General features: G+C 67.6%; 51 protein-coding genes (2 of these 51 running past the window's edge). 24 read left to right on the top strand and 27 right to left on the bottom strand.

The genetic code is table 11. The features are described from left to right. A protein-coding gene (locus ACFV9C_RS16150) for a carotenoid biosynthesis protein (RefSeq protein ID WP_380194295.1) crosses the window boundary here: on the bottom strand, positions 1–192 show its 5' portion. Its footprint begins 618 nt before the window's first position; only the first 192 of its 810 coding nucleotides appear in the window; it begins with the start codon at positions 190–192; its stop codon lies beyond the left edge, outside the window. Positions 193–280: 88 nt separating this feature from the next. Next, complete coding sequence (locus tag ACFV9C_RS16155) at positions 281–985, bottom strand: TetR/AcrR family transcriptional regulator (RefSeq protein WP_380194589.1); 705 nt, start codon at positions 983–985, stop codon at positions 281–283. Positions 986–1040: 55 nt separating this feature from the next. On the opposite strand from ACFV9C_RS16155, the gene ACFV9C_RS16160 reads away from it, so the two are divergent. After that, on the top strand, positions 1041–2135 hold the full coding sequence (locus ACFV9C_RS16160; protein WP_380194297.1) for a lipocalin-like domain-containing protein: 1095 nt from the start codon (positions 1041–1043) through the stop codon (positions 2133–2135). A gap of 34 nt (positions 2136–2169) precedes the next feature. Continuing rightward, on the top strand, positions 2170–2346 hold the full coding sequence (locus tag ACFV9C_RS16165; protein ID WP_380194299.1) for a hypothetical protein: 177 nt from the start codon (positions 2170–2172) through the stop codon (positions 2344–2346). A 302-nt stretch (positions 2347–2648) separates the two neighbouring features. Here the strand turns inward: ACFV9C_RS16165 and ACFV9C_RS16170 are convergent, their stop codons facing one another. The 6 genes from ACFV9C_RS16170 to ACFV9C_RS16195 form a co-directional block, all read right to left on the bottom strand. After that, the gene (locus ACFV9C_RS16170; RefSeq protein ID WP_380194301.1) at positions 2649–4346 is read right to left on the bottom strand and encodes a protease pro-enzyme activation domain-containing protein; all 1698 of its coding nucleotides are present in this window, start codon (positions 4344–4346) and stop codon (positions 2649–2651) included. 103 nt (positions 4347–4449) lie between these two features. Further along, the gene (locus ACFV9C_RS16175; protein ID WP_380194303.1) at positions 4450–4773 is read right to left on the bottom strand and encodes a putative quinol monooxygenase; all 324 of its coding nucleotides are present in this window, start codon (positions 4771–4773) and stop codon (positions 4450–4452) included. Between the two features lie 49 nt (positions 4774–4822). Further along, entirely contained in the window at positions 4823–5779 is a 957-nt protein-coding gene (locus ACFV9C_RS16180; protein WP_380194305.1) for a proline racemase family protein, read from the bottom strand. A 77-nt stretch (positions 5780–5856) separates the two neighbouring features. Further along, complete coding sequence (locus tag ACFV9C_RS16185; RefSeq protein ID WP_380194307.1) at positions 5857–6054, bottom strand: hypothetical protein; 198 nt, start codon at positions 6052–6054, stop codon at positions 5857–5859. A gap of 399 nt (positions 6055–6453) precedes the next feature. Continuing rightward, positions 6454–7212 carry an ABC transporter permease gene (locus ACFV9C_RS16190; RefSeq protein WP_380194309.1) on the bottom strand — a complete coding sequence of 253 codons (759 nt, stop codon included), beginning with the start codon at positions 7210–7212 and terminating at the stop codon, positions 6454–6456. A gap of 11 nt (positions 7213–7223) precedes the next feature. Next, positions 7224–8123, bottom strand: coding sequence for an ATP-binding cassette domain-containing protein (locus ACFV9C_RS16195; protein WP_380194311.1), 900 nt, complete (start codon positions 8121–8123; stop codon positions 7224–7226). A gap of 81 nt (positions 8124–8204) precedes the next feature. Between ACFV9C_RS16195 and ACFV9C_RS16200 the strand changes: the two genes are divergently transcribed. Beyond that, on the top strand, positions 8205–8942 hold the full coding sequence (locus tag ACFV9C_RS16200; RefSeq protein ID WP_380194313.1) for a TetR/AcrR family transcriptional regulator: 738 nt from the start codon (positions 8205–8207) through the stop codon (positions 8940–8942). On the opposite strand, the gene ACFV9C_RS16205 is transcribed toward ACFV9C_RS16200, so the two are convergent. After that, positions 8923–9558, bottom strand: a complete 636-nt coding sequence (locus ACFV9C_RS16205; protein WP_380194315.1) for a nucleoside/nucleotide kinase family protein — start codon at positions 9556–9558, stop codon at positions 8923–8925. The two genes, ACFV9C_RS16200 and ACFV9C_RS16205, sit on opposite strands and share 20 nt — an antisense overlap. Positions 9559–9568: 10 nt before the next feature. Beyond that, positions 9569–10906: an FAD-dependent monooxygenase gene (locus ACFV9C_RS16210; RefSeq protein ID WP_380194317.1), complete on the bottom strand. Its 1338-nt coding sequence runs from the start codon at positions 10904–10906 to the stop codon at positions 9569–9571. 82 nt (positions 10907–10988) lie between these two features. Between ACFV9C_RS16210 and ACFV9C_RS16215 the strand changes: the two genes are divergently transcribed. Continuing rightward, positions 10989–11591, top strand: a complete 603-nt coding sequence (locus ACFV9C_RS16215; protein ID WP_380194319.1) for a TetR/AcrR family transcriptional regulator — start codon at positions 10989–10991, stop codon at positions 11589–11591. On the opposite strand, the gene ligD is transcribed toward ACFV9C_RS16215, so the two are convergent. Genes ligD through ACFV9C_RS16230 form a run of 3 tightly spaced genes read right to left on the bottom strand, consistent with a single transcriptional unit; the run spans position 11588 to position 14788 of the window. Beyond that, a complete protein-coding gene (ligD, locus tag ACFV9C_RS16220; RefSeq protein ID WP_380194321.1) occupies positions 11588–12544 on the bottom strand; it encodes a non-homologous end-joining DNA ligase in 957 nt (318 codons plus the stop codon). The two genes, ACFV9C_RS16215 and ligD, sit on opposite strands and share 4 nt — an antisense overlap. Before the next feature lie 35 nt (positions 12545–12579). Further along, on the bottom strand, positions 12580–13689 hold the full coding sequence (locus ACFV9C_RS16225; protein ID WP_380194323.1) for a branched-chain amino acid aminotransferase: 1110 nt from the start codon (positions 13687–13689) through the stop codon (positions 12580–12582). Between the two features lie 49 nt (positions 13690–13738). Further along, positions 13739–14788, bottom strand: a complete 1050-nt coding sequence (locus ACFV9C_RS16230; protein ID WP_380194325.1) for a helix-turn-helix domain-containing protein — start codon at positions 14786–14788, stop codon at positions 13739–13741. A 166-nt stretch (positions 14789–14954) separates the two neighbouring features. Here ACFV9C_RS16230 and ACFV9C_RS16235 point away from each other — a divergent pair, with 166 nt between their 5' ends. The 10 genes from ACFV9C_RS16235 (at position 14955) to ACFV9C_RS16280 (ending at position 34565) form a co-directional block, all read left to right on the top strand. Then, entirely contained in the window at positions 14955–15299 is a 345-nt protein-coding gene (locus ACFV9C_RS16235) for a hypothetical protein (protein WP_380194327.1), read from the top strand. A gap of 367 nt (positions 15300–15666) precedes the next feature. Next, complete coding sequence (locus ACFV9C_RS16240) at positions 15667–24156, top strand: DNRLRE domain-containing protein (RefSeq protein ID WP_380194329.1); 8490 nt, start codon at positions 15667–15669, stop codon at positions 24154–24156. Continuing rightward, on the top strand, positions 24153–24653 hold the full coding sequence (locus tag ACFV9C_RS16245; RefSeq protein ID WP_380194331.1) for a hypothetical protein: 501 nt from the start codon (positions 24153–24155) through the stop codon (positions 24651–24653). Before ACFV9C_RS16240 ends, ACFV9C_RS16245 begins: the two co-directional genes overlap by 4 nt. Before the next feature lie 83 nt (positions 24654–24736). Further along, positions 24737–25786 carry an RHS repeat-associated core domain-containing protein gene (locus ACFV9C_RS16250; protein ID WP_380194333.1) on the top strand — a complete coding sequence of 350 codons (1050 nt, stop codon included), beginning with the start codon at positions 24737–24739 and terminating at the stop codon, positions 25784–25786. Positions 25787–25876: 90 nt separating this feature from the next. After that, positions 25877–26338, top strand: a complete 462-nt coding sequence (locus ACFV9C_RS16255; RefSeq protein ID WP_380194591.1) for a Hint domain-containing protein — start codon at positions 25877–25879, stop codon at positions 26336–26338. A 237-nt stretch (positions 26339–26575) separates the two neighbouring features. Further along, on the top strand, positions 26576–27016 hold the full coding sequence (locus ACFV9C_RS16260) for a DUF4240 domain-containing protein (RefSeq protein ID WP_380194335.1): 441 nt from the start codon (positions 26576–26578) through the stop codon (positions 27014–27016). 186 nt (positions 27017–27202) lie between these two features. Further along, positions 27203–28252 carry a hypothetical protein gene (locus ACFV9C_RS16265; RefSeq protein WP_380194337.1) on the top strand — a complete coding sequence of 350 codons (1050 nt, stop codon included), beginning with the start codon at positions 27203–27205 and terminating at the stop codon, positions 28250–28252. 711 nt (positions 28253–28963) lie between these two features. Beyond that, on the top strand, positions 28964–31186 hold the full coding sequence (locus ACFV9C_RS16270) for a N,N-dimethylformamidase beta subunit family domain-containing protein (RefSeq protein WP_380194339.1): 2223 nt from the start codon (positions 28964–28966) through the stop codon (positions 31184–31186). Positions 31187–31437: 251 nt separating this feature from the next. Next, a complete protein-coding gene (locus ACFV9C_RS16275) occupies positions 31438–33099 on the top strand; it encodes an FAD-dependent oxidoreductase (protein WP_380194341.1) in 1662 nt (553 codons plus the stop codon). After that, positions 33099–34565, top strand: coding sequence for an ATP-binding protein (locus tag ACFV9C_RS16280; RefSeq protein WP_380194343.1), 1467 nt, complete (start codon positions 33099–33101; stop codon positions 34563–34565). Before ACFV9C_RS16275 ends, ACFV9C_RS16280 begins: the two co-directional genes overlap by 1 nt. On the opposite strand, the gene ACFV9C_RS16285 is transcribed toward ACFV9C_RS16280, so the two are convergent. Then, positions 34562–35467 (bottom strand): alpha/beta hydrolase family protein, encoded by a 906-nt coding sequence (locus ACFV9C_RS16285; RefSeq protein WP_380194345.1) that lies wholly within the window; start codon positions 35465–35467, stop codon positions 34562–34564. The genes ACFV9C_RS16280 and ACFV9C_RS16285 overlap by 4 nt on opposite strands. 55 nt (positions 35468–35522) lie before the next feature. Between ACFV9C_RS16285 and ACFV9C_RS16290 the strand changes: the two genes are divergently transcribed. Beyond that, positions 35523–36053: a helix-turn-helix domain-containing protein gene (locus ACFV9C_RS16290; protein ID WP_380194347.1), complete on the top strand. Its 531-nt coding sequence runs from the start codon at positions 35523–35525 to the stop codon at positions 36051–36053. Here the strand turns inward: ACFV9C_RS16290 and ACFV9C_RS16295 are convergent. Next, positions 36047–36676 (bottom strand): MSMEG_1061 family FMN-dependent PPOX-type flavoprotein, encoded by a 630-nt coding sequence (locus ACFV9C_RS16295; protein WP_380194349.1) that lies wholly within the window; start codon positions 36674–36676, stop codon positions 36047–36049. The genes ACFV9C_RS16290 and ACFV9C_RS16295 overlap by 7 nt on opposite strands. A 51-nt stretch (positions 36677–36727) precedes the next feature. Beyond that, on the bottom strand, positions 36728–37537 hold the full coding sequence (locus ACFV9C_RS16300) for a dienelactone hydrolase family protein (protein ID WP_380194351.1): 810 nt from the start codon (positions 37535–37537) through the stop codon (positions 36728–36730). 72 nt (positions 37538–37609) lie between these two features. Here ACFV9C_RS16300 and ACFV9C_RS16305 point away from each other — a divergent pair, with 72 nt between their 5' ends. After that, positions 37610–38581, top strand: coding sequence for a GlxA family transcriptional regulator (locus tag ACFV9C_RS16305; protein WP_380194353.1), 972 nt, complete (start codon positions 37610–37612; stop codon positions 38579–38581). Here the strand turns inward: ACFV9C_RS16305 and ACFV9C_RS16310 are convergent. From ACFV9C_RS16310 to ACFV9C_RS16335, 6 genes are read right to left on the bottom strand one after another with little or no spacing between them, the layout of a single operon-like run. Beyond that, positions 38578–39507 carry a sugar kinase gene (locus ACFV9C_RS16310; protein ID WP_380194355.1) on the bottom strand — a complete coding sequence of 310 codons (930 nt, stop codon included), beginning with the start codon at positions 39505–39507 and terminating at the stop codon, positions 38578–38580. The two genes, ACFV9C_RS16305 and ACFV9C_RS16310, sit on opposite strands and share 4 nt — an antisense overlap. A 12-nt stretch (positions 39508–39519) precedes the next feature. Further along, positions 39520–40140, bottom strand: coding sequence for a bifunctional 4-hydroxy-2-oxoglutarate aldolase/2-dehydro-3-deoxy-phosphogluconate aldolase (locus ACFV9C_RS16315; protein WP_380194357.1), 621 nt, complete (start codon positions 40138–40140; stop codon positions 39520–39522). Between the two features lie 55 nt (positions 40141–40195). After that, the gene (locus ACFV9C_RS16320; protein ID WP_380194359.1) at positions 40196–40909 is read right to left on the bottom strand and encodes a hypothetical protein; all 714 of its coding nucleotides are present in this window, start codon (positions 40907–40909) and stop codon (positions 40196–40198) included. Between the two features lie 8 nt (positions 40910–40917). Beyond that, a complete protein-coding gene (dgoD, locus tag ACFV9C_RS16325) occupies positions 40918–42063 on the bottom strand; it encodes a galactonate dehydratase (protein ID WP_380194361.1) in 1146 nt (381 codons plus the stop codon). Continuing rightward, positions 42060–42788, bottom strand: coding sequence for a FadR/GntR family transcriptional regulator (locus ACFV9C_RS16330; RefSeq protein ID WP_380194363.1), 729 nt, complete (start codon positions 42786–42788; stop codon positions 42060–42062). Before ACFV9C_RS16330 ends, dgoD begins: the two co-directional genes overlap by 4 nt. Continuing rightward, the gene (locus tag ACFV9C_RS16335; protein ID WP_380194365.1) at positions 42785–43507 is read right to left on the bottom strand and encodes an SDR family NAD(P)-dependent oxidoreductase; all 723 of its coding nucleotides are present in this window, start codon (positions 43505–43507) and stop codon (positions 42785–42787) included. Before ACFV9C_RS16335 ends, ACFV9C_RS16330 begins: the two co-directional genes overlap by 4 nt. 184 nt (positions 43508–43691) lie before the next feature. Here ACFV9C_RS16335 and ACFV9C_RS16340 point away from each other — a divergent pair, with 184 nt between their 5' ends. The 5 genes from ACFV9C_RS16340 to ACFV9C_RS16360 all read left to right on the top strand — a co-directional run bounded on the left by ACFV9C_RS16340 (position 43692) and on the right by ACFV9C_RS16360 (position 50778). Further along, on the top strand, positions 43692–44972 hold the full coding sequence (locus ACFV9C_RS16340; protein WP_380194367.1) for an ABC transporter substrate-binding protein: 1281 nt from the start codon (positions 43692–43694) through the stop codon (positions 44970–44972). Between the two features lie 89 nt (positions 44973–45061). Further along, positions 45062–45886, top strand: coding sequence for a carbohydrate ABC transporter permease (locus ACFV9C_RS16345; protein ID WP_380194369.1), 825 nt, complete (start codon positions 45062–45064; stop codon positions 45884–45886). Further along, positions 45883–46698: a carbohydrate ABC transporter permease gene (locus ACFV9C_RS16350; protein ID WP_380194371.1), complete on the top strand. Its 816-nt coding sequence runs from the start codon at positions 45883–45885 to the stop codon at positions 46696–46698. Before ACFV9C_RS16345 ends, ACFV9C_RS16350 begins: the two co-directional genes overlap by 4 nt. Then, positions 46695–48689 (top strand): alpha-galactosidase, encoded by a 1995-nt coding sequence (locus ACFV9C_RS16355; RefSeq protein WP_380194373.1) that lies wholly within the window; start codon positions 46695–46697, stop codon positions 48687–48689. Before ACFV9C_RS16350 ends, ACFV9C_RS16355 begins: the two co-directional genes overlap by 4 nt. Before the next feature lie 25 nt (positions 48690–48714). After that, the gene (locus ACFV9C_RS16360; RefSeq protein ID WP_380194375.1) at positions 48715–50778 is read left to right on the top strand and encodes an NPCBM/NEW2 domain-containing protein; all 2064 of its coding nucleotides are present in this window, start codon (positions 48715–48717) and stop codon (positions 50776–50778) included. On the opposite strand, the gene ACFV9C_RS16365 is transcribed toward ACFV9C_RS16360, so the two are convergent. Both ACFV9C_RS16365 and ACFV9C_RS16370 read right to left on the bottom strand, forming a co-directional pair. Further along, a complete protein-coding gene (locus ACFV9C_RS16365; protein WP_380194377.1) occupies positions 50779–52341 on the bottom strand; it encodes a beta-N-acetylhexosaminidase in 1563 nt (520 codons plus the stop codon). Next, entirely contained in the window at positions 52338–54209 is a 1872-nt protein-coding gene (locus ACFV9C_RS16370) for a glycoside hydrolase family 5 protein (RefSeq protein WP_380194379.1), read from the bottom strand. Before ACFV9C_RS16370 ends, ACFV9C_RS16365 begins: the two co-directional genes overlap by 4 nt. A gap of 158 nt (positions 54210–54367) precedes the next feature. On the opposite strand from ACFV9C_RS16370, the gene ACFV9C_RS16375 reads away from it, so the two are divergent. From ACFV9C_RS16375 to ACFV9C_RS16385, 3 genes are read left to right on the top strand one after another with little or no spacing between them, the layout of a single operon-like run. Further along, on the top strand, positions 54368–54643 hold the full coding sequence (locus tag ACFV9C_RS16375) for a hypothetical protein (RefSeq protein ID WP_380194381.1): 276 nt from the start codon (positions 54368–54370) through the stop codon (positions 54641–54643). Continuing rightward, positions 54640–54957: a hypothetical protein gene (locus ACFV9C_RS16380; protein WP_380194383.1), complete on the top strand. Its 318-nt coding sequence runs from the start codon at positions 54640–54642 to the stop codon at positions 54955–54957. The genes ACFV9C_RS16375 and ACFV9C_RS16380 overlap by 4 nt, the downstream gene beginning before the upstream one ends. 52 nt (positions 54958–55009) lie before the next feature. Next, positions 55010–55240: an alpha/beta fold hydrolase gene (locus ACFV9C_RS16385; protein WP_380194385.1), complete on the top strand. Its 231-nt coding sequence runs from the start codon at positions 55010–55012 to the stop codon at positions 55238–55240. Here ACFV9C_RS16385 and ACFV9C_RS16390 read toward each other — a convergent pair. The 3 genes in view from ACFV9C_RS16390 to ACFV9C_RS16400 are tightly spaced (at most 10 nt apart) and all read right to left on the bottom strand, a layout consistent with a single transcriptional unit that may run on beyond the window. Continuing rightward, positions 55206–56576, bottom strand: a complete 1371-nt coding sequence (locus tag ACFV9C_RS16390) for a GH1 family beta-glucosidase (protein ID WP_380194387.1) — start codon at positions 56574–56576, stop codon at positions 55206–55208. The two genes, ACFV9C_RS16385 and ACFV9C_RS16390, sit on opposite strands and share 35 nt — an antisense overlap. A gap of 10 nt (positions 56577–56586) precedes the next feature. After that, a complete protein-coding gene (locus ACFV9C_RS16395) occupies positions 56587–57585 on the bottom strand; it encodes an ABC transporter ATP-binding protein (RefSeq protein ID WP_380194389.1) in 999 nt (332 codons plus the stop codon). Further along, positions 57582–57671: the 3' end of an ABC transporter permease gene (locus ACFV9C_RS16400; RefSeq protein WP_380194391.1), read on the bottom strand. 921 nt of this gene lie beyond the right edge of the window; the window shows 90 of its 1011 coding nt (coding positions 922–1011); its start codon lies beyond the right edge, outside the window; the stop codon is at positions 57582–57584. The genes ACFV9C_RS16395 and ACFV9C_RS16400 overlap by 4 nt, the downstream gene beginning before the upstream one ends.

Raw genomic sequence — 57671 nt, forward strand, 5'->3', positions numbered from 1 at the left:
GGTCTGGATACTGAGGTTCTCCAGAGCGTTGCTGATCACCAAGCCGGCGACGACGAACACTCCGATGGAGCGCCTGCCGTAGCGTTGCGCCCCGTGCGCCAGGACGAAGACGACCTGGGCGACGATCACGACCAGCCTCAGGCCGGGCGCGAACGCCGTGACGACGAGGCCGCCGAGGATGACCGCGGTCACGCCCCACAGTGTCCACGGTGTCCGGTTGGAACGTTGATCGACAGACATTGGACATCTCCAGGTTTCGTTGCTGGACGGGCGTTGTGTCTCAGGTGGATGCCGGGGTCAGGCCGGCGATGACGATGTCGGCCACTGCCTCCGCGTGCCGGCGGACCTCCTCCGGATCCGAGCGCTGAGGTCCGCCGAGGAGGGCGGTCTCGACGTGGCTCGCGAACGGTGCGCCGCCGCCCTGGACGACCAGGTAGTGGACGGTTGCGTACGGCACCTGCCGGAGCCGGCCGGCGGCGACGAGCCGATCGATGCGCCGCTCGACCAGCGGACGCAGCGGTTTGACGAATCGGTCGTGGACGTAGCGGATGCGCGGGCTGTCGATCGCGCCTTCATGGGCGAGGATCCGCAGCACCTCCGGATGCGCGGCGGAGAACATCACCTGGGCGACGACGGCTTGCCGGAGCGCCTCCAGGTCGTCCAGGCCGGGGTCGTCGGCCAGCTGCCGCCAGGAGTCCCTGGCGATGGCCAGAGCATGGTCGATGGCTGCGAACCACAGGCCTTCCTTGGAGCCGAAACGCGCGGTGAGCAGGGCGTGGCTGATACCCAGTCGCCGGCTCAGGTCGCGGACGGACATGCCATCGTACCCCTTCTCCGCGAAAGCCTGCAGGGCTCCCTGGAGCAGTGGGGCGACGTCGATCTCCTCCCCGGCGCGCGGGCGGCCGCGTCCTCGACTCTGAACGATGAGAGTTCTCCCTTCCGGGCCCCGCTTGCCGAAACCGGGGGGTCGGGGGCATGCTGGGATTAAATATCCAACTGGATATTAAACTACAGCAGTCGGCACCCCGAGGAGAAGACCCATGGCACGTGACCGCACCCTTCCAGCCAGGATGGGCAACACCGGCGCGGACTACGCCCGCTTCGGCATCGAGGCCGGGGCCGAAGCGATCAAGCCCCACGAGGACGGCCTGCGCACCGACGGGGGACCGGGCAGCTACGAGTGGTGGTACTTCGACGCGCACCTGGACGACGACGCGAAGCTCGTCGTGGTGTTCTTCACCAAGGAGTTCACCGCCATCGACAAGCCGCTCGCGCCGATGATCCGAATCGACCTGACACTGCCCGACGGGACCACGGTGGCGAAACTGGCCGAGTTCGGCGCCGACACGTTCTCCGCCTCCACCGATACCTGCGACGTCCGAATCGGCGACAACGTCTTCGCCGGCGACCTGCACACCTACACGATTCGCGCGAAGGCCGAGGACGTCGAGGTCGACGTCACGCTGACCGGGACCGTGCCCGCTTGGCGACCCGAATCAGGACACTGGATCTTCGGCGACGAGGGCGAGCAGATCTTCGCGTGGCTGCCGTCCGTCCCGGAGGGCAAGGTCGAGGCCACGTACCGCATCGGCGGCAGGACCAGCACCACCACGGGCGTGGGTTACCACGACCACAACTGGGGCAACACGCTGATGCTGAAGCTCATGCATCACTGGTACTGGGCCCGCGGCTCGGCCGGCCCGTACTCCGTGATCGCGTCCTACATCACTGCCGAGAAGCAGTACGGGTACTCCGAACTACCGGTGTTCATGCTGGCCCGCGACGGCAAGCTCATCGCCGACGACAAGACCAAGGTGACGTTCGAGGAACTCGGCCCGTACACCGACACGGAGACCGGTAAGCCGGTCGCAGGAGTCACCCGGTACACCTACACCGACGGCGCCGACCGGTACGTCGTCACCTATACCCGCCACTCCGACCTGTCGACGGTGAAGTTCGTCGACCAGCTCACGGGCCCGAAGAAGGCCGCCGCGAAGATCGCCGGCTTCGACGGCGCGTACCTGCGCTTCGTCGGCGAAGTACGGATCGAACACTACGAGGGCGACAACCTGACCGAGAGCCACGTCGACGACGCCCTGTGGGAACTTATGTACTTCGGCAAAGCCCGTGCCTGACCCGAACGGCCCCCACCGTACTCGGCAGGCTCAGGTGACGATCGTCGATCAGATCTTGGTCCGGCGCGCCCGCGCCGGACTGACAGTGGGCGGCAGTCCGATTGGTCGGATCCGTGCGGATCATCTGCGACAGCAGTTCACCAACGTGCTCGACAGGATCCTGCGGTTCGCCGCGCACCACTCCGCGCAGCGGCCGACTTTACCCGGGTAGCGTTGACCCGCGAGCACGAAGGCTGAGCGTCAGGCCGCGCGTCAGCAGGTCGTGGCAGTTGTGGACGTTCTGCCAGGGCGCCCGCAGCCAGACTGAGTTCACTGCGCACAGCATCCAGCGCATGGCCGAGAACGGTGAGGCAATCGACTGGTGGGAACGCGGCCGGCCGCACCACCGCAGTCGACGCTGAATCTACGGTTAAGACTACGGTCTAGAACAGGAATCTCCGATCAACAGCAGTGATCCGCAGTAGTGATCAAGCTGCCTGTGACCAGGTGAAACGTCGGTCTGACCCTTCGGATCTATCCGAGGGTGCCGGTCAGGCGGAGGCCGAGGATGAAGGGGAGGCCGTTCGGGGTGCCTACTCCGGTCACGGTGTCGTAACCCTTGACGGTGACCTGGTCGGTTTCCGTGCGGTCGTGGGAGTCGAAGACGTCCAGGGACGCGCTGTCGGTGCCGTTGGCCGGGATGAAGGCGGCGCGGTTCTGCTGCGGCGTGGTCGCCGGGAGCGGCAGGACGTCGCGGTACGCCGGGGTGCCGTGCAGGCGGTAGATGAGCGGGTTGATGAAACCGAAGGCGTGCCGTCCCTGTTGTGCGTCGGCGACGAGACCCGCGACCAACGGTGCGGACAGGCTCGTCCCTGCGTTGACCTGTGTCACGTAGCGCTTGCTGTCCGAGTCTGTGTAGCCCGTCAGCATGCCCGTGTCGATGTCGCCGACGGCGGAGATGTCCGGCACCGTCCGGTTCACCACGGTGCGCCCGCCGATCCGGATGTGTGACATCGACGCCGGTACGACGCCCTTCTGGTACGCCGGTTGCGCGTAGTCGAGGCTCGTCCCGCCGCCACCCGACGTCAGCCCTACGCCGCTCCACTTTCCGCCGTCCGGGATCGCGGTCTCGTTCGACCAGCCCGTCTCGAACAGGCGCTTGTTCCGCGCGTCGAGGCCAAGCGTCGTACCGCCGACTGCCGTCACGAACGGATCCGATGCGGTGGTCGTCAGGCCGGGGGTGTCGCCGGAGGAGAAGTAGAGCCCGACACCTTCGGCGGCCGCACGAACGGCGAGGGCGTGCACGGTCTTCGGCGGTACGTCGCCGATCGGGATCTGCCAGGAGTTCGAGACGATCGAGGCGCTCGGGTGATGGCCGTCACCCTTCAGTACGGCGGCGACTGCGTTGAGCAGGGCCTGGTCCTCGTCGCAACCACCTCCGACCACCATCAGCTGCTTCGCTTCCGGCGCCATCGCGTAGACCGCTTCGGAGTCCATCTCGGCTTCGTCGTTGTACGGCGCCGCGCTCCGCGACGTCTGGCCGCAGCTGCCGCCGAGGTGGATCTCCTTGTATTGGTCCGCCTTCGGTGCCGGCAGGTGATTCCGCCGCGCGTACTCGCGGAGCGTCCGCAGCATCTCCGTCGGCGCGAGGCTCTCGGTCAACGCCACGGTCTGCCCCTTGCCCGTGAAGGCCGGACTGGCGCCGTACGCCGTACGCAACTGCGCAGCGGAGTACCCGCAGATCGGCAGCGAGGCCTTGGTGAGACCGCGGAACGCCGGCTTGACCGTCTGCACGTGCTGGCCCCAGTACTGCGAGCAGGTCGGCTTCGCGGCGCGCGCAGTCCGGGCCGACGCAGAACTCGTACCACCGAGCCCGGTCGTCCCGAGCGCCATCGGCGGCAGCGACTGCGCCTTCGCCAACGGGCCGGACGCCGAGACGTACGAGCGATCGCTGCTGACCTGCACATCCGTCAGCCCACGCGCTTTCAGCTGGTCCACAACCGTCGCGGCCTCCGCGGGCGACGGGCCGAACCGGGCCGTGTACTCATCAGGACTCAGATAGTGGTGATAAACGGGACTGCCCGGCGTGGAGACGGCGGTCGCGAACCGCTCGGCACCCGCCAGGTCCGGCGTCAGCCACACCTGGATCGTCTGCTGTGGACTCGTCTCCACCGACGCACCGCATGCCACCAGCGCCGCGCAGCCCACCATCGCGCCAACAGTCCTGATCACGACCACTCCCCGTTTCAGTCAGTAACGATTCAGTCACTCTACGCTTCCATCGAGAAGCGACTGTTTCTACTGACGCGGCGACCGGCCGATTAGGTTGAGCGGGCTACCTCACAGCGAGTTCGCCAAGCTCCGACCAGTCGTCCTGCGGGACCTTGAAGTTCACGATGCGCGGAGTCTCGACCAGGTGCGGCGGGAGGTGCTGCTGGGCCTCCTTGAAGTGGTCGGAGGTGACGTGCTGCGTCGCGGCCTCGTCGTCGGCGAACGCCTCGACCAGCACGTACTCGTCGGCGTCGTCGAGCGAGCGCGACCAGTCGAACCACAGGCAGCCCGGCTCCGCGCGGGTCGCGGCGGTGAAGTCGGCGGTGATCGACGGCCAGTCCTCGGCGTGCTCGGGCTTCACCCGGAACTTCGCGGTAATGAAGATCATGAGGATCAACCTAGCGGGCCTGTGCGACAAGCACCGTCGCAATCTGAGATCAGCGCAGCACGAACCCGGTGCCGAGCGGGTCGCGTGGGTCGAGGGTGAACGTCGCGCTCCCGGTGCGGTAGGCGTTCCCGACGATCTCGGTGATCACGCCGTCGGGCGTCTCCGCCACGACCCGGCCGCGGAACGTCGTACCGACGATCGAGTCGTGCCGGAGCGTCTGCCCAGGCCTCAGTTGACCCGAGTCGTGCAGCAGCGCCAGGCGGGCCGACGTACCGGAGCCACAGGGGGAGCGGTCCGCCTCGCCGTCGGCGAAGACCGCGAGGTTGCGCTGGTGCGGACCGTCGGCCCACGAGCCGAGGTCGTCGTACAGGATCGTTCCGTAGAGGCCGCTCAGTCGCGGATCGGTCGGATGGACCGCGACCGGGTCGAGCGCCCACTTGATCTCGCGGCCGATCGCGATCAGGTCCGGGTACGACGCCGGCGTCACCGAGAGGCCGACCGAAGAGGCGAGGACCGACGCGTAGAACGCCCCGCCGTAGCTGAGGTCCGCCGTCACCTCCCCGCGCGACGTCTCCAGTTGCACCCCGCGCCGGAGTACGTACGACGGAACGTTGCGGAAGGCAACACCGTCCGGCCCGGTGTGCGCGGTGACGCGACCCGACGGTACGTCGATGACGACGTCGCCCGGCGGGACCATACCGGTGTCGACGGCCCAGGTCGCGAGCGCGATCGTCCCGTGCCCGCAGGCGGTGGAGTATCCGTCCTTGTGCCAGAACACGACGCCGAAGTCGGCACCTTCGTCGTCGGGTGGTACGACGAATCCGCCGTACATGTCGGCGTGTCCGCGCGGTTCGTTCACGAGCAACTGCCGGACGGCGTCGATCGCCTCCGACGACTGCGCCGTGACCCGGCGGTCCGCGACCGTCGCGCCTGGGATCTCCACTGAGGTCACGATCCGGAACGGCTCACCGGCCGTGTGGTAATCCACCACGCTGACGTCGTCCACGGACTCACCCTAGACAAGCGAAACCGCCGCGTCCCGGGCAGGGGACGGCGGCGGTTCGAGCGGCCTGAGGGGTGGGGTCAGGCGGCTTGCGGTACCCGGTTCCGGGCGGCCCAGACGGCTCGGCGCAGTTGGGCCTTGTCGGGGTAGCCGGCGTCGCGGCCGATCAGGTAGACGTCGTGGCTGCGCATGTTCACCATGCCGGCGACGTACCAGACCGGGCTGCCCTCGGCGAGCATCGTGATGATCATGTTCCGGGTGTCGGTGGTGGTGTTCATTCTGACCCTCTCCTTTGGTCGCTCTCACTGATACGTCGAAGTGGGAGAGGTGGAATCGACACCCAACTTGAAGAAAGAGGAAACCCGCCGCCCCTCCGCTCCGCTCCGGGGCGGCGGGGCGGTGGCGGGCGGCGGCGGGGCGGGGGTGAGGTGCGGGGGGCGAGGTGCGGGGGTGAGGTGCGGGGGTGAGGTGCGGGGGTGAGGTGCGGGGGTGAGGTGCGGGGGTGAGGTGCGGGGGTGAGGTGCGGGGGTGAGGTGAAAACAGAGCGCCCCGATCGATGATCGGGGCGCTTGTCCGTGTGGGTCCCGGGGGGAGTGGGACCTCCACACGTTGGGGGGGACTTTGACGTTAACCCGGCCAAGGGGTCACACCGCGCGTATTCGGGCTGTGTCGAAAAGTTATCTGGCAGTCCGCCGCCGGTAGAGCGTCGTCGCGAGCGTCACGGAGAACAGGAGCAGACCACAACTCCACGCCAGCGCGATCCAGCCGTTGTTCCCCATCGGTGTCCCGAGCGGCAGACTGCGGACGGTCTCGATCACCGGCGTGATCGGTTGGTGCTCGCTGATCGGCCGCAGCCACGCGGGCATCGACTCCGGCCGCACGAAGGCACTGCTCAGATAAGGAAGAAACAGCATGAAGAACCTGAGCGTGCTGGCCGACTCCACCGTCTTGGCGATCACGCCGAGTCCAGCCGCGAGCCATGACAGCGCTAGGACGTACAAGAGGAGCAGGCCGATCGTGGCCAGCCAGTCCAGCACTCCAGCGTGCGGCCGGAAGCCCATGGCGAGTGAAGCAAGGACAACGATCGCCGTAGACGCCGTGTTGCGCGCCACACTCGCAACAACGTGCCCCGTGAGTACGGCGAAGCTGTGGATCGGCAAGGAGCGCAGCCGATCGATCATGCCGCTGTTCATGTCGTCAGCGACCACCATGGCCGTCGACGCGGCGCCGTACCCGGTAGTGAGCAGAAGAATCCCTGGTACGACGTAGTTCACGTACTCCGTGCCCGTGTTGATGGCACCGCCGAACACGTACACGAACAGCGCCATCATGAGCAGCGGCATCAAGACGGACGCGAACAACGTGTCGACGTTCCGCCGCGCCAGCCGGACGCTCCGGTCGATCATGGTCGCCGCGTCGGCGAGTGCGTGTGTCATCAGCAACCCCCTCAAGCCGTCAGAGCGAGGAAGACATCGTCCAGCGTCGGCCGGTGCGAGGAGACCCGCTCCGGCTCCAGCCCGTTGTCACGCAGTACGTCGAGCACGTGGTGCAGGTGTGCCGCCGTACCGTCGGAAGGAACATTCAAAGCGAGCTCACTGACCACACCGTCGAGGACACCGGTCGCTTTGAGCACCTGGGCCTCCTCGGTGAAGCGCAGCTCGATCCGCTCGCCGCCGATCTGCGTCTTGAGCGCGTCCGCCGTACCACTGGCCACGATCCCGCCCTGGTCGAGCAGCACGATGCGGTCCGCCAGCCGGTCCGCCTCCTCGAGGTACTGCGTCGTGAGCAGGATCGTCGTACCCTCCCGGACAAGCGCGACGATCGCGTCCCACATCGCCGAACGGCTCGCCGGGTCGAGGCCCGTCGTCGGCTCGTCCAGGAAGATCACCCGCGGACGAGCGATCAGGCTCATCGCCAGGTCGAGCTTGCGGCGCATGCCGCCCGAGTACGTCTTCACCCGCCGGTCCATCGCGTCGGTCAGCCCGAACTGCTCGAGCAACTCCGCCGTACGCCGCTTCGCCGTACGCCGCCCCAAGTGCATCAGCCGGCCGACCATCGCGAGGTTCTCCCGGCCGGTCTGGTTCTCGTCGACCGCGGCGTACTGCCCTGTCAGGCTGATCACGCCGCGGACCTTCGCCGGCTCGCGGAGTACGTCGTACCCCGCGATCGTCGCCGTACCGGAATCCGGCCGGGTCAGCGTCGACAGGATCCGCACCGTCGTGGTCTTGCCCGCGCCGTTCGGGCCGAGCAGTGCGAGCACGGACCCCTCCGCCACGCTCAGGTCGACCCCGGTCAGCACGCCGGTCGCGCCGTAGGACTTCCGCAGGCCGCTCGCCTCGATGATCATCGTCCCCTCCTACTGCGTACTAGATACGCTAAATAGCGTAGCAGGTACGCAGTACGATCCGGCAACCCCTAAACTGACCCGGTGACGAACGACGAGTTGCCGGCCGACGTGGCGGCGATGTGGCGATTGCGGGCCGCGCCGCGGCGCGGGCCGAAGCCGTCGCTGACCCTCGACGACATCGTCCGGGCCGCGATCGAGCTCGCCGACGCCGAGGACCTGGCCGCGGTGTCGATGGCCAAGGTCGCCGAGCGGCTCGGCAATTCGACGATGGCGCTCTACCGGCACGTGAAGAGCAAGGACGAGCTGCTCGTGATGATGTCCGACGCCGCCCTCGAGCGGCCGGAACCGCTGCCCGAAGGGGTTGACTGGCGGACCGGGCTGACGTTCTGGGCGGACGGTGTATTGACGGCGATCCGGCGGCACAAGTGGTACGCGAAGCTCCCGCTGTCCGGGCCGCCGGCCGGGCCGAACAACCTTGCCTGGTTCGATTCCGCGCTCGGCGCGCTGAAGGACACCGGCCTGCCCGAGGCGGCCAAGGTCGGTGTCGTGATGGGCCTGATCACCTTCGTGCAGGGGGAGATCCGGATGGCGTTCGACCTCGCCGCGGGATACGCGGACAATCCGGCAGCGTTCCTGCAGTTCGGCTCGACGCTGCGCCGGGTCGCGGATCCGCGGGTCTATCCGGCGGTCGCGCAGACGGTCGAGGCCGGCGTGTTCGACGAGGTCGGCAGCTTCGAGGAGGACAGCGAGGCGGACTTCGACTTCGGCCTGCAGCTCTACCTGGACGGCGTCGCCGCGTTCATCGAACGGGTTGGATGATCGCGTCGGCGGCCGATGCGGTCGCCGCGATCAGGTGCGCGTTGCGTTCGTCCGAGCCGTAGGTCCGGGCGTGCGCTTCCGCGGGTGATCTGCCGTACGCCCGGTGCCGCGCTTCGAGCCGTTCGTGCCGCAGGTCCTCGGGTACGTCGACGTACCAGCACTGGTCGAGCAGGGTGCGGACCGTCGACCAGGGAGACTCGTCGAGCAGCAGGTAGTTGCCCTCGGTCAGGACCAGCGTGACGTCGGGGGAGACGCCGATGCTCGCGGCGATCGAGTCCTCGATGCCGCGGTCGAACCGCGGCGCCCAGATCTGCTCGTCCGGGGACGCCTTCAACCGCCGGAGCAGTGCGACGAAGCCGAGGCCGTCGAAGGTGTGCGGCGCGCCCTTCACGTCCGCGAGGCCCAGGTCCTCGAGCACCGACTGCGCCAGGTGGTACCCGTCCATCGGGACGAGCGCGACCCGGTGCCCGTCGGCGCTCAGCTTCGCGACGAGTTGCTCGGCGTACGTCGACTTGCCCGCCGCCGGCGCCCCCGTGATCCCGAGCAGCTGCCGCCGCCCGCGCGTCGCCAGCTCGACGGCGCGTTCGTAGGCAGCGGCTGCGTCCAGGGTCTGCACCTGATGGATCCTAGGCCAGGTAACCGTCGGGGCGGACGAGAATCTCGTCGCCCGGTTGGGCGTGGTAGATCGCAAAGGCCTCCGGCGACGTGATGTCGACCGTGTGCGGGTGCGTGGCCGGGGTAGTGGGGGAGAAGCGCAGCAGGGTCTCGTGCGGGCCGCGGAGCAGCTCAAACAGGCGGATCTTGTTGCCCTTGGCATCGGTCACCGGAGCATCCGGCGCTCGGTCGCCGGGTGCGAGCGGCCGGGGGTCCGCGGGGTCGCGGTACGAGATGTCGAGCTGGCGGGTGTTCTCGCCACGGTCCAGCGCCGACTCGTCGCCGTCGACGTGCTTCTGCATCAGGTCCTCGCTGATCCCGAGCACGCGCTTGGCGTTGCTCTGGCGTTCGGTCTCGTACGTCGCAAGCACCTCCTCGCGTCCATCGGCCAGCTTCCAGGCGAGGTTGTACGCGTCCTGTACGCCGGTGTTGAGTCCCTGACCGCCCGTCGGCGGGTGGACGTGCGCGGCGTCGCCGGCGATGAAGACCCGTCCGTCGCGGAACCTCGCCGCGAGCCGGACGTTCGGACGCCACATGGTCGACCAGGCCAGGTCGCGGAGCTTCGCCGTACCGGGGCCGGCGTACTTGTCCACCAACGCCTGCAGTCCCTCCAGTGAGGTGTCGCCGTCGATCGGCGCGCCGAACTGGAACTGGTCGCCGCCGGACAGCGGCGTCATCACGATGCCTTCCATGGGGCTGTCCTCCGACGCGAACCAGTACCCGTACTCGTGGTCGAGCCCGTCGGCCGCGACGTCGCCGAGCAGCATCCGGATCGACTCGTCGGTGGTCCCTTCGAACGCGATCCCGAGATGTTTGCGGACGAAGCTCCTCCCGCCGTCGGCGCCGACCAGGTAGTCGACCCGCAACGACTCGCCGGTCGAGAGCTCGGCGATGACGGCGTCCGCGGTCTGGGTGAAGCCGGTGATCGCGGTGCCGAGCTCGACGGTCACGCCGTACTCCGCGAGCTTGTCGCGGAGGATCTGTTCGGTGCGGGACTGGCCGAGCATGCAGCCGTTCGGGTACGGGACGTCCGGGGTCGGCTCGACCGGTTCGGCCATCCGGCGTTCGCCGACGAACTTGCCGCTCAGGTGGATCTTGATCGGCGGCATCGGTTGTCCCTGCCGCAGGATCTCGTCAAGGACGCCGAGGTCCTCGAACACCTCGAGCGTCCGCGGCTGCAGCCCGTCGCCGCGGGAGCCCTCGAAGTACTCGGTCGCCTTGTCGATCACCCGGACCGCGAGGCCGCGCCGGGCCAGCTCGATGCCGAGGGTGAGTCCGGTCGGTCCGGCGCCCGCGATCAGGACGTTCATCATGGTCTCCCTGACTGAATTATGATTCACTGAATTCAGATTCAGTGTGTGCGGGCTAGGGTTCGCTGTCAAGGAGGTACTCGTGACGGAGACGGTGAGCCGCCGGCAGCGGGCGGCCGGGACCGAGGCGGCGCTGAAGCAGGCCGCGCGTGACGTCTTCGCCGAGCGCGGCTACCTGAACACGAAGATCACCGACATCACCGCGGCCGCCGGCCGCGCGACGGGGTCGTTCTACAACCACTTCGCGAGCAAGGAAGAACTGCTCGAGGCGCTGCTGCGCGACATGCTCGCCGCCGCGGACGAGGCGGTCGTCGACGTCGCCGGCCACGACGCCGACTTCAGCAAGCGGTCAGCGATCCGCTGGCATGTGGCCGCGTTCTGGCGGTTCTACCAGGCGCATCTGCCGGAGATGATCGCGGTCAAACAGGCCGCGATGCTCGACCCGGAGCTGGGCCGGCGCCTGCAGCAGATCATGGCTGACGACCGCCAGCACATGATCGAGCACTTCTCCCACCTACCGAACCCACCGGCCGATCCGCTGGTCGCGATCTCCGCGATGGACGCCCTCCTGGAGGGCTTCGCCTACACCTGGCTCGTGGTGAACCCGTCGAACGGGCAGACGATCACCGACGAGACAGCGATCGACACGCTCACCGACCTCCTCCACCACGGGTTGACCGGTTAGTCCTCGGGTGGGGCCTCGGCGCCTTCGCGTTCGTCGCGGTCCGCCCACTCGATCAGGGTGTCCAGCGAGAACGGGTGGTCGTCGATCGTCGCGTGCAGGTCGCCGAGCTCGGCGTACCGCTGAGGGACTGTCGCGATCGTGAAGTCCTTCGGGTTCACGTCGTCGACCTCGTCCCAGCGGATCGGGGTCGACACCGTTCCCTCCGGGTTGCCGCGCACCGAGTACGCGCTGGCGATCGTGTGGTCGCGGGCGTTCTGGTTGTAGTCGACGAAGACCAGCCGCGGGTCGCGGTCCTTGCGCCACCACGTCGTCGTCACGTCCTCCGGCGTACGCCGCTCCACCTCGCGCGCGAACGCGAGCGCGGCCCGCCGCACATCCGTGAAGCCGTACGCCGGTTCGACCCGGACGTAGATGTGGATCCCGCTGCCGCCCGAGGTCTTCGGGTAGCCGACCGCGCCGAGCTCGTCGAGCACCTCGTGCACGGTGTGCGCGACCCGGCGGACCCGGTCGAACGGGCAGTCGGGCATCGGGTCCAGGTCGATCCGCCACTCGTCGGGCTTCTCGGTGTCGGCGCGCCGCGAGTTCCACGGGTGGAACTCGACCGTCGACATCTGCACTGCCCACGCCACGTGTGCGATCTCGGTGACGCACAGCTCGTCCGCGGTCCGGTTGTACCGCGGGAACTTCACCCGGACCGTCTCCATCCAGGGCGGCGCGCCGTGCGGCAGCCGCTTCTGGTGCACCTTCTCGCCCGCGACCCCCTCGGGGAACCGGTGCAACATGCACGGCCGTTCCTGGAGCGCGTTGACGATCCCGTCGCCGACCGACAGGTAGTACTTCACCAGGTCGAGCTTGGTCTCCCCGCGGGCAGGGAAGTACACCCGGTCCGGGTTCGAGACGCGGACGGTCCGCTCGCCAACTTCGAGCTCGATCGCCGGAGACTTGGCCGCCATGGTGCCAACCTAACCGGCGCCGGGGACAAACAGCATCAGGCCAGGCGGGTGAGCCAGCCGCGGGTGTCGGGGGTGCGGCCGTACTGCAGGTCGAGCAGCGTGCCGCGGATCTTCGCGGTGACCGGGCCGACGCCGTGGTCGACGGAGTGGTCGCCGATGGTGAGGTCGCCGTCCGGCCAGGCGATGCGGCCGATCGGGGTGATCACCGCGGCCGTGCCGGACGCGAACACCTCGGTGATCTCGCCGGAGCGGACGCCGTCCTTCCACTCGTCGGCGGAGATGCGGCGCTCCTCGACCGGGTGGCCGAGGTCGGCGGCGAGCTCGAGGACCGAGGCGCGGGTGACGCCTTCGAGGATCGAGCCGGACAGCTCCGGCGTGGCGATCCGGCCGTCGGCGTACACGAAGAACATGTTCATGCTGCCGATCTCCTCGAGCCACTTGTGCTCGACGGCGTCGACGAACGCGACCTGCTCACAGCCGTTCGCGACCGCCTCGGCCAGGCCGGCCAGGCTCGACGCGTAGTTGCCGCCGCACTTGGCCGCGCCCGTCCCGCCCGGGGTGGCGCGAATCGTGGAGGTGGTCAGCCAGATCGAGACGGGCTTGGGGCCGGTGTTGAAGTACGGGCCGGCGGGGGAGGCGATGACTCCGAACAGCACCTCGTTGGAAGGCCGGACAGCCAGGGCGGCTTCGGTGGCCATCATGTACGGCCGCAAGTACAGGCTGGTCTCCCCGTCCTCGGCCGAGGGCACCCAGGCTTCGTCAACGGTCACCAACGCACGCAGGGCCGCGACGAACTCCTCTTCCGGCAGCTGAGGCAGTGCCAGCCGCTGGGCGCTCGCAGTGAATCGGGCAGCGTTGCGGTCCGGACGGAAGGCCCAAACCGACCCGTCAGCGTGCCGGTACGCCTTGAGCCCCTCGAAGATCTCCTGCGAGTAGTGGAAGACAGCAGCCGCAGGGCTGAGCGAGAGCGGTGCGTACGCCGTGACCTTCGGGCTGTGCCAGCCACGGTCGGCCGACCAGTTGGCAACCACCATGTGGTCCGTGAAGGACTGCCCGAACGCAGGGTCCTTGAGGACGGCGGCCCGAGCCTCCGCGCTGGCCGGGTCGCTCCGCAGCTCGACCGTGTAGTCCCATGCGTCTGTCACTACCGTTGCCCGCTGTTCGCCTGTCACTCACCGCACGCTACCCCTGCCCTCACCTCCACCTCGACCCGCCGCCCACACTCCGGCCACTCCGCGCCAGCCACCACGTCAGCTCGGCCGACCCGGGCTGCGCCTGTACGACGTGCAGCACGTGCTCGGCAGCGTCGTACACCAAGAAGTCGTGCCACTCGTCCGGTAGCTCCACCAGCACACGCAGGGCCATCGCCAGACCGGCTGCGGGCTCTCCCGCAACCGCCAGGCACTCGGCGAGGCACAGGTCCAGCCGGGCGCGGTCGCCGACCCAGCTCTCCGGGCAGAGCTCCCGTGCGCGCTCCAGCAGAACACAGCCGGCCACGCCGTACCCAAGGAGAGTGCACACCCGTCCCTCGGCCCAGTGCTGCTGGTACGTCGGCGCGAGACCGTCGCCGATGCCGATCAGCTCCTGCAACGCGCTGTGTGCCTCCTGACGCCGGCCGAGCTCAGCCAGGACCAGTGCGCGTGCTGCCCGTGGCAGATAGCTCTGCCGATCAAGGCCGACCGCTTCGTCCGCCAGCGCCAGAAGCTCGGGCAACGCGCGGCGCTCGGCCAGCCCGCAGAGCGTCTCCCTGGCCCGCACGATCCCTCCGTTACCGACACGGTCCGCGGCCGCACGGGCGGCCCACCACCAGCGCCGCGCAGTACTGCGATCGTCCAGCCTCGTCAGCGTCTCCGCGATCAGGGCACTCAGCTCGGCTGCCTCCACACCGTCCGCACCACGGAGCTGACTCACCAGAGCCGGCAGCAGCGCGGCCGGAGGCGTCGTACGGCATTCGCTGAACAGCTCGGGCGGAGCACCGAGTGTCCCGACCAGGCCGCGCCATGCTGCCTCCAACGGGTCGGTCTGCTGTCGTGCCCGGGCAGGCCTCTGCTCAAACGTGGCAGTCAGCCGCCCGGCAGTGCCGAGGTGCTCGTCGCAGAGCCGCGCCAGGTCGGCAGAGCCCGGCCGCTGCCCGCGCTCCACCTGCGACAGATAGCTGTGGTCGTACCCGACCTGTGCCGCCAGTTGCCGCAGGCTCAACCCGGCCGTCTGCCTGCACTGCCGCAGTAGGGAACCGAAAGTCACAGGACCACCCCGTTCGCGCTTCGAGCTCATGTGGTGCGTGCCGGCAAAGCTACAAGCCCTCGCCGACAAAAACCGTTCAAAACAAGGGCATGGGGGCTGTGGGCTGTTCCCACAGCCCACAGCAAACACCTGTTGTCCGCAGTGCGTTCTGGGCAACTCTGAAGAGGTGAACCCGCTGCAGCCCCAGGCCCGCCTCTTCCGTCTGGTCCGCCACACCAACCCCACCGCGATCCTCGCCGAGGGCGTGGAGTGGTCCGACGGCGCAGCCACCCTCCGCTGGCGCGGCCCGTGGCCCAGCACCGCCACCTGGGACGCCGGCATCCCCGCCCTCCTGGCCACCCACGCCCCCGACGCCCGCACCCAGCTCCACTGGACCCCCGCACCCCTACCGCCCCCACCAACGGACCACACCACCCCCACAACCCCCACCGTCTGGCTCCCACCCCCGACCACCGACGGACTGTGTTCTCGCTGCGGGCACGTCTGGCCGTGCTTCACCTGCCTCCAATAGCACGGCAGAAACGTCCGGGAGAGTCTGATCAGCGTGTCGTTGCATCAACGTGCAGTGGGGTTGCAGGCAATGGATTCGAACGATACAAATCTTCCTGACATTGCCGGTGTCGCTCGGGGTGCGCCGGAATCCGCCCAGCTTTGGAGTGTCGATGCGCCGCGCCCGCAGGTTGCTGACGTATGCCCTCGTCCTGTCTCTCCCGGCTTCATTCGGAGTTCCAGTTACTGCTCTTGCGCATCCACCGGAGGCTGTGCAGGTCGCCGTGCCGCAGGTGGCTCGTGCGGCGGTAGGTCCGCTGGCGCCGCCCTTGCCCGCGCGGGTTGCGAAGGCGTCGACGACGTCTTCCGCGGCTGGGAAGCCGACACGGGTGCGGGAGTTGGAGGATCGGCGTACGGAGTCGTCGTCCAGTTACCGGATGTCGGACGGTACGACGCAGGTTGAGTTGTCGACGGAACCTGTGCATTACAAGGATTCCAAGGGCAAGTGGCAGAACGTCGACACGACGGTCACGCCGGGGTCGGGCGACGACTCGTTCGAGAACTCGAAGAACACGTTCCGGACGCGGTTCGGGAAGTTCAGCGATCGGTTGCTGACGTTCGAGGCGGACGGTACGTCGATCGGGCTGGGCGCGGCGGGTGAGAAGCGGCCGTTGACGCCGTTGGTGAAGGATTCGTCGGTGGCGTTCGCGGACGTGTTCGGTACGGCGGACGTGCGGTACTACGTGTCGCGCACGGGCGTGAAGGAGACCGTTGTACTGACGGCTGCTGCCGATGCCGCGGAGGAGTACACGTTCGAGTTGCACACCAGCGGGTTGACGGCGAAGGCGCAGCCGGACGGGTCGATCGGGTTCTTCAAGAAGAACGGTGACACGCGTCCGAAGTATGTGATCCCGGCGCCGAACATGTACGACTCGTCGGCGGCGAACCGGTTGGGACAGCCGGGGTACTCGGAGAAGATCACGCAGACGGTCAGCCAGCAGGGCGGTAAGACGCTGCTGACGCTGAAGCCGGATCAGTCCTGGCTGACGGCCAAGGAGCGGGTGTTCCCGATCGTGATCGACCCGACGATCGTGGTGGTTCCGGATCCGGCGGCCGCGCAGGACACGTCGATCTCCGAGGCGAACGCGTCGACGACGTATGGCACGAACTCGACGATGCTGGTCGGTGATGACGCGTCGCACAACACGTGGCGGAGTCTGGTGAAGTTCGACCTGTCGATGATTCCGGCGAGCACGACGATCCGGTCGGCGGATCTGAACCTGCACTACGGCGGCGGGTTCGGCGGAGACTTCAAACTGCCGTTCTCTGCGGTGAAGGTGACGCAGGACTGGTCGGAGTCGACGGCCACCTGGTCCTCGATGAACACGGCTTTCAACGGGACGTACGCGACCAACATCGTGCAGGTCGACGACCAGGACACCCTGTCGTCGTCGTACGAAGGCTCGTGGAAGGCCCAGTCCAACGCGTCCGCGATCAACGGCTGGTTCTCGTATGCCCCAACCGGCACCACACCGGACACCTTCACCTGGAACGCGCGGGTCCCCAGCGACGGCGACTATCAGGTGCAGGGGCACTACTACCCGAACAGCGTGCGCGGCCAGTTGCCAACCACGCTCGTCGGCGCGACAGCCGACGGTCAGGTGACCTCGCAGAACGTCACCTGGAACCAGACGGCCGGTACGCCGGGCCCGGGCGGTGACTTGTGGTACACGCTGGGCACGATCCATTCGCGTCCGGGCAGCACAACGCAGGTGAAGATCACGCGGCAGCAGTCGCCCCAGGCGTTGACGATCCCGATCGCGGACGCGATGAAGTGGACGAAGTACTCGACGGCGACCAAGCAGGCCGGCGACCGCGACGGCTGGCACTCCTATGGTCTCGGCTCCTACGTCCAGTCGTGGATCAACGGCTCGTCGCCGAACTACGGCGTGATGCTCAAGGCCGTCGACGAGAACCCGGCGACCGCGCCGGCCGGCGGCCTGTACTACTCCGCGAGCGAGGACACCTTCGGTGGGGAAACCGCCGCGCGGCCGAACTTGACGATCACGTACGACGAGCCGGGTGTCACTTTGAACCCGCCGTCGACGATCAACGCCTCTGGGCCGGAGCTGACCTGGAGCAAGTACGTCGACCCGACGCCGGCCGATGACGACGACCTGGTCGAGTACCAGATCTTCCGCGGCTGCCGCGCGCTGCCCGGGAACACGTGTGCCACGCCGGTCGGTGACTATTTCTCGACCACGTCGCCGGCCGCGATGGAGTTGGTCGGGACGGTGCCGCCGGACGTGACGTCGTTCACCGACGACACCGCGAAACCGTCCACTGTGAAGAGCACGGGTGATCCGGATCCGGCGACCTACAACTACTGGGTCGTCGCGCGGCTGGTGGGCGACGGGGCGTCGAACGGCAAGGCCGCCTCGAACGTGCAGACCGTGACCACTCCGCGTGAGGGCCGCATCCTGCAGTCCTTCAGTGGCGACATCACCGGCGGCATCTCCGACACCACGCTGGCCAATGCTTCGCTGTACCAGAACACGAACCTGTCACGCCCGGACGGCGGCACGGGGAACACCCGGTACTGGGTGCAGGTCGGCAACAACCACCCCACGTACGGCGACGAGCGCGGGGTCTTCAAGTTCGACACGTCAGCGATCAAGCAGGGCACGAAGGTCACCGACGCGCGGGTGGAGCTGTACTCGAACTACGGTTCGGGCACCGGCCGGGCGGACTTCGACCTGTTCGGGCTGAACCGGGACTTCGTCGAAACCGAAGCGACCTGGAACCAGGCAACCTCCACGATCAACTGGACCACGCCCGGTGGCGACTATGACTCGTCCGCGCTGCTGGGGTCGGTCCGCCCCGACGGCAACGCGCAACGACTGACCCTCACCTCGGCCGGTCTGCTGACGAAGCTGCAGTCCTGGGTCGAGAATCCGGGCGACAACCACGGCCTGCTGCTGAAGACGCGCAACGAGGCGCCGGACGCGACGGGTCAGCAGTTGGTGTCCATCACGAACGGTGAGTCCCCGGACACGCTGTTCCGGCCGCGGTTGTGGATCGAGCATCTGGCGAAGAACCAGGCCGAGACCTATCAGGCCGACGAGATTCCTGAGCGGTTCAACCCGAATACCGATGTCACGACTCCTGTCACGGTGACGAACACGACGAACCAGGCGTGGCCGTCGACCCTGCAGTTGTCGTATCGGTGGGCAACTCCGAGCAACACCCCGAATTGGGACGACCTGACGGTGCCCAGCGGCCGGAACTTCGTGCCGCTGGGCAAGGCGTTGGCGCCGGGTGAATCGGTGGTGCTTCAGCTTCCGATCCACGTCCCGATCAACTCCGACAGCGGCACGAAGCGGCAGGCCTACCACCTGTACCTCGACTTGTGGACCGGCACCGCCTGGTACTCCAAGACGAACCCCCCGTCAGCGAACACAACGATGCCGTCGCAGGGTTGCGCGGTGGTGATCTCGGGCCTGGTGTGCGTGGACCGGTATGTCGAGGACCCGACCTCGAACAAGCTCGGGCTGGAGAAGTACCTGTCCTACGCCGGCGAGGAGACAGGTGGCGGCTCACAACTGCTGACCAACCTCTACAACGGCAACGTCGTGTGGTCGTACGACGCATTGTCGAACCCGTCGATCGGTCCGTCCGCGTTCGTCCGGCTGGCCTACAACTCCCTGGACGGCCTTGATGCCGGCGCCGGGTACGGGGTGTCGGTGCAGGCGGCGACGCTGGCCAGGGTGGGTAGCGGTCTGTTGGTCAACAACAGCAACGTGGTGTCGTTCATCGACGGTGATGGTACGACGCAGTTCTACCGGGTCGCCACGGATACCACGCAGGAGACGACGTATACCCGGCCGGCCGGTGTCGCTCTTGACTTGCGCCGTGACAAGACTGCGGACGACGCGCATGGGTGGGTGTTCACCCGTCCGGACGGCACCCGGTTCTACTTCAACTCCGCCACCGGCCGGCAGTCCTCGGTCGTGGATCGCAACGGCAACACGATGTCGTACAGCTACAACGCCAACGGCCAGCTGGTGGCGGTCACCGACGCCCGTAACCGGCAGGTGCTGAGGCTTGGTTGGGACACGGCCGGCCTGGTGTGGATCCGTGACATCTCTCACCGGGCCTTGAAGTTCAGCTACAACGGCTCGCACCAGCTGACCAAGCTCGAGGACGGCGGCGACTTCGACGAGGCGACGGCAACGTTCGGTGTAGGTGCGCCGGTCAAGGCGTTCCAGCTCGCCTACAACTCGACCTCGACCAACGGCAACGCGAAGCTGATCTCGGTCAAGGACCCGCGTACAGCGGAGACGAAGATCGACTATTTCACGTCGACGGAGAACTCAAGGCTCGCGGGCTGGGCCAAGAAGTACACCGACCGGCGAGGCAACGACACAACGTTCGACTACACCGATCCGAACTCGTCGCCGGCCAAGGACCTCGTCGCGACCGTCACCGACCTCAACGGGACGACACCGTCGGTGACGACGTACCGGGTCGATGTCTTCGGCCGCACGACCAGCATCATCGACGCGAACCAGAACGCTATCGGTGGCACTAAATCCACGTTGCTGGCCTGGGACAAGGACCACAACGTCATCCGGTTGCAGGAGCCGAACGGTGCGGTGTCGACCTGGGAGTACGACCCGGACACCGGCTATCCGCTCATCGTGAAGGACGCGATGGCGGTCAAGAACAACCTGCCAGGTGTGCTGCTGACCTACCAGAAGCTGGCGACCGGTGCTAAGCCGACCGTGCTGATGTCGAAGACGAGCGCCGCCGGACGGTCGAACACCTTCACCTACGACGCCAACGGCAACGTCAAGACGGTGAAGAACGGCCTCGGTTTCGGGCCGGCCTACGAGTACAACGCGGACGGCACGCTGGCCAAGGCGACCGATGCCCGGTCGAACGCGACGCAGTACACGACGTACGACGCCAGCGGCTTCCCGACCGCGATCGTCGATCCGCTGCTTGCGGAGACCGACTTCACCTACGACGTCCGCGGCAACGTGCTGCAGGTCAAGGACGCGCAGCAGCGGTTGACGACGGCGGAGTACGACGCGTTCGGCCGCCCGGCCAAGGTCACCACGCCCTATGACGGGACCGTGGTGCGGACCACGGCGACCGACTACGACCTGAACGACAACGTCACCAAGGAGACCGCGCCGAACGGTGCGGAGTCGGTGTCCACGTTCGACGCCGCCGACAACCTGCTGACCAAGACGTTGCCGGACAACAACACGACCGGCCGGCAGCTGGCCTACACCTACGACGTGCTCGGCCGGAAGGTCACCGAGACCGCGCCCAAGGGCGTCACCACCACGGCCGACCCGAACGACTTCGTCACGAAGTACACCTACGACCGGATCGGTCAGGTTCTGAAGGTCGAGACCCCGTTCGTCGACAACGGCGTCACGAAGACGCCGACCACGACCTACGAGTACGACGAGGTCGGCAACCAGACCACGGTGATCGACCCGTTGCGCAACGCATCGCCCGCAACGGACTACACCACCAAGACGGTTTACGACCTGAACCACCGTCCCACCGCTGTCACCGATGCGGCCGGCTACACCAACAAGACGGTGTACGACGCCGACAGTCTGGTCACCGCGGAGATCAACCAGACCGGTCACACGAAGACGACCAAGTACGACGAGGTCGGCCGGCCGATCGAGGTCAGCGTCCCGCACACCGCGATCGGCGGTCACCAGGAACAGTGGGTCACCAAGTCGGCGTACGACGAGGTCGGCAACGTCACTCGTCAGACCCGGCCGAGTGGTCTGTACTCCGAGACCGTGTACGACAAGAACAACCGGCCGATCCAGAACAAGTCCGCCTTCGACACCGCCAGCACGCTGTACAAGACGCCATCGAGCACGTTCATCCAGTACTACCCGACCGGAGAGATCAAGGCCCAGTCCGAGCCGACCTTTGGGTCGTCGGGTGCGCAGTGGACGAACTTCACCTACTACGGCTCAGGTGACATCAAGACTTCCACGGACCCGTGGCAGATCACCGCGACCTACGGCTACAACCAGCTGGGCCAGCAGACCGACCGTACGCTGACCGTGCCCGGCGATGACGCGAAGCGCACGCAGGCGTGGGGTTACTACCCCGACGGCGCCCTGCAGGCCCGGTCTGACACCGCAGCGCAGCAGCCGGTCGACATCGTCGACAACGCCGACACCTGGCAGACGACGTCGACCGGTACATGGACACCTGTCGCCGGCGGTACCAACACCCAAGGCGCCAACTACCTGACCCACGCAGCAGCAACAGGCTCGACGGACACGTTCAGCTGGCGGGTCCTGCCCGATGTCGCGGGCTCGTTCGACGTGTATGCCTCCTGCCCGGTCGCCACCGACGCAACCACCGCGGCGACGTACACGATCAACCACTCCACCGGGTCCGCGACCAAGACCGTCGACCAGAAGGCCTGCACCGCAGCCACCCCGTGGGTCAACCTGGGCAACTACAGCTTCCCGAACGGCGTCGCGAAGACCATCACCTTGGCGCCGTCGGCGACGGGTGTGGTGTCCGCGGACGCGATCAAGCTGGTCTCGAGCAACCCTGTCGACAACCGGTCGTTCACCTACAACTACGACCAGAACGGTCAGCAGACCGAGGTCAAGGACAACAACCCCAACGCCGCCACCGACACCTACAAGGTCACTACCGACGGCCTGGGCCGCACGTCGAAGGTCGAGGAGCTGAAGGGCGCGACGAGCAAGGCGACCACGGACTACACCTACGACCTCGACTCCAACGTCCTGTCGACCAATGCCCAGCGGCCGGCGGACGCGAACACCGTCGGCGTGTCGCGCTACACCGGCTACACGTGGGACGTCCGCAACCTGGTCGACACCGTCAAGGCCGGCTCGGCGTCAACGAGCACGGACACCTGGTCCTACACCTACGACCCGCGTGGTTGGCGCTCCACCATCACCAAACCCAACGGCAACGTTGCTTCGTTCACGTATCACGAGGACGGCCTGCAGCGGATCCTGTCCGAGAAGACCAGCGGCAGCAAGCTCGTCTCGTCTCACTCGCTGTACTACAACCTCGACGGCGACCGCTCACTCGACGTCGAGAAGGTCCTGCAAGCGAACTCGTCGGCGTATCTGGACCAGGCCTCGGCCGACACCTACACGCCGGCCCGGCAGCTCGCGGCGGTCACGAAGACGGGTGTCGAGAAGGGCGATAACGAGGCGTACGAGTACGACGCGGCCGGCAACACCACCAAACAAACTATCGGCGCCACCACGTCGACCATGACCTACGACCGCAACCGCCTCACCAAAACGGTCACCGGGTCGACGACGGTGAATCAGCGCTACGACGTGTTCGGTCGCGCGACCACGTCGGATGTGGGCGCGCAGGTGGTGGAGCAGAACGCCTACGACGGCTACGACCGCCTGACCCGCCAGCAAAAGTTCGACACGACTGGCACGCCGACGTTCACCCGCAACCAGACCTACGACCCGTTCGACCGCGTGGTCAACCAGTCCGAAAAGGTCGGCACCGCGGCGTCGATCTCGACCCGGTACACGTTCGTCGGCCTCGCGAACCAGGTCACCGCCGAGGAAGAGCTCGACTCCACCAGCACCTGGAAGACCTCCAAGTCGTACTCGTACGGCGCGTCCGGGGAGAACCTGTCCCTGGTCGACTCCCCAATCAACGGCACCACGTCGAAGAAGTCGTACTACGGCACCAACCCCCACGGCGACGTCGAAACCCTCACCGACGCCACCACCGGCACCACCACCTCGACCTACCGCTACACCGCCTACGGCCAGCCGGACAAGATCGGCACCACCGGCGACGACAAGATCACCGGCACCGCGACCGATGACGCCGACATCGTCAACCCCTACCGGTTCAACTCCGCCCGCTTCGACGGCGCGACCGGCACCTACGACATGGGCTTCCGCGAGTACAACCCGGGCCTGAACCGGTTCCTGACCCGCGACATGTTCAACGGGGCCCTCCAAGACCTGTCACTCGGCACCGACCCCTGGAACACCAACCGGTACATGTTCGGCGGCGGCAACCCCATCAGCCGCATCGAGTTGAACGGTCATCTGAACTCTGATGAGGGCACCGGGGGCACGTCGTCGACCGGGTGGACCGGTCTGCCGATCACGACATCGAGCGAAGACCACAATGCGCAGGTCAAGGAGACCTGGAAGAACATCGGCGCCGGCACGGTGCAAGGTGTCCTGGAACTCGGCGAGAACACAGTCGCCGGACCGGTGACACCGAGCTTGCTGCACAAGACCACCGGGCTCCCTTTGGCGAGCCAGGTCTACCGCAACATGATCGAGGGCCGCGCCGGTGTGGACACCAACAGCCGCGCCTACGAAGTCGGCCGCATCTTCGGGCCTATGGTCATCCCCACCGGTGGCGCAGTCGGCGTCGGTGTAAGACTCGGCGAGAAAGGCGGCGTCGTCGCGGCCGAAAAGGTCGCTGGCAACGTCATCGACGGGGCTGCAGAAGGTGTGAGGGCAGTACCGGATCCACGACCCGTGCTAAAGCCGTCCGGCGCTCCCGATCGGTCAAGTGCCGTATACGTCAGTGTCAGGCGGGCGGATGGCACAATCGAGACTGTTGGATCGCGGCGAGGAGGCGTCCATGCTGAGGATGCTGCTCAGGCGGTCGAACCAGGCGGGCAGATGAGTCGACCGTTTGGATGGCGTCGCGATGCCGCGACAGGCCAGGTGACTTGGCAACCGATCAACGTGTGCGTGGTCTGCCAGCCGAAGTACCCACCGTCCTTGTTTCCTGCAGGCACGCAGGGCGACACGGGCGGGGCGTGGGACCAATTACTGAGGAGCGGGAATTGAGCGTCGCAGATGTGGTCATCGGAGCGGTGGACTGGTCGAGGTATCTGCTGCTCGACGGTCCGGCGACTCGATTCGGTCAGCAGTTGACCGAGTTCATCGCCGACGGACGGCCGAGTGAGAGGCAGCGACTCTGGGAGATGGTGGAGAACCATGTCTTCGTGCAGGATGACATCGTCAGCGCAGCTGAACCCACTATCTCGGTGTTGTTGGCGTCTCTGATCGACGAACGTCCCGAGAATGTCCGTGTCGCAATTCTCGATCTGCTCTTTCACTTGGTGCAGGCCGCGAGCTACCGCGATGACGAGTTCGGGACACGATGCCTTGAGGAAGCGGCCGCGGGCGGATGGTTACTTGTGCGTGAGGCTGTGTTTGGCCCGGCGGCCTTCACTGAGGCGTGCCTGGAAGTTCTAGATATCATTTCGCCGGAATGTGCGCGGTTCGTTAGATCGGATTCACGAGGCATGCCCGGTCGGCGTGTAGGGGACCAGGATTCCTGAAGCTGTCCTGGGCGAAAGCAGTTGAGCTCCCGGGTGCAGAAGCCTGGGATATTGTTCATGGTCGCTAATGAAAACGTTGGCGGATGGCTGCCGGCACGATGAAGGTGATAGTCCGCGAATACCACGCTGCCCGCCTTCGGGACTTGTGCAGTGCCTGGCCAAGGGAGTCTGAAAAGGTCGGCACCGCGCAGTCGATCACCACCCGGTACACGTTCGTCGGGCTAGCGAACCAGGTCACCGCCGAGGAAGAGGAGGACACGGCTGGGACGTGGAAGACGTCCAAGTCGTACTCGTACGGCGCCGGCGGCGACAACCTGTCGCTGGTCGACTCCCCGGTGAACGGGACCACGTCGAAGAAGTCGTTCTATGGCACCAACCCGCATGGCGACGTCGAAACCCTGACCGATTCGACCGGCTCCACCACCTCGACCTACCGCTACACGGCCTACGGCCAGCCGGACAACGTCGGTACGACGGGTGACGACAAGATCACCGGCACCGCGACCGATGACGCCGACATCGTCAACCCCTACCGGTTCAACTCCGCCCGTTTCAACGGCGCCACCGGCACCTACGACATGGGCTTCCGCGAGTACAACCCCGGCCTGAACCGGTTCCTCACCCGCGACATGTTCAACGGCGCACTGTCCGACCTGTCGCTCGGTTCTGATCCGTGGAACACCAACCGGTACATGTTCGGTGGCGGCAACCCCATCAGCCGCATCGAACTCAACGGCCACATGAACGCCCTCGACTCCAGCGGCGGCGGAGGATTCACGACTGAGAACCTCCAACGCTGCGGCACAGGCTGCACCCTGGACGGCGCCACCCCAGTCGGCGCAAGAGAAGATTCGGTCACCAAGGCGACCAACAACTTCCTGAGCGGAGCAGTCAGCGGAACCATCAAGACCGTTGAAGCCGTGGAACAAGGCCCGCTGGCGCCGATCTACCACGTGCTCGGAGGCGGCGGGCTCGGCACGGCCTACGACGACTTCGCCGCGAAGAACGGAGCAGACACCGACTCCAAGTCCTACACGGCAGGCGAAATTGTCGGCATCCCCATTCCTGGAGCCGGCCTAGGGCGTACCGGCGCCAAGGTGGTGGAGGCCGGGGTGAGCGAGGCGGCATCCTAGGCATTGCCGAAGGTGCTATCAAAGGTAGCGCCGAAGTTGCTCGGTGAGGCGTGCAGGGTGAACAGTTTCACTGGCGACACGCGCGTGCAGATGGCCGATGGGTCGAGTAAGGCGATCAAAGACGTCGCCCTCGGTGACATGGTCGTTGCCACGGATCCAGTCACTGGCGTTACAGCGTCCAAGAAGGTGATCGACCTCATCAGACACGATGGCGTTCACACGATGGTCGCGATACGGCTATCGAACGGGAGCACGATCGACGCGACCGACAAGCACCCGTTCTGGGTAACGAACCGCGGCGTATGGGTCTACGCGATCGACTTACGGCCGGGAGACCAACTCCGCAGCACCGACGGTGACGCTGTTACGGTCTTGGGCAGCACGATCAGTACTAAAGATCTGACGGCGTACAACCTCACCGTCGCGACATCCGCACGTACTATGTGCTCGCCGAGGATGCTCCAGTTTTGGTGCACAACTGTGGAAAGAATCAGGGAGTCTATATCTTCGATGACTTGGCCAATCCGGGGATGGCATATGTTGGAAAGATGAACAACTTTGCTCGGCAATTATTGGAGCACGTAAGTAAGGGTCGCATCGATGATCCCAAGGATGCTATCTGCATTCATGTATGCGGTTCGAATGACGACCTCTTTCGAGCTGAATATATCTTCAAATCGGGACTGGAGAAGATGAACGTCCCGCTCAGCAATGAACTTGAGTCGCCTGGGAAGGTTATTTACAATGCGCGCCAATGGATTCAGCAGAGACTCTTCTAGTCAAGAGAATATGTGGGCCATTGTTGGCCGCGGTGATGTCTCATCGGAGCAGGCCGTCGAGCTCCGGCTTGAGGAGGTGCGGACCGCGCTTGAGACGCTTCCAGAGTCGCGACTTGCTACCTTCCAGCGCTGGCTCGCAGCGAGACTATTCGATATCGACCGGAGGGCCTACGCGGAAGTCCCTGCGAGACTTTCGGACGGCTCGGTGATGGACCAATCGGCTGACTTCTTTCTTTATGCTCGATGCGCCTGCGTCCTTTCCGGCGAAGAACGGTGGACAGAGATGCTTGAAGGGAATGCATCCTTCTCGGCGTTCACATCAACGGCTAGTCAGGGAGCAGAATCTCTGCTGTATCTTGCGCTTGATGTTTCAGAGGAACGCTTCGGTCGAACCGTCGGGGCGACGGATGGTCCGTCTTACGAATCCGGCTCCAACTCCGGCTGGTGGTAGTCGGCAGGATCTGCGGAATTGAGCGTCGGCGGGTCCGGGCTCGGTAGGGAGCGCATACCGTCGACCGTGAGCGCTGCGCCTAGGCTGGGCCTCAGCCTGCCGCGATCATTCTTTCGGAGACCATAGTGCTTGTCCGCCCTGCTAATCTACTGCGCTTGGTTGCTGCCAGGGGCTCTTGTTACGGGGGTGCTGGCCGGTGTGACCTGTTCTCCGGTCGGCCCGTACCTGACATCGTTCGGGTTGCGCGGCGACCTGAACGGCTCGCGATTGTGCTTGGCTGATGAGATGACGGCGGCAGATGAGGCGACACGGTTGAAGTCTGCGCGTGGGTTCCGCGCGGAGTTGGACTATCTGCTGCCGGAAGGTTCTGCCGAGGTGGGTCCGCGGGTTGTGGATTGGTTCACGGCGGCGGCAAAACAACTTGCGGGAGAGTTCATTGCCGAGTTCCCAGCGAAGGGTTTGGTGTCGAAGGGGCCGCATGATCCGACGGGTGGGCCGTTTGGACCGGTTGGCTCGCGATGGTGTTCGTTACTGGTGATCGGGCAGGGGGAGCGGCGGTTGTCGAAGTCGCTGCGCGCGTGGTCGCCGAAGAATTGGGAGCGGTTCTTGTCGCATGCCACGGAGGTGTCTGTGGAGATGTCGGCGAAGTTCTCGACCCTGAACAGGTTCGGACATGCAGGAGTCCCGAGTCTGACGATATCGGCTTACCGGCAACGTCCGCCGGAAGCGCGGCAGTGGTTACGACTGGACGCTACGTACACCGTTGGCACGCTGGGTGACACCGATCCGATCCCAGACGAGGTACCTGAGTCGTGGCGAGAGTTTCTGCTCACGCAGGCCGACCGGTGGCCGGCTGTGTTCGGGTTCCTTGCCGATGACACGAGCGGTGCCGGGACGCGCACACCCCTTGAGGTCTCGAGGGCGACTTTCCCGGAGGAGACGTTGCCGTTGTCGGACTCGCAGGTTCGGGGCTACTCGTGGCTGACGGTCACGTCGGCGGGCGTTCTGCAGCGGCTGGGCGGCATTAATGCGGTTCGTACGAGTGGGGCGTTCGCGAACGCGGTCGAGTTGGCGTCGGGTGGTGCTGTGTTGCAGGCGACCCCGCGGTTGTCGGAGTACGAGGGCCAAGCGGTCCGCCGGGTGTTCGAGGCGCTGGCGCCGGTGCTGCCCACAGATGCGCCTTGGCCCGATGCGTTCAACCGGTTCAAACTCGTCTACGAGGCCCCGCGCCGATAGCTTCCCGCGGTCGATCGCGAACTGTTGAACAGGCTCCTCGGCGTTGAGCGTGGGCGAGGCGCTCGTCAAGCGGAGCGGGCCGGAGGCGCAAGAAGCCCGGTGTCCCCGCATTGATCGACACGATCCCCGGCCGTTGCTGTGCGTTCATCCGCCGTTCCATCACCAGGTCGCGGACCAGCCGCCCACCGAGACTGGACCAGTCGAGTTCAGGCGGGATGATGGCGCCCTGCTGACTGTGGACGCCAGTGCCGACTGGACGCTGGATCTATCCAGTCGGCCATGGTCCGATCCCTACGCCAGCGTGTCTGCGAGAGAGCCGAAGGCGCTAGCGCAAGAGGCTGGCTCTGGCAGGAGGCGCCGGTCGTCTCCACTGGGACCTAGCTGACGGAGCGGCGGCGCAGCCTGCATGCAGGACCTGTTTTCCGTGAGGGCGTTGACCGTTGCCAGCGCTGACTGAAGGCTCGCGACTAATGGCCTCGACGACTTCCCAAGCGGTCGAAGCTCGTTGCAGTGCAGGGAGTTTGTTGGCTGTCCGTTGTCGTACCGGTGCGTAGGGTTTCGGTCTGGGCCGTTTTGGTCTCGGATGGGCAACGGAATCACCGCAAAGGGGTTTTGTTCCTTACTCTTCCGCGGGGGAAACCTGTCACCGTCGCCTGTTCCCTGGGGGAATGAATGTTTCGCAAGCTGCTCGTAGCAGCCCTTGCTCTGGTTGTGGCCGCTGTTGTGGTCGTGTTCGTTGATCGGGCCGCTGACGCGGCTGCGGCGGATGTTTCGGTTACCGCGACGCAGGCGACCACCGGGACCACAACGCTGACCTTCCGTGCGACCGTCGTGAAGGCCGGCGCCATCCGTGAGGTCACGATGGCGATCCCGGCCGGCAGCACCGGCCGCATTACCTCGATCAACGGCACTGTCAGTTCGGTGACCTCGACGGTACTGCGTTGGCGGCCGGCGCGGGCCACCAGTGTTGCGGTCGGTGCTCGGCTGGCGATCCCGCTGTACGGGCTCAAGTTGCCGGCCGGTGGTCCGTGGACCCTGGGTTTCAAGTCGATGGGTACGGCGAACCAGGTGATCACGTCCGGTGCGGGCGTCCTGCAGCCGATCCGCACGTACACGCCGCAGGTTGCGGTGGTCGCGTCGAACCCGATCCCGGGCCAGACGACGAACCTCGTCTACCAGGCCACGATCACCCGCGCCGGAACGCTGGCCGCCGTACGGATGCAGCTGCCGACCGACGCGACCGGCCCATACACGACCGTCAACGGCACGCTCGCCGTCAGCGGCGGGTTCGCGACGTGGACGCCGAAGGCGCCGATCAACGTCGCGGCCGGGGCCCGGCTCGGGATCCCGGTGAACGGCGTCAAGCTGTCGCGGTTCGGCGGGACGATGAGCCTGAACGTACAGGCGACGACGTCGACCGGCACCCTGCTGACGTCGGGCTCCACCAACGTCACGTACATCGCGCCGCCGGCCGAGATGCCGGCGCTGGCCGAGGATGCGGTTGCCGGGCCGGCCGCGGGCTGTCCGACGACTTGGCCGACCATGAGCGCCGAGAACGCCCAGGCCGGTACGGCCGACTGGGTGATCTCGACGGCCGCGAGCTCCGATCTGGCGGCCTACCTGACCAAGGTTTCGGCGGCCTGCGGCGACACCGTCGACCTGAAGGTCACCTCCGGCAACAACGTCAGCGTCGTCGCGTACCGGATGGGGTACTACGCCGGCCTCGGCGCGCGAGAAATCTGGCGGCAGGACAACGTACCGACCGTGGTGCAGCCGAAGGCGACCATCGGCGGTACGACGGCCGACGGCAAGCCGCTGAACATGGTGTCGGCGGCGGATTGGACCAAGACGCTCAGCATCCCGATCGACAAGGACTGGGCGCCGGGCACGTATCTGATCAAGATCAGCGACGGCGTCCAGGCGACGTACGCACCTCTGACCGTCCGGGACGACACCGGGACGAAGCACGCCTTGCTGATCCAGCAGGCGACCGCGACCTGGGCGGCGTACAACGCGTACGGCGGCCGGAACTTCTACACCAGTGTCACGACCGGCTCTGGTCGGCTCAGCTTCGACCGTCCGTACGACGAGGGCCAGGGCTCCGGCCAGTACCTCACCCTCGAGCAGGGCCTCATCTTCTGGGCCGAGTCGAAGGGCCTGGACGTCACGTACTGGACCGACAACGACCTCGACCAGTACGGCGGTCAGTTGAAGGACCGCGCCGGTACGTTGTTCCTGCCCGGCCACGACGAGTACTACTCGCTGCGGATGCGGGCCGCGATCAGTCAGGCGATCGCCCGCGGCGTCAACGTCGCCAACCTCGGCGCGAACACGGCGTACCGGCAGATCACCTTCACCGACGAGACGCGCCGCGCGTGGGACATCGACCGGTACACCGACGGCTACAACTCGACGACCTGGCGGTACCAGGGCGATGCGTACGCGTCGCAGCCGCTGCTGGGTGCGGACTACATCTGCGCGGTGACCGCCGGCGATCTGACGACGACGAGCGGCTGGTTCTTCAACGGCGTCCCGACTGGAACCAAGCTCAAAGGCTTCATCGCCGGTGAGGTCGACGACGTCTGGCCGGCGCTCTACAAGCAGCCAGGGCAGACCACCGTGGCCAGCGGGAACGCGACTTGCCACACGAACGGTCGCCTCGCGCCGATGGAAACGACCGTCTACACGGCCCCGTCCGGTGCGCGCGTGCTGAACGGGTCGACGTTCGCGTACGGCTGCTTCCTGGTGGCCCGCTGCCCGTCGAACTGGAACGTGACGGTCGACGCCCCAACGCAGCAGGCAGTCGCGACCATCGTCGGCAACCTCACCCAGTGGGTGTCGCGTGGCACCATCGCCGTACCGTCCGGCACGACGGCCGCGAAGGTGCGAGTGGCAGTACCGAAGTACAAGCTGGAGACCTCCCCGCAGGGCTGAGTCAGTTGAACGGCGGGTATCCGACGGCGTCGGGTACCCGCCGTTGGTGTGTGTTGACGTGGAGTTATGGAAGGTCTCTACTTAATGGGAGTGCAGGCCGGGCGACGGCTGCGCCGCCCCGGCAGCCGTGCACGACGCGGTGCCATAGGCCGCCCCTCGCACCCGGTTCGTGTGTCAGCCCCTCGCGGACCGGGTGTGGGCCTGTGGATTACCGATCCCTGTTTGTAGGCATCCGCTGGTATGAAGGAGGCATGACAGCGTCAACGACCCGCGCGGTGATCCTCACCGTGGACGACGATCCCGGCGTTTCCCGGTCGATAGCCCGTGACCTCCGCCGCCGGTACGGCGAGGACAACCGCATCGTCCGGGCGGAGAGCCCGGCGCAGGCGCTCGACGCGCTGAAGGAGCTGAAGCTGCGCGGCGAGCCGGTCGCGCTGCTGCTGGCCGACTACCGGATGCCGCAGATGTCCGGCATCGAGTTCCTCGAGGCCGCGATGGACCTGTTCCCGCTGGCCCGCCGGGTGCTGCTGACGGCGTACGCCGACACCGACGCCGCGATCCAGGCGATCAACGTGGTCGACCTGGACCACTACCTGCTGAAGCCGTGGAACCCGCCGGAGGAGAAGCTGTACCCGGTGGTCGACGCGATGCTCGACCTGTGGAGGGCGACCCCGGAGCCGTCCGGCGACGAGACCCGGGTGATCGGCCACCGCTGGTCGGCGCCGTCGTTCGCGGCCCGCGACTTCCTCGCCCGGAACGCCGTGCCGTACCGCTGGCTGAACGTCGACGACGACGAGGCCAGGCGACTCCTGGACGCGGCCGACGTCGACGGTACGACGCTGCCGGTCGTGATCACGCCCGACGCCAGCGTGATGGTCGCGCCGTCCGAGGCCGAGCTGGCCGAGAAGGTCGGGCTGACCACCGCGCCCACCCAGGACTTCTACGACCTGGTCGTGGTCGGCGGCGGACCGGCCGGCCTCGGGGCCGCGGTGTACGGCGCCAGCGAAGGCCTCCGGACCGTCCTGGTCGAGCAGTTGGCGACCGGCGGCCAGGCCGGGCAGTCGAGCCGGATCGAGAACTACCTTGGCTTCCCGGACGGGGTGTCCGGCGCGCAGCTGACCGACCGGGCGCGGCGGCAGGCGGTCCGGTTCGGGGCCGAGCTGCTGACGACCCGTCAGGTGGTCGGGCTGGAGACGCTCGGGAACGCCCGTCGCCTCCGGTTCGCGGACGGCAGCGAGATCTCGGCGCATTCGGTGATCCTCGCGACCGGGGTCTCGTACCGGACGCTCCAGGCGCCCGGCGTCGACGACCTGTGCGGCCGCGGCATCTACTACGGATCGGCCACCACCGAGGGTCCGGCGTGTGCCGGTGCCGAGGTCTACATCATCGGCGGGGCGAACTCGGCCGGCCAGGCCGCGGTCTATTTCTCCAGGCATGCGAAGCGTGTGCATATGCTGGTGAGGGGACCATCGCTCACCGCGACGATGTCGTCGTACCTCATCGATCAGATCGACGCGATCGACAACATCGAGGTGCACACCTGCACGCAGGTCGTTTCCTGTCTGGGCTCGGAGCACCTGGAACACCTCACCCTGCTGAACAGCGAGACCGGGGAGAAGCGCGAGGTGGACACGGAATGGATGTTCGTGTTCATCGGCGCGGCGCCGCGGACGGACTGGCTGCCCGGTGACCTGCTCCGCGACGAGCGCGGCTTCGTCCTCACCGGACCGGACCTGCACGGCAGACCGCCGGGCTGGGTGCTGGAGCGGGAGCCGTACCACCTCGAGACGAGCATGCCGGGCGTGTTCGCCGCCGGCGACGTACGGGCCGAGTCGGTGAAGCGGGTCGCGTCGGCGGTCGGCGACGGGGCGATGGCCGTGACACTGGTGCACCGATACCTGGAGATGCTCTGATGACTGACCAAGCTCCTGCGCCGCGGCGGCTGACTCCCGACGAGCTGCGCACGCTGTTCCTCTTCGAGAGCCTGAACGACGAGCAGTTGCAGTGGCTGTCCGAGGCGGGGTACGTCGAGGAGGTCCACGACGGGATCGTCTTCAACGAGGGGGACGAGGCGACCTGTTGCTACGTCCTGCTGACCGGTGAGATCCGGCTCTGCAAGCTCTCGCACGGCGAGCTCGTGGAGATCAACCGGACCGGCCAGCGCGGGGTGTACTCGGGCGCCTTCAATGCGTTCTTCGGCGCCAACGACCACAAGTCGTATACCGCGACCATGCAGGTGACGCAGCCGTCGGAGTTCTTCGTGATCGGCGCCGAGACGATGGCGACGATGATGAACACCTGGTTCCCGATGGCGGTGCACCTGATCGAGGGCTTCGTGATGGGGATGCGGCGGACCAACGAGACGCTGGGGGAGCGCGAGCGGCTGCTCGCCCTCGGCTCGTTGTCGGCGGGGCTGACCCACGAGCTGAACAACCCCGCGGCCGCGGCGGTCCGGGCCGCGGCGACGCTGCGGCAGCGGGTCTCCGGGATGCGGTCGAAGCTCGCGATGCTCGCCGACGGCACGCTCGACGCGACCAAGCTGCACCAGATCGTCGCGCTCCAGGACGACGCGGTCGAGCGGCTGGAGAAGAACAAGGACAAGGACCTGCCGCCGCTGGAGCTGTCGGACCGCGAGGACACGCTCACCGACTGGCTGGACGACCACGACGTGCAGGCCAGCTGGGACGTCGCGCCGGTGCTGGCGCAGGCCGGCCTCGACGTGCCGTGGATGGAGGAGGTGCTGACGGCGGTCGGCCCGAAGTACCTCGAAGGCGCCGTCCGGTGGCTGATGTACACGATCGACACCGAGTCGCTGATGAACGAGATCGACGACTCGGTCACCCGGATCTCCACCCTCGTCGGTGCCGCCAAGCAGTACTCGCAGATCGACCGGGCGCCGTACCAGACCGTGGATCTGCGTGAGCTGCTCAAGTCGACGCTGGTGATGATGTCGGGCAAGCTCCAGGGGTACCAGGTCGTGAAGGACTTCGATCCTGAGCTGCCGGCGATCCCGGCGTACGCCGCGGAGCTCAACCAGGTGTGGACGAACATCATCGACAACGCGGTCAGCGCGATGGGCGGATCCGGGACGCTGACGCTGCGGACCCGGCGGGACGGTGCGTACGCCGTGGTCGAGATCGGCGACACCGGTCCGGGGATCCCCGACGAGATCCGGCGGCGGATCTTCGAGCCGTTCTTCACCACGAAGCCGATCGGCGAGGGGACCGGCCTCGGCCTGGACATCTCTTGGCGGATCGTGGTCAAGAAGCACCACGGCGACCTCCGGGTGGAGTCCGAGCCGGGCCGCACGGTCTTCAAGATCGTCCTCCCGCTCGAGCCCGAGCGAGAGCTTGAGTCCGACCCCGCACTACTTGCTTAGGGCAACCAGTCCACGATGGTGGTGACGACTGCCGGGTCCAGGTTTCCGGGGGCCTGGTAGTCGGCCGGTGTGGACGGGCCGGTGCCGCGGAAGAACACGTGGTTGTCCTCGTCGAAGACCTTGATCGTGGCGTCGGGGAGGCCGGCGCGCCAGCCGGCGAGGTCGTCGGCGACCGAGACCTGGTAGTCGCGACCGCCTTGCAGGACGAGGATCGGTACGTCGAGTTTGGCGGCCGTGGCGACCGGGTCGTACGCGCGCTGGTCCAGCCAGAACGACGCCGGCATACCGAACGGCAGGTCCGACGCCCGGGTGTCCGCGGTGACCGTATCGGCCGTGATCGCCTGGCGTTCGAAGAGTTCGACGGTTCCGGGTGGGACGGCTTCGGGCATCGTCTGGGCGAGGTAGCGCATGACGCGCACAGCGCCGTACTGCATCGGCTGGGTGTCGCCCGCCATGATCACGACGCCCGCCACCAGCGGTTCCTCGGTGGCGATCTTCGGGGCGACCTTGCCACCCATGCTGTGCCCGACGAGGAAGACCTGGCCGACGTGTTCGGCGAGTAGCCGTACGGCGGCGATCCCGTGCGGGACGTACTCCGATGTCATTGTGTAGCCGGGCGCCGCCATCGCCTCGGGGCGGTTCGCGGTGATCTTGTCGAAGCGCAGTACCGCGATGCCCTGCGTCGCCAGGCCCCACGCGAGATCCTTCAGCGGCTTGTTCGGTCCGCTGGTCTCGTCGCGGTCCCACGGGCCGCCGCCGGTCAGCAGGACGACGCCGCGGCCGGTCGGTTCCGCGGGCAGGGTCAGGGTGCCGGGGACGGTACGGCCGGCGGCGTCGAGGGTGATGTCGCGTTCGGTGAAGGTGGCCGGGTCGGCGTACGGCGGGGGAGTCCAGGCGGTCATCGCTCTACCTTTCTCATGGTTTGAGAAAGGTAGCACGACGTGAGATCGTTGCGCCATGGGTCCGTTGGAACTGCTGGCACATCCGGTGCGGTTGCGGATCGTGCACGCGTTGCGCGGCGGCCGCGAACTGACGACCGGTGAGCTCGGTGAGCGGGTCGCGGACGTGTCGAAGGCGACGCTGTACCGGCACGTCGAGTTGCTCGCCGACGGCGGGATCCTCGAGGTGGCGGAGGAACGGCGGGTGCGCGGCGCGGTCGAGCGGCGGTTCCGGCTGCGTTCGGAGCGGGCGTCGATCACGCCCGAACAGCTCGCCGAGTTGACGGTCGAGGACCACCGGCGCGGGTTCGCGACGGCGATGGCGGCGCTGCTGGCGGAGTTCACGGCGTACACCGAACGCGACGGGGCGGACCCGATCGCCGACCTGGTCGGCTACCGGCAGCACGGAGTCTGGCTCACCGACGCCGAGCTCCACCAGCTGATCGAGGGCCTGCGCGCCGCGATCCTGCCGATGCTGTCGAACGAGGCGACGCCGGATCGCTCCCGTTATCTCCTCAGCCCGATCCTGTTTCCGGCCGCGGATCAGTAGAGCTGGGCGTCCAGGATCTCCGGGCGGTTGCGGGCCTCGATGGACTCCAGCGATTCGCCGCGGCGCCACAGGGCCTGGGCGATCTCGGCATACGGGCGTACCAGGGTCGGCGTCCAACTGGAGGGCTTCCAGATCTTCGAGCGGGCGAACGCCTTGGCGCAGTGGAAGAAGACCTCCTCGACCTGTACGACGAGGGCCAGGCGCGGGCGGTGCGACCGGACGACCATGTCGTCGAAGAACGGCCCGTCGGTGACGATCCGGGCGCGGCCGTTGACCCGCAGGGTTTCGGGGCGGCCGGGGATCAGGAAGACCAGGCCGGCGTGCGGGTTCTCGATGATGTTGCGGAAGCCGTCCATCCGGCGGTTGCCGGAGCGTTCCGGGATCGCGAGGGTGGTCTCGTCGAGGACCTTCACGAAGCCGGGCGGGTCGCCCGTCGGGGAGACGTCGCAGCTCCCGTCCAGCGAGGACGTGGCGACGAAGACCAGCGGTGATCCGCCGATCCATTCCCGGTGTACGTCGTGCAGCCGCGGCTCGACCTTGTCGCGGACGATCGGGTCCGGCGTACCGAATCCCTCCAGCTCGGCAACGCTTTGTACCGCGGGCAGCTCGTCCCACCTGCTCAACGCACACCTCCGCACTCGACCATCTCGTGCGTACTAAGACGTTCCGGCTCCTCAAGTTGTGACATGCAACTTGGCGGCGAGGAAGGCGAGGATCTCGTCCCGGGCCCGCACCGTCGGGTGGCCGGCCTGGTCGACGAGGTGCGCGGTCACGACGCTGTGCGCGCACCCCACGACGTCGCGGAAGAACGGCGGCGGTTCCGGATTCGCGACCTCCGCGGGCAGGACCCGTCCGACGAACGCGTCACCCAGCAACCGCTGGTACGCCGCGAACCGCCGGCCGGTGCACCATCGATCGCCCTCGAACCGATACGCCAGTACCTGCAGGTCTTCGCGCCGGAACCGGGCCGCGAGCGCCGCCGCGTCGGCGGCCGAGAGTTCGAGCTCGCCCGGGGCGTCCAGCGGAAGGGACGGGTGGTTGACGACCGGCGCGATCACCGCCGGTTCGAGGGCCATCGTGAGGGCGAAGTTGCCGGTGAAGCACAGCCCGATCGCTCCTACCCCGGGTCCACCGGCTTCGGCGAGCGCGATCCGGGCGAGACCGCGGAGCCAGCTGCTGACCGGGCTCGTGCCACCGCCGGCGAAGGCGCGGAACTCGGCGCTCACACAGGCCCGCCGGACGATCTCCTCGCCCTCCGAGGCCGTCGGGTACGCGCCGTCGACCCCGAACAGCGACGGCACGAACACGGTGAAGCCGGCGTCGCGGACCCACCGCGCGAGCCGCGCGACGTCGGGGCTGATGCCGGGCATCTCCGGCATCACGACGACGGCCGGTCCGGTCCCGGTGACGTGCACCGTCTTGGCGACGCCGTCGACCTCCACAACTCGATGGGCGAAGTCTTCGAGGCGATCGTCACATGTCATGACCCGAGACTGTCCGCAGCGCACGACGACGACCACTGGCGAGATCGCCAAGAAGCTGGTTAATCTCGCCACATGCTCCGGCTCTCGGTCCTCGCGTACCCGGGCTGTTTCGCGTCGGAGGTGTACGGCATCCCCGATCTGCTCACGATGGCGACCCGCGTCGCGCAGGTGCGTGGCGCGTCCGATCCGGCGTACGACGTGCGGATCGTCTCGCCGCGGCACCGGGTCCTCGCCTCGGGAGGCGTGCGGATCCCAGTGGCTCCGCTGCAGGCGGCGGACGTCCTGGTCGTGCCCGGGTTCGAGGTCGGGCCGGCGGTCGACGTCGACCGGGTCCTTTCCGGTCTCGGTCCGGAGTTCGCGGCGATCAGCGCTCACGCAGCCGGCGGCGCGCCGGTCGTTTCCCTGTGTCTCGGGGCGTTCCTGCTGGCCGAGGCCGGTGTGCTGGACCGTCGTACCGCCACCACCTCCTGGCTGTACGCCGACCGGCTGGCGCGCCGGTATCCGGCGATCGACGTTCGCGCCGATCAGTTGGTGGTGACCGACCGGGGCGTGACCACGGCCGCGGCGTTCAGCGCGATGTACGATTTCGCGCTCACGCTGATCCGATGGCACAGCGGCGAGTCCGTGGCGCGGACCACCGCGCGGATCGCGTTGATCGACGACTCCCGGACCTCGCAGACGCCGTACGTCGACCACTCGGTGCTCCCGGCCGGGGGCTCGACGTTCGCGGACGAGGTGAAGCGTCGGCTGGATCAGCGCCTCGATGCCGCGTACGACCTGCAACGGCTCGCCGACGAGCTGCGGGTCAGCACCAGGACGCTGCTCCGGCGGTTCGGCGAGACGGCGGGCGTGACGCCGCTGGAGTACCTGCAGGCGGCTCGGGTACGGCGAGCCGGACATCTGCTGGAGACGACCGGCCGGACGGTGGCGCGCATCGCCGGGGAGGTCGGGTACCGGGACCCGGCGTCGTTCAGCCGGCTGTTCCGACGTCATACCGGTAAGGCGCCGGGCGAGTATCGCGCCCAGTTCCGCCGCCCGGTCTAGCGGAGCGCGGTGCCTTGGGCGTGGGAGAGCAGCGTGAGGTCCTCGCGGGTCGGGAGGGATTCCCAGTCGCCGTACGCCGTGACGCAGAAGGCGCCGGAGGTGGTGGCGCGGTCGAGGCAGGCCTCGGCGGAGAGGTTGTCGAGCGTGGCGGAGAGGTAGCCGGAGACGAACGCGTCGCCCGCGCCGATGCTGTCGACCACCGTGACGGGGAGGGCGGGGCGGTGGATGGTCGAAATCTCAGGAGTGCGGGTGTGCGACCACGCGCCCTTTCCTCCGGCTGTCACCACGACGGTTTCGACGCTGGTCAGGAGGTCGGCGACCGGGTCCTCGGCGTCCGTGAGCAGGTCGAGTTCGTCGTCGGAGGCGAAGACCGTGTGGATGTGGAGGAGGAACTCGCGGAGGGTCGCCGCCGCCTCGGCGCGGGACCAGAGGCGGGCGCGGTAGTTCACGTCGAGGGAGACACGGGCGGCGGTCGTGCGTACGGCGGCCAACGTCGCGGCCCGGGCTGTCTCCGAGAGCGCCGGGGTGATGCCCGTGACGTGCAGCAGCTTCGGTGACACCGCGGCGATCGCGGCGGTGGTCTCGTCGGGGGTGAGGGTGGAGGCGGCGGAACCGCGGCGGTGGTAGCTGACCCGGGTGATGTCATGCGACGGCTGGTCGAACGCGATGAACCCGGTGAACGCGTCGTCGGCGAACCGGACCCGGACGTCGACGTTCTCGGCGCGCAGCGTGCGCTGGATCAGCCGGCCCGGCTCATCGTTGCCCACGGCACTCAACCAGGTGACGTCGTGCCCGAGCCGGGCCACCCCGATCGCCACGTTGCTCTCGGAGCCGGCGATCGACAGTTGCGCGTCCCCGCCCAGCCGCATCGGCCGTGCGGTCCGCACCGAAACCATGGTCTCGCCGAGCGTCAGCAGATCTGTCATTCGAGGACCTCGTCAGATGTCGAGTTCGGTACGGAAGGTACTGGCGCGGATCGCCAGCTCGGCCAACGGACCTCCGCTCGCGGCGTCGCCGAGGAGCGGTGAGCCGACGCCGACTGCCAGCGCGCCCGCCGCGAGGTACTTCGGGGCGGACTGGGCATCCACGCCGCCGACCGCGATCAGCGGGGCGTCGGGGAGCGGGGCGCGGAGCTCGGAGAGGTACCCGGGCCCGTGCAGCTTGGCGGGGAAGATCTTGACCGCGGTGGCGCCGAGGTCGAGCGCGGCGACCACCTCGGTCGGGGTGAGCGCGCCGCACAGCAGCGGGAGGCCGAGCTCGACCGAGCGGTGCGCGCCGCGGGTGATCGCCGGCGTGACGCTGAAGTCGGCCCGGGCGTCGGCGACCTGGTCGGCCTGCTCGGCCGTGACGACGGTCCCGGCGCCGATCAGGATGTGCGGGTCGTACAGCGAGCGCGCCTTCGCGATCGCCTCGACCCCGCCGGGGGTGGTGAGGGAGATCTCGAGTGCGGTGATGCCCGCCTCGACGAGGGTCTCGACGCAGTCGAGCGCGGTGTCCGCGCGGTCGGCGCGGATGATCGCGAGCAGTTTCCGGCTCCGGAGTTCCCCAATCAGATCCATAACCCCAACCTATGTGATGAGCGAGATATCGCACGTCCCAGTCTGCTTGGTGATATCAGAGTGGGCTGGCGGACAGGGTCAGGCGCCAGGTCAGCTGGCCGTTCGCCGGGACGACCGCGGCGTCACCGGGGCCGGCCTCGGCCAGGTCGAACACCTTGCCGAGCATCGGCTCGACCCCGAGACTCCGGTACGGCGCGCCGACCGGGAAGCCGCCCTGGTTGCGCCACAGCGCGGTGGAGATCGGTTGCCCCGGGCAACTCAACGTCATGGTGAGTTCGGCGCCGCGGTCGCGGACCGAGACCGTTGGGCAGTCCACCAGAACCGCGCCGACCGCGGTGCCATCGGTCGGGCCGTACGTCGTGACCGTTGGCCAGGGGCTGATGGTCCAAGGGCCGTCGTCGGGGTAGCGGCGGCATTCGGTGAAGTCCGCGGAGATGGTTGCGCCCGGCATGCAGTCGAGTAATGCGTGGGCAGCCCACACGAACCGATAGCCCGGGACTGCTGAGAGGTGGTAGTCGACGGTGACCGTGTCGTGATGGCACGAGAAGGTGCGGGACAGAACGGTGCCGTCCCAAGGTTGATTCCAGAGGGCGCCGTGGTCCGGCGTGCCGCGGACGGTCGGGAAGCATTCGTCGACACCGCCGGCGTCGACGAAGGTCGTCATACCGGTGCGCGGACCGTCGATCAGGCCGGGGCCTTCCCACAACCACTCGCGCCCCGCCAGCCGCAGTGAGGTCCAGCGGCCGCCGTCGGTGAGGTCAACCGCCACGGCTGCGGTCACCATTCGGCGAAGGAGCCGTCGTCGTGGGTCCAGACCGGGTTGCGCCAGGCGTGGCCGGTGCGGTCCGCGGCGCGGACAGCCTGCTCGTCGACCGTGATTCCCAAGCCTGGCAGGGGATTCCACTCGGCGTGCCCGTTGATCCAGGTGAACGGCGCCGGGTCCACGACGTACGACGTGAGGTCGCTCGTCACGTTGTAGTGGATGCTGCGGCTCTGCTCCTGGATGAGGAAGTTCGGCGTACTGAACGACACCTGCAGCGACGCCGCGAGCGAGATCGGCCCGAGCGGGCAGTGTGGCGCCAGGAGCGCGCCATGGGCGTCGGCGACTACGGCGATCCGCCGCAGCTCGGAGATCCCGCCGGCGTGCGAGACGTCGGGCTGTACGACGGCGACGCCCGCGGTCAACGGCGCCATGAAATCGGCGCGGTGGTACAGCCGCTCGCCCAGCGCCACCGGCACCGTCGACGTCGCGACGACCTCGGCGAGATGCGCCATCTGCTCCGGCAGCACCGGCTCCTCGACGAACATCGGCTGCAGGCCCTCGACCGCCCGCAGGATCCGCCGCGCACCGGCGACCCCGACCCGGCCGTGCAGGTCGATCGCGACGTCGCGCGTATCACCCAGAACGGCCCGCGCGGCGGCCAGCCGGGTGACGATGTCGTTGAGCTCGGCAACGGACGGCGACACCTGGATCTGCCCGCTGGCGTTCATCTTCACGGCGGTCATGCCGGCCTCGACCTGCTCCGCGACGGCGTCCCCGATCGAGGACGGCTCGTCGCCGCCGACCCATGCGTACACGCGGACCCGATCGCGCACCCGCCCGCCGAGCAGCGCCGCCACGGGAGCGCCGTACACCTTGCCCGCGATGTCCCACAGCGCATGGTCGATCCCGGCGACCGCGCTGCTCAGCACCGGCCCGCCGCGGTAGAACCCGCCCTTCGTCAGCACCTGCCAGTGCCGCTCGATCTGCAGCGGATCCTGGCCGATCAGGTACTCCGCGAGTACGTCGATCGCCGCCCGGACCACCTCGGCGCGACCCTCGACCACCGGCTCGCCCCATCCGACGACGCCGTCGCTCGTCTCGATCCGGCAGAACAGCCAGCGCGGCGGGACCAGGAACGTCTCGATCCGCTCGATCTTCACCGGCGGCCCTTCCGGGAGGATCCGCGTACCTCGGTGAGGTCTTCCGCGGCCTTCGCGAGCAAGGAACGCATCGCCAGCTCGGCGCCTTCGGGGTCGTGCGCACGGACCGCGTCCACGACCCGCCGGTGGCTCGGCACCGGGTCGCCGGACGGTTTCACCTTGTGTACCAGGCGGTCGCGGCCGGCGAGCCCGGTCTCCATGATCACTTCCATCTTGGTCAGCAGCTCGTTACCCGTTGCCGCGAGCAACGCCCGGTGGAACGCGAGGTCGGCGGCCACCGCGGCCAGGTCGTCGCCGGCGGACTCCATCGCCGCGAGCGCCTCGTCCAGCGCGGCCAGATGCGAGTCGTCACCCCGTACGGCGGCCAGCCGGGCGGCGGCCGGTTCCACGATGCCGCGGACCTCGTGCAGCTCCTCGAGCAACTCGGGGCGGGCGTCGGCGTCCTTGAAGTGCCAGCGGATCATGTCCGCGTCGAGCAGGTTCCAGTCCGCGCGCGGCCGGACGAACGTGCCGCGCTTCTGCCGCGCGTCGACCAGCCCCTTCGCGGTCAGCACCTTCAGCGCCTCGCGGACGGCGGTCAGGCTGACGCCGAGGTCGGCCTGCAGCTCGGTCACGTTGATGGTCGCGCCCTCCGCGATCGTCCCGGACAGGATGCGTTGCGCCATCTCCTCCACGATCTGCCCGTGCAGCCCGCGCTGGATCCCCGTCACTCTGCTCTCCCTCACGCCGAGTCCTTCACTGCCGACCATCCGCCGTCCACCACCAGGCTGGTGGCGGTCACGAACGATGCCTCGGACGACAGCAGGAACGCCACCGCCTGGGCCACCTCGTCCGGCTGCCCGAGGCGCTTCAGCGCGGTCGCCTGCGCGCTGCGCTCGCGGCCCTCGGCGTCGACGCGGTCCCACATCGCCGTCACGACCGGGCCCGGGAGCACGGTGTTCACGCGGATATCCCGACCGTACTCGACGGCCAGTTGGCGCCCGAGCGACACCAGCGCACCCTTCGTCGCCGCGTACGCCGGATGCCCGGGCAGCCCGGCGATCGCGTGCACCGACGACACCAGTACGACGGAGCCCGCGCCCGCGGCGAGGTCGTCGTACAGCGCCTGGAAACCGAGGAACGCGGCGGTCAGGTTCACGTCGAGCTGGCGTTGCCAGGACGAAGGGGAGAGCTCGTGCGCCGGCTTCACGTCGACGACGACCGCATTGCTGACCAGGCCGTCGATCGGGCCGAGCTCGTCGCGGCCGCGGGACCGAACCTCCGCCCAGGTGTCCGCCGATGCGACGTCACCGACCACGGTGATCGCCTTCCCCGGCAGCTCCTGGCAGGGCCGGATGTCCACCTGCACGACCTGCGCACCCTCGGTCAGCGCCCGCTCGGCACACGCCGCCCCGATCCCCGACGCGGCCCCGGTCACCACGATCACCCGCCCAGCCAGCCGCACGCGCGCCTCCTCGAAGTCCAGTAGTAGGGCATCAGTTCACCGTGACGGCGCTGTCCGGTCAAGCGATTTGCTCGTAATTTACGAATTAATATTGACACCCGCGACCGACCGCCGCAAGATCGTCCGCAACACACCACTCACCCGACTGGCATCGCCGGACGGGCAGAATCTCAGGAGCTCCGGCATGACCTTCGAGGCGGATCGGCGGACATTTCTGAAAGGGCTCGGGGTGCTCGGCGCGGCGACCCTGGTTCCCGGGTGCGCGACCTCCGCGCAGAGTCCCGGCAGCGGCGGTGCGGCCACCGGTGAGCTCGCGCTGCAGTCGAACCTCTCCAGTGAGCAGGCGAAGGCCGCGATGGAGAAACTCGTTGCTGCGTACAACAAGATCGGCGGTTCGCAGGTCAAGCTGAACACGGTCGCCGCGGAGATCTTCCGGACCCAGTTGCCGACGTACCTCACCTCGGCGAACCCGCCGGACGTCTACACCTGGTACGCCGGATCGGTCGCGGACTCGTACGCGAAGAAGGACCTGCTGCTCGACGTGTCGAGCGTGTGGGACTCGATGGGGAACTACTCCAAGGCGATGCAGACGCTGTCCACGAGCAGCGCCGGGCAGAAGATCTTCGTACCGACCAGCTACTACTGGTGGGGGATGTTCTACCGGAAGTCGAACTTCGCCAAGTGGGGCGTGACGCCGCCGAAGACCTGGGCCGAGTTCGTCGCGGTCTGCAAAACCATTCAGGGCAAGGGGATTCCGCCGATCGGGATCGGGCTCGGTGACACGCCGTGGGTCGCGTCCGCGTGGTTCGACTACCTGAACATCCGGATCAACGGCGCGCCGTTCCACCGCACACTGCTGGCCGGCGAGGGCGACTTCACCGACCCGAAGGTGAAGGCGGTGTTCACCAAGTGGCGCGAGGTGCTGCCGTACTTCGACCCGAAGGGCAAGTCGTTCCCGTTCCAGGAGGCGACGTCGGCGCTGCTCGCGGGGAAGACCGGGATGTTCCTGATCGGCACGTTCTTCGCGGACTCGGCGCCGAAGGACGCGCTGGACGACATCGACTTCTTCCAGTTCCCGATCATCGACCCGGCCGTACCGGTGGCCGAGGAAGCGCCGACCGACGGGTACTTCGCGTCGAAGAAGGTTCACGATCCCGACGGGGTGAAGAAGTTCCTGGGGTGGCTGGCGACGGCGCAGGCGCAGGAGATCTACGTGCAGAACTCGTCCGGTACGGCGATCCCGGCCAACCCGGACGGGAAGGCCGCGGACACGCCGCTGGTGAAGAAGGGCAAGGCGATGATCGAGGGTGCTGCTGAGATCACCCAGTTCTTCAACCGCGACTCCTCCGACGCCCTCCAACCGACCGCCGACGCCGCCCTCACCAAGTTCCTCGACAAGCCCGACCAGATCGACCAAATCCTGAAGGACTGGCAGACAGCCGCGCAGAAGGTCTTCAAGGCGTGACAGCTACAGCCGTGGAGACTCGGCCCCTCGCCCGTTCGGCGTCACGTCGTAGGCGAAGGGTCTCTCCGTTGATCCTCGCGTTTGTTTTGGTGCCCTTCGTCATTGAAGCGGTGTGGGTGTTCTGGCCCGCGTTGCAGGGGTTCTGGTTGGCGTTGACGAGTTGGGACGGGTTGTCGGCGCCTCGGTTCGTGGGGTTCGGGAACTTCGGGGACATGGTGTCGGATCCGATCTTCCGGACCGCGCTGAAGAACACCGCGATCTGGTTGGTCCTCTTCGGTGGACTGAGCGTCGTCGGCGGGTTCGGCATGGCCCTGCTGCTGCAGAAGGAGCGGCGCGGCGTCGGCATCTACCGGGCGGCCCTCTTCACCCCGGTTGTCTTCTCGCTGGTGGTGACCGCGCTCATCTGGCGCGTCTTCTACCAGCCAGATGGACTTGTCGACACGGTGTTCCGCTCGGTCGGCCTCGGCAACTTCGTCCGCCCCTGGCTGGCCGACCCCGACACCGCGCTGTACGCCGTGATCGTGCCCGCGCTGTGGCGCCAGATCGGGTACGTGATGGTGCTCTACCTGGCCGGCCTGAAAGCGGTCGATCCCGCGTTGTACGAGGCCGCGAAGGTCGACGGCGCCTCCGCCTGGCAGCGCACCCGGTACGTCACGATCCCGCAGCTCAAGGGCGTCAACTCCGTCGTACTGTCGGTGATCGTCATCGACTCGCTGCGGTCGTTCGACATCGTCTGGTCGATGACCAGGGGCGGGCCGTACCACTCGTCCGAGCTGCTCAGCACCTACATGTACTCGACCGCGTTCCAGTCCACCCAGCTCGGGTACGCGTCCGCGATCGCCGTGGTGATCTTCCTGCTCGCCCTGGCTGTCATCCTCGGCTACCTCATCCGCGCGTTCCGGGAGGAAACATGATCAGGCGGGTGGGATACCACGTCGCGATGAGTGTCGTCTCGTTCCTGTGGATCGCGCCGATCCTCTGGGTGATCGTGATCTCGTTCCGGAGCTTCGACGACGTCGCCGCGAACGGGCTCGGGTCGTTGCCGCACTCGTTCACGTTCTCGACGTACAAGTCGGCTTGGGAGGACGCGGACGAGTTCCGGGCGCTGGTGAACAGCCTGCTGGTGACGATCCCGGCGGTGCTGCTGAGCCTCGGGCTGGCGTCGATCGCGGCGTACGGGCTGGCGCGGTACAACATCCCGTTCCGGCGGACCGTACTGCTGCTGATGTTGATGGGCAACCTGCTGCCACCGCAGATCCTGCTGATCCCGATCTCACGGTTCGTGGAGCTGATCGGGTACTACGACACGCTGATCGCGCTGATCGCGGTCCATGTCGGCTTCGGGCTCGGGTTCTACACGTTCGTGCTGCACGGGTTCATGCGGGACCTGCCGCGGGAGATCCAGGAGGCGGCGACGATCGACGGGGCCGGTCCGGGTCGTATCTATTCGGCGGTCATTCTGCCGCTGACCCGGCCGGCGCTCGCGGCGCTCGGCGCGCTGTCGTTCACCTGGATCTTCAACGATCTGCTGTGGTCGATCACGGTGATCCGGACCGGCGACAAGATGCCGGTGACGCCGGCGCTGCTCGGGCTGCAGGGGCTGTTCGTGTCGTCGTGGAACGTGATCGCGGCCGGGACGGTGATCGCGGCGGTGCCTACCGTTGCGGTGTTCCTGCGGTTCCAGAAGCACTTCGTCGGTGGGTTGGCGATCGGAGCGGTCAAGTGAGGACCTGGACGTTGCGCGGTACGACGACGTCGTACGTGGTCGGCGTACCGGAGCATGGGTTGTGGGCGCAGTTGGTGGCGTGGGGGCCGGGTCCGGTCGAGGTCGTTGGTACGGAGCATTTCGTGCCGCGGGCTGATGTGGAGCCTTTGGAGTACGGCGTACGTGGGGTTCGGTACACGGCTCCGGTGGAGTTGGTGGTGAGCGGGCCCGACGGGTCGGACGAACTGCGGCCGGTTTTCACCGAATCATCTGGTGAAGCGTCGCGTGATGTCTTGCCCGGGACTGAGTTGGAACTGGTGTTTCGGGATGACGTGCGGGGGGTGCGGGTTGGGTTGCATTACCTGGTCGTGGGGGACGTGGTCGAGCGGTGGGTTTCGGTGCGGAATGGCGGAGTTGACTCGCTCGTGCTGCAGCGGCATGACTCGGCGGCGTTCGTGGTGCCGGTGGGGAACACCGTGAAGTACTTGTGGGGCGAGTGGAACGGCGAGTTCCAGCAGGCGTCGGTGACGTTGCCGCGTGGGCGGTTCACGATCGGGAGTTCGCAGGGGATCACGGGGCATACGTATTCACCGTTCCTCGCGACCGACGGGGACGTCGCGTACGGCGTCCAGCTCGCGTGGTCCGGCTCCTGGGAGATGACCGCCGACGTGGACTCCACCGGTCTCCTCCGGATCCAGGCCGGTCGCAGCCCCTCGAGCCTCGGAACACGGCTCGGTCCTGGGGAGACGTGGCGTTCGCCCAAAGCGGTTGGAGCGTGCAGTGCTCAGGGAGCCGACGGATTGGCGCGGGTCTTCCATGCCTACGAGCGGGCGCTGTCGAGGACGCGGACGCCGCGGGTGCTGTACAACTCGTGGTTCGCGACCGAGTTCGGCATCCGCGCGGACCATCAGCTCGAGCTGGCGCGCCGGGCGGCGGGGATCGGCGTGGAGACGTTCGTGGTGGACGACGGGTGGTTCGTCGGGCGGTCGGACGATGCCGGCGGGCTCGGCGACTGGGAGGTCGATCCGGCGAAGTTCCCGGACGGGCTGGACGGGTTCATCGCGCAGCTACGGGGGCTGGCGCTCGGGTTCGGGTTGTGGATCGAGCCGGAATCGGTCAGCCCGCGGTCCCGGCTCGCTCGTGAGCATCCCGAGTGGATCCTGCGGACGCCGTCCCGGGAACCGATTCTGATCCGGAACCAGTTGCTGCTCGACCTGAGTCGGGACGATGTGGCGGAGTTCGTCTGGAGCACGCTTGACCGGTTGTTGTCGACGTACGACATCTCGTACTTGAAGTGGGATGCGAATCGGCCGCGGTTGGACTCCGGTGATGTGCGGCGGGATGTTGACGGGCTGGTGGTGACGAATCTCTACGCGATACTGGATCGGCTGAGGGCCCAGTACCCAGAGGTGTGTGTCGAAGGGTGTGCTGGGGGTGGGGCTCGGGTTGATCTGGGGATGGCGGCTCGGGTGGACACGCTCTGGCCGAGCGACAACACCGCGCCGTTGGATCGGTTGCGGATTCAGGACGGGTTTCGGACCGGGTTTGCGCCGCACTTGATGAGCTCGTGGGTGACCGATGCCGTCGGCACGCACGACGGGCGGGAGCGGTCGCTGGACTTCCGGTTCCATGTGGCGATGGCGGGGGTGCTCGGGATCGGGGCGGATCTGTCGCGGTGGTCGGACGATCAGCTGAAGACCGCGGCCCGGCACATCGCGCAGTACAAGGAGTTTCGGGAACTGATTGCCGACAGCAACGTCTACGGACTGAGTCACGGTGTGCAGTACGTCGGGGACCGGCGGTCCGTGGTGTTCCTGTGGGAGACCGGTGACGGCAACGTGCGCGGTACGTTGCCGGCCAGGCCGCGGCGGGTGCCGCTGGCGGGGCTGGATCCGGCGACGAACTACCGGGTGGGCGACGAGACCTACCCGGGCAGCTACCTGCTGCAGGTCGGGATCCCGTTCGACGGCGGCGCGGACTCGCGCTGCGTCGTCGTCGACGCGCTCGACTGACCGTCCGCTCGAAGGAAGGCAAGGGATGAAACGACTGCTGGGCGGTGTGCTCGCGGCGGCCTTGACGGCCGGCGTGCTCGCCGCCACCAGCACCGGAGCCGTGGCGGCTCAGGCCACGGCTCCGGTGCTCAGCCCGACCCCGTACATGGGGTGGAACACCTACTACGGACTCGGCGGCGACTTCACCGAGGACACCATCAAGTCGGTCGCGGACTCGCTGGTGAGCCGCGGTCTCGCGAAGGCCGGGTACGACATCGTCTGGCTGGACGGCGGCTGGCAGGCCGACCAGTCCCGCAGCGCCGCCGGCGACCTGGTCCCGAACCCGGCCAAGTTCCCGCGCGGACTGAAGCCGCTCGTCGACTACCTCCACAGCAAGGGCCTGCGCGCGGGCATCTACACCGACGCCGGTCCGTACATTCCCGGCCGCTGCGGTCTCGGCAGCGGCGGCCACTACCAGCACGACGCGGACACGTTCGCCGCCTGGGGGTTCGACGCGGTCAAGGTCGACTACCTGTGCGGGATCGCGGCGGACCTCGACCCGAGGACGGCGTACACCGAGTTCGCCCAGGCGCTGCGGAACAACGCGAGCCACCGGCCGATGATCTTCAACCTGTGCAACCCGGTCACGTCGCCGGACTGGGGCAACTATCCCGAGTCGCAGCAGTCGATCAGCTCGTGGTCGTACGCGCCGGCGATCGCACAGTCCTGGCGGACGTACACCGACGTCGGGTTCCAGGGCGACATCAAGTTCAAGGACGTGCTGCGGAACTACGACGCGAACGCGCGGCACCCGGAGGTCGTCAGGCCCGGGGCGTTCGGTGACCCGGACTACCTGGCGCCGGAGCTCGGGATGAGCGACGAGGAGTTCCGGACGCAGCTCACACTGTGGGCGGTGGCAGCGGCGCCGCTCGTGATCGGCAGCGACGTACGCAAGCTCAGCGCGACTACGGTCGGGATGCTGACGGATCCTGACGTCATCGCGATCAACCAGGACAAGGCCGCGGTACAGGCGGTGCGTGTCGGTGCGGCCGGTACGACGGAGACGTGGGTGAAGCGGCTCGCCGACGGCAGCCGGGCGGTCGTACTGCTCAACCGGGGCGACAGCGCGCAAACGCTGACGACCACCGCGCCGGCGGTCGGGCTGACCGGGGACCGGTTCACGCTGAAGAACGCGTGGACAGACAAGGTGACCGAGAGCGGCGGCGTGATCAGCGCGGCGGTTCCGGCGCACGGTACGGCATTGTTCCGGGTCTCGGCGGCGCGTGGCGTGCCGGGCGCTCCGCATGTGACGGCGGGGATCCCGCAGGTGACGAAGGTCGGTACGGACCCGCAGCCGGCCGATGCTGCTCCGGTTGTTGCCGGCGGCGACGAGCTGACCGTACAGGTTGCCGTACGCAACGATGGTCTGCAGCCGGTCTTCGCTCCTGCTGTGACAGTTGCCGGTGGCGCCGGCTGGACCGTAGCGCCACTCTCCACAGCGCCACGGCTGCTCGAGGGCGGTCAGCAGACGACGTTCGCGTTCACGGTCAAGCTCCCCGCCGGTGCTCCACCCGGCACCGCGAGCCTGACGGCCACCACGACATACCAAACCGTACGGTATGGGCAGCAACGGCAGACGACGGTGCTGGCGCCGGTGGTCGTCGCTCCCGCGCCGCCGCGTGGCGTCGTGCCGCTGTCGCATCATCAGTGGATCACAGCGACGAGCGGGTGGATGTCGCCGACGATCGACGAGAGCGTCGGTGGCGGCAACCCGATCAAGCTCACCGGTACGACGTACCCGACCGGGATCGGTGTCGCGTCGCCGTCGTTGATCCGGTACTACGTCGGCAAGGCGTGCTCGCGGCTGACCGGGACCGTCGGCATCGACGATGTGGTGAGCAATGTCGGGCCCGAGGGCGGTACGTCGACGTTCCAGGTTGTCGGCGACGGCAAGGTGCTGTTCGACAGCGGGACCGTGGACCGGTTCACGCCGAAGCAGTTCGACGTGGACCTGACCGGCGTCCGCGTCCTCGACCTCGTGGTCGGCGACGCGGGCGACGGCGGCTACAACGACCGCGCCGACTGGGCGGCACCTACTGCTAGTTGTTGATCACCTCCAGTTGACCTCGGTCGACTGGAGCCAGGTCCAGGCTCGGGTACGCCAGGCGGGGGACTGCTCGGCCAGGCGGGTGGCGTACTCGGGCCAACTGGTGGTGGTTCGGTGGGACCACGCCTTCTCGGCGAGGCCGGGGAGGCGGGGGAGGAGCAGGAGTTCCAGGTCGTCGGCATTGGTGATGGTCTCGCACCAGATGGCGGCCTCGACGCCGGCGATCCGGTCGGGGGTGACGATGTCGGACGGGTCCCAGGAGATGCCGTGTTCGAGGGAGGCGGCGCCGTAGAACTCGAGGCCCAGGCGTTCGCGGGCCTGCTCCTGGCCGGGGTCGGCGGAGGTGTCGGCATGCGGGCGGTCGAAGTACAGCCAGGTGACGGGGGAGACGATCAGCTTCGCGCCCTGGTCGAGGGCCTTCGGGGCGTCGTGCTTGGCCTTGCGGAGGGCCTCGACCAGGACCGGGAGGAGTTCCTCGGGCGGGGTCGGGGCGTCGGGGTTGTCGGCCATCGCGTCGATGTCGAGGTCCAGCCAGTACTGGACGACGTCGGCCGGGTCGAGCTTCGCGCGGGCGATCTCCTGCCAGCCGACGACCCGCTTGCCGCGTTCCCGGACCAGCGTCGAGGCCTTCTCGACGAAGGCGGCGTGGTCCTCGTCGGACATGCCCCAGGTCTCGTCGCCGCCGATGTGTACGTATTCACTCGTCGGGAACTGCGGGATGACCGCGTCCAGCACGTCCTCGACAAAGGTCCAGGTCTCGTCGCGCGCCGGGTCGAGGGTGCCGAGGTGCAGCTGGTCGCCGTTGCCAAGCTCGACGGTCTTCGGGTCGGCGGGGCCGAGCTCCGGGTAGGCCTTGAAGACGGCTGCCGTGTGACCGGGCATGTCGATCTCCGGTACGACGGTGACGTAGCGGTCGGCAGCGTACGCGACAAGGTCGGCTAGTTCGTCCTGGGTGTAGTAGCCGCCGGGGCGGTCGCCGATCGCGCCGGTCGCGCCTACTTCGGTGAGCGCCGGGCGGGACGGGACTTCCACCCGCCAGCCCTGGTCGTCGGTGAGGTGCAGATGGAGGACGTTGAGCTTGTAAAGGTCGAGCATGTCGATGACGCGCCGTACCTCGTCCGGTCCGTGGAACGTGCGGACGACGTCGAGCGACAACCCACGCCAGGCGAACCGCGGCCCGTCCACGAAGCTGCCGGCCGGGAGGACCGCAGTACCGTCCTGGAGATGGGCGGAGATGAGCTGCCGGACGGATGTCAGTCCCCGGTGGATCCCCTCAGCCGTCGCCGCCCACACCCGGACACCGCCGGCGGAAACGTCCACCCCGTACCGCTCATCCATCTCCGCGCCGTCGGCGCGGAGGCCGGTGGCTGGTGGTACGCCGTCGACCGGCGCCAGCTCGATGATGATGCCCGAGGAACCGGTCAGGGTGAGGCCGGTGTCGGCCTGGACCGCTTCGACGAAGCGGGCCGCGGGGCCCGCCAGTTCGGGTGGGGCGCTGATGCCGGTGGTGGAGGTGAGCGTGTAGGTGCCTTCGCCGGGGGTGGTCGTCGCGGGTGCAGGGATCATTGGACGAGTTTGCGGCAATACAGGGCGTCCGGGGTACCACTTGAACCCACTCGGGTGGTGAACGCGACCCCGGCGACGTACTCGTCGTCCCCGCACTGCCCCTTGTAGTTCCCGTTCGCGAAATCGCCCCCGGCGCCGGAGCGGTTGTCGCCGCGGTCGAACCAGACCGTACGGCCGACCGTGCCCACCGACTGCGACGTACCGGCGCACAAGACCGACGACACCCGCGCACCACGCACGCTGTACCCGATCGCGTAGAACCCCGGGGCGCACTGGTACTTCGTGTACCCCGACGCCCAGTCCTCCGACACGTGACTCTCGTCGTGGACCACCTCGTACGCGCTCGACATGACCGGCCCACCCGACCGGCACAGCCCGCGGTTACCCGTATGGCTCAGCCCGACCAGCCGCAGCCCGTCCGGACAGGCTGCCTTGCGCGCACCGTTGTCCCAGTCGCCGGCCGCCCGCATCCGCAGCGACTCGACGAAGTCGCCGTGGTCCGGGCTGAGCATCTTCCACACCGTCGCCGGCGCGACCTGCCCGGTCTTGCTCGGCGCGTTCATCAACCGCGTCCACGCGGACGCCCGCCAGTCGTCCCCGTCGTACAGCCCGATCCGGTGCCCGTTCACGTCCCAGGCGAGCAGCGCCCAACCGTTGTCGGGGCCGGTCAGGTTGTGCCAGCCGACCAGCGGCCAGTACGCGAAGTCGGCGTCGGTGCGGATCAGTTGGTCGACGAAATGCTCCCACCACGCCCGCTGCAAGGTGCCGGTCTCGTCCTTCCCGATGCCGAACTCGCTGATCCACAGCGGCGCCGTGAAATGCCCTTCCTCGCCGGTGACGAAGAACGCCTGCCGGTTCAGCTCGCTGATCAGCTCCTCCGGCGAGAGGTCGCGGTACCGCGGGTCGTGGGTCTCGCCGGTCCCGGTCGCGCCGCTGTGCCGCGGGCCGGTGTAGTCGTAGAAGTGCGCCGAGTACACCAGCTTGTCCGACGCGACCAGCGTGTGCGACAGGTACCGCGCCGGCGTCAGCGTCGGCCGGTCGTGCGGGAGGCCGTCGGCGGGGATGCCGGTCCAGTTGATGCCTTCGACAACGATCAGCAGGTTCGGGTTCGCCTCGGTGAGGATCCGGTCGCCGAGGTGCTGGGAGGCGGCGAACCAGTCGTGCTGGTCGCCGAGGCCCCAGTTCGGGTCGTCCAGGAGGTCCCGGCGTACCTCGTTGTAGAGGTCGGCGCCGACGACGCGCGGGTTGTTCTTGTAGCGGTTGACCATGAACAGCCAGTCGTTCTCCCACGTCTCGGTGGACTGGCTCGCGTTCCAGCGCTCGTTGCCGTCCAGGCCGCAGCACCAGCGGGTGGTGTTGGTGTGGTTGTTCAGGATCACCGCGAACCCGGCGTCGGTCAGCTGCTGTACGACGACGTCGTACACCTCGAGCGGCGTCTTGCCGGCCAGCCCGGGGTTGGCGGCGACCGCGGCGGCCGGGATCGGCGTACTGTCGTGGATCATCTCGTTGGAGAACTGCAGCCGTACGCTGTTCAGCCCCAGCTCGGCGAACCCCGCGACGATCTCCGCGATCGGCGCCCGATCCAGCCCGAGCGGCATCCGGTGACTGTTCTCACCGGCGTGGTGGTTGGCGTCGTCGTTCGCGTCCCCGGACCCGTTCCAGGTTCCGCTAGCCCCGTGCCAGTTCCCCGACTTCAGCCGAAACCGATTGCCGTCGGCATCGACGACGTACCGCCCGCGAGTACTCAACGGCGGCGTCCATCCAGTCACCAACGGCGCCGCATGCGGCACCTCGGCGACCGCAGGCGCACCAGGCACCAGCAACGCGAACAGCATGACAACAACAGCAGACGGGGCGATTCTGCGCATACCCCGATCGTGCCGGTCCTCGCCGGCCCTCGCCAGTCGAACCGGCGGCGCTCGCTCCAAGGGCGCCATCGAACCGAGGGGTGGTGCTCAGACGCTTCAGGTTGTACTCTCAAGGAGGTTGTGTATTGCATAAGTAGATTTTGTAGTACATTACCGTGATGGCGATCACGTGGGCTCCGAGCGCAGACAAGCATGGCATCGACCATGAGGATGCGTTGCACGCGATCACGAATGCGTACTACGTCGAGCGGGAGTTCGATGAGCCGCGACCGCCGGCGACTGTACGGCCGACGCTGTTCATCGGGCCACCCAGGCGGCTTGGAGGCGCACTGCTGGAGGTCATGGTCGAGGTGACGCCGCCTCGGGATCTGCACATCTTTCATGTGATGGTCGCCAGGCCCAAACACCTCGAGCGACTTGAGGAGGACAAGTGACTGACAAGGACTATGACGGTGCGGCCGAGTGGGCCGAGCACGACATGAACTTGCCCGCGAACTCGAGGACCAGCCTTCGCGGTGCGGATGCCGCCGACTTCGGTCGCGAGCTGGTCGAGCGTTCTCGGGGAGGGCGGCCGTCGATCGACCCCGACGCGGCACCGGGCGAGCGGTCCCCGGTGCGCCAGGTGCGGCTTCCGCGCGCTCTCGACGCCGATCTGGAAGCATTCGCGAGCAGCCGCCGACGTAAGCCGAGCGAGATCATGCGCGAGGCGCTCACCGAATACCTCGAAAGTCACCGGGAAGCCGGCTGACTCTGGTCGGCTCCGCGGCTGGTGTGGTCCGACGGCTGCGCTCGCGACAAACGTGGCGTGCGGAGGTGCGTGGGACGTCGATCCGACGCGCCTCCCGGTCCCGACCTGGCGGTGGTACGGCGACGCCGACACGATGGTGCCGGCGTCGCACGGCCGCTGGCTCGCCGAGCGGATCCCGCAGTCCACGCTCGTCGTCCGTGCTGGAGAAGGACATCTCGGCGTGGTCTTCGGCCACTGGGACGAGATCCTCAGCGGTTGCGGTGCTGCTCCGCGACGGTCTTGAGGTAGTGGGCGCTCGCCTTCGGGGTTCTGCGCTGGGTTTCGTAGTTGACGCGGACTATGCCGAAGCGTTTGACGTAGCCGTAGGCCCATTCGAAGTTGTCGAGGAGGGACCAGGCGAGGTAGCCGCGGATGTCGGCGCCCGCTGCGATGGCGTCGGCTACTGCGGTCAGGTGGGACGTGAAGTAGGCGGTGCGGTCGGTGTCGTCGACGAAGCCGTCGGAGTCGGGTACGTCTTCGAAGGCGCTGCCGTTCTCGGTGATGACCATCGGGAGGTTGGGGTAGTCGCGGGCGATGCTCACCAACAGGTCGGTGAAGCCTTCGGGGACGATCTCCCAGTCCATCGCGGTACGGGGCTTGCCGAGCGGTACGTCGCGACTGATCGGGAGCCCGTTCGCGTCGAGGGTGCTGCCGTCCTCGGCGTACCCGGTGAACTTCTGGCTGAAGTAGTAGTTGACGCCGAGCACGTCGATGGGGGCGGAGATGATGTCCAGGTCGCCGTCGAGAATGGGCAGGGTCACGCCCTCGCGCGCGAGGTCAGCGACCACATCGGCTGGGTAGTGGCCGTGGACCAGCGGGTCGAGGTAGATGCGGCGGCCCATCCCGTCGGCCCGGCGGGCGGCGTCGACGTCGGGGGCGGCGTCGGAGGCGGGGTACGCCGTGGCGACGTTGAGCGTGATGCCGATGTCGAGCTTGCGGGGTGACGCCTCGCGCATCGCCTGCGTCGCGAGGCCGTGGCCGAGGAGCAGATGGTGTACGGCGGCCAGCGCCGCCGGGTACTCGCGCCGCCCGGGAGCGTGGACGCCGTACGCGTAGCCGAGCATCGCCGAGCACCACGGCTCGTTCAGCGTGGTCCAGGTGTCGACGCGGTCCTTCAGTGCGTCGAACACCAGCATCGCGTACTCGGCGAACCGGTACGCCGTGTCCCGTACCGGCCAGCCGCCCGCGTCCTCGAGTTCCTGCGGCAGGTCCCAGTGGTACAGCGTCACCCACGGGTCGATGCCCTGGGCAAGCAGCTCGTCGACGAGCTTGTCGTAGAAGCCGATGCCGGCCGGGTTGACCGGGCCCTTGCCGCGCGGCTGGACCCGCGGCCAGGCGACCGAGAACCGGTACGTGTCCAGGCCGAGGTCCTTGATCAGGGCGACGTCGGCCGGCATCCGGTGGTAGTGGTCGCAGGCGAGGTCGCCGGTGTCGGCGTTGTCGATCGCGCCGGGCACCTGGCAGAAGGTGTCCCAGATGGAGGGGGTGCGGCCGTCCTCGTCGACGGCGCCTTCGATCTGGTACGCCGAGGTGGCGACGCCCCAGCGGAAGGTGGCGGGGAGGCCCGGGGGGAGGGTCATAGGTGCCTTTCTAGGCGGTGCGGCCGGGGAGCCAGCAGGCGACGGAGCGGTTGGGGTCGTTGCGGGAGGTGGGGACTCCCAGGACCGGAATGTCGACGGAGCAGCGGTCGAGGGCTTGGGGGCATCTTGGGTGGAAGGAGCAGCCTGAAGGCATGCCGCGGAGGTCGGGGGGCGAACCTGGTATCCCGGAGAGCTCGCGCCGTTCTCCTCGTAATGCAGGGAAAGATTTGAGGAGGCCCTCGCTGTAGGGGTGGAGCGAGTCGCGATAGAGGTCTGCAGAGCGGGCTTCTTCGACGATGCGGCCGCCGTACATGATGGCGATCCGGTCGGAGAACTCGACCAGCAGGGACAGGTCGTGGGTGATGAAGAGGACCGAGAAGCCGAGGCGTTCGCGGAGTTCGACCAGCTGGGCGAGGATCTGGCGTTGCATGACCACGTCCAGGGCGGTGGTCGGCTCGTCCATGATCACGACCTGCGGTTCGAGGACGAGTGCCATGCCGATCATCACCCGCTGGCGCATGCCGCCGGACAGTTGGTGCGGGTACGCGTCCATCCGGTCCGCGGAGATGCCGACGAGTTTGAGCATCTCCTGGGCCCGTGCGGTCCGGGCTTGTGCCGACAGGGTGGGCTCGTGTGCCTTGATCACGTCGAGCATCTGCGTCGAGACCTTGTGCACCGGGTTCAGCGAGTTCATCGCGCCCTGGAACACGATCGACGTCTCCGCCCAGCGGAACTTCCGCAGTTCCGCGTCGGTCAGCGCCATCACGTCGTACGGATCACCGGACGGCGGGTGATACACGACCGAGCCGCCGCTGATCACCCCGGGCGGCGGCAGCAGCCGGGTCACGCCGTACGCCAGCGTCGACTTTCCGCTCCCGCTCTCCCCGGCGAGTCCGAGTACTTCGCCGCGGTGCAACGTGAGCGTCACGTCGCGCACGGCCTGCACGGCTTCCGAGCCCAGGCCGTAGTCGACGTGGAAGTTCTTGATCTCCAGCACCGGCGTCTTCACGCGACCTCCTCCTCGGCGCGGGCCCGTACGACGGGAGTCACCGGTTCACGCGACGAGAGCACGGGCGTGAACCCGACCCGCATCCG

This window comes from Kribbella sp. NPDC059898, from assembly GCF_042730855.1.
Taxonomy (GTDB): Bacteria; Actinomycetota; Actinomycetes; order Propionibacteriales; family Kribbellaceae; genus Kribbella.

Coding starts and splice junctions, on each gene's coding strand:
- ACFV9C_RS16160 (WP_380194297.1), top strand. CDS start 1,041: ATGGCACGTGACCGCACCCTTCCAGCCAGGATGGGCAACACCGGCGCG.
- ACFV9C_RS16175 (WP_380194303.1), bottom strand. CDS start 4,773: ATGATCTTCATTACCGCGAAGTTCCGGGTGAAGCCCGAGCACGCCGAG.
- ACFV9C_RS16185 (WP_380194307.1), bottom strand. CDS start 6,054: ATGAACACCACCACCGACACCCGGAACATGATCATCACGATGCTCGCC.
- ACFV9C_RS16190 (WP_380194309.1), bottom strand. CDS start 7,212: ATGACACACGCACTCGCCGACGCGGCGACCATGATCGACCGGAGCGTC.
- ACFV9C_RS16195 (WP_380194311.1), bottom strand. CDS start 8,123: ATGATCATCGAGGCGAGCGGCCTGCGGAAGTCCTACGGCGCGACCGGC.
- ACFV9C_RS16210 (WP_380194317.1), bottom strand. CDS start 10,906: ATGAACGTCCTGATCGCGGGCGCCGGACCGACCGGACTCACCCTCGGC.
- ligD (WP_380194321.1), bottom strand. CDS start 12,544: ATGGCGGCCAAGTCTCCGGCGATCGAGCTCGAAGTTGGCGAGCGGACC.
- ACFV9C_RS16250 (WP_380194333.1), top strand. CDS start 24,737: ATGGCTGCCGGCACGATGAAGGTGATAGTCCGCGAATACCACGCTGCC.
- ACFV9C_RS16255 (WP_380194591.1), top strand. CDS start 25,877: ATGGCCGATGGGTCGAGTAAGGCGATCAAAGACGTCGCCCTCGGTGAC.
- ACFV9C_RS16260 (WP_380194335.1), top strand. CDS start 26,576: ATGTGGGCCATTGTTGGCCGCGGTGATGTCTCATCGGAGCAGGCCGTC.
- ACFV9C_RS16275 (WP_380194341.1), top strand. CDS start 31,438: ATGACAGCGTCAACGACCCGCGCGGTGATCCTCACCGTGGACGACGAT.
- ACFV9C_RS16280 (WP_380194343.1), top strand. CDS start 33,099: ATGACTGACCAAGCTCCTGCGCCGCGGCGGCTGACTCCCGACGAGCTG.
- ACFV9C_RS16285 (WP_380194345.1), bottom strand. CDS start 35,467: ATGACCGCCTGGACTCCCCCGCCGTACGCCGACCCGGCCACCTTCACC.
- ACFV9C_RS16290 (WP_380194347.1), top strand. CDS start 35,523: ATGGGTCCGTTGGAACTGCTGGCACATCCGGTGCGGTTGCGGATCGTG.
- ACFV9C_RS16300 (WP_380194351.1), bottom strand. CDS start 37,537: ATGACATGTGACGATCGCCTCGAAGACTTCGCCCATCGAGTTGTGGAG.
- ACFV9C_RS16305 (WP_380194353.1), top strand. CDS start 37,610: ATGCTCCGGCTCTCGGTCCTCGCGTACCCGGGCTGTTTCGCGTCGGAG.
- ACFV9C_RS16310 (WP_380194355.1), bottom strand. CDS start 39,507: ATGACAGATCTGCTGACGCTCGGCGAGACCATGGTTTCGGTGCGGACC.
- ACFV9C_RS16315 (WP_380194357.1), bottom strand. CDS start 40,140: ATGGATCTGATTGGGGAACTCCGGAGCCGGAAACTGCTCGCGATCATC.
- ACFV9C_RS16340 (WP_380194367.1), top strand. CDS start 43,692: ATGACCTTCGAGGCGGATCGGCGGACATTTCTGAAAGGGCTCGGGGTG.
- ACFV9C_RS16350 (WP_380194371.1), top strand. CDS start 45,883: ATGATCAGGCGGGTGGGATACCACGTCGCGATGAGTGTCGTCTCGTTC.
- ACFV9C_RS16360 (WP_380194375.1), top strand. CDS start 48,715: ATGAAACGACTGCTGGGCGGTGTGCTCGCGGCGGCCTTGACGGCCGGC.
- ACFV9C_RS16365 (WP_380194377.1), bottom strand. CDS start 52,341: ATGATCCCTGCACCCGCGACGACCACCCCCGGCGAAGGCACCTACACG.
- ACFV9C_RS16370 (WP_380194379.1), bottom strand. CDS start 54,209: ATGCGCAGAATCGCCCCGTCTGCTGTTGTTGTCATGCTGTTCGCGTTG.
- ACFV9C_RS16375 (WP_380194381.1), top strand. CDS start 54,368: ATGGCGATCACGTGGGCTCCGAGCGCAGACAAGCATGGCATCGACCAT.
- ACFV9C_RS16390 (WP_380194387.1), bottom strand. CDS start 56,576: ATGACCCTCCCCCCGGGCCTCCCCGCCACCTTCCGCTGGGGCGTCGCC.